The organism is Ruegeria sp. B11 (assembly GCF_056539785.1).
The window spans coordinates 281,603-338,615 of sequence record NZ_JBQFVO010000001.1 but is presented as its reverse complement, the minus strand read 5'-3'; the positions used below and the strand labels follow the sequence as shown (position 1 = coordinate 338,615).

Sequence of the window (57,013 nt, the reverse complement as noted above, 5' to 3'; positions counted from 1 at the left end):
CGCTGCTCAAGCAGCGAAGCGGCGATGCCCTTGGGGTGTTTATCCGTATTGGTCACATGCGCAAACTTCACGACGATCTCGCCATCATCGCAAGCTGCTACACCAGCGGTCGCTGTCACGGACAGTGCGATTGCAGTTGCTGCCGTTGTCAGGAATTTCATCAGTCTTATCCTCCCAGACTTCCCTAAAACTTCCATCAAGCGCTCAATCAGCGCCGTATGTTGCGGAGTGAACCGAATCGGCTCCTCACTCTCAACATTTTGTTTAGATGTTGCTGAAATCTGTTTTTTCCGAATAATTTCTTACGGTTAAATGATGTTGGTTATAAATCTGGTGTTTAGGCAGAACTACGCTGTGCGATTTTTCGCACAGACAGTCAGCACCTTGTGCGAATTTCCGCACAATATCCGAATCGATGCGAGCGAATCGCTCGCTTAAGACGCAGCGCAACCGCAGCCCGCCCAGGCAGAAGCGTTTTGCTAACGACGATAGTCTTCTGGCCTGATGTGGTAGCGGGTCAGCTTGTCATAAAAAGTTTTGCGCGGCAGCTTCAGTGCTTTGGCGGCATCCGCAGCCTTGCCATTGTGGCGCCCAAGGGCTGCAATCAGCAAAGACCTCTCAACACGCGCCAATTGCTCGCTCAACCCCAGATCAGCGGCCTGTGCAACCTCATCCGGCATCCCCAACACAAACCGCATTGCCGCCGACATCAACGATCGGGCATTGCCCGGCCAATCCTGCGCCATCAGCGAGGCCAGATGCTCGGGTGTCACTTCAGGTTCCGCAATCCCGGCCTGCTCAGCGGCCTGCGCCACATAGCGGCGAAAGATGACGGGGATATCCTCGGGCCGTTCTGACAGGGCCGGGATTCGCACCCGCATGACATCCAACCTATAGAACAGATCGGCATTGAACCTTCCCTGTGCAGTAAGGTCCGACAAATCGGCCGTTGCCCCTGCGATGATTCTGGCTTCCGTCCCTTGTTCGATCAGTTCCAGCGCGGCGTATTGCGTGGCATCCGACATCGCCGAGATCTCATCCAGATACAGCGATCCGCCTGCCGCATCCTTACAGACACGCAACAAATCATCCGGGTTCAGGCCTGAGGCAGGGCGTTTGACAAATGGCCCCTGTCCAACCGGAGACATCAGATGGACAACTTCAGCGACCTTTGAAACTCCGCTACCCGCTGGCCCGGTAACCAGTACCTCGGCCCGTGTTGGCGCTACGCTCCGCACTCGCTCACGCAAGGCCTCGGCTTGATCTGACAACCCAAACAGCATGCGTGCTGCGGGATCGCCACGCTCAAGTTCGCGCCGTTGCTCGCGTTCCTGCAGAATTTCTGCGCGCGCGGCAAAGGCTCGTTCGAGTACCGCCAATAAGTCCGCTGCTGCACAGGGCTTTTCCAGAAAATCAAATGCTCCCTGCCCCATGGCCTGTACCGCCATCGGGATATCGCCTTCACCTGTCAGCAATACCACCGGAAGCTCAGGATCAACCTCGCGCGCGTATGCGAGCAGATGAAACCCATCCCGCCCCGGCATGCGAATATCCGAGATGATCACACCGCCGAAGTCACGATGAATATGATCCTTTGCGGCCACGAAAGATCCCGCGGTGACCGGTTCATACTCGGCCAATTCGAGGGTTTGCGCCAAGGCCTCACGTACGGCGGCATCATCATCGACCAAAAGCACTTTGCGGATCATGCTGCCTCATCTTCTTCAAAGGGTTCCAGTTCAACCGTGAATTCAGCACCCTCGTCCGTGTTGGCACCGCGAATATCCCCCCCGAAGCTCTGAACCAGACCGTAGGATATCGACAGCCCCAGCCCCATCCCCTCGGACGTCCCAACTGTTTTTGTGGTGTAGAACGGCTCAAACACGCGGTCGGGGTCCTCGATGCCGGGTCCGGTATCCCGCACAGACACGCGAATAGGCTTCCCCCCTGACAGAGTGACCAATATCCTGCGCGTCGGTCGATCGACCATCGCATCCGCTGCATTATTGATTAGGTTGACAAACACCTGCACAAGACGCACCTCTCCACCCCAAGCATAGACCGCAGTCTTTGGCGGCACCCACTCCAACGCGACATTCTCATCGCGCAGGCGCGCCTCAGTCAATTCGGTGGCAGTGTTCAGAACCTGAACCAGATCAACGCGCCCCATTGGTTCGCTTTCATTTCTCGCAAAAGCCCGCAGGTTCTTGATGATCCGCGCCATGCGTGCGGCCATATCGGAAATACGGCCCAGATTTTCGCCAGCTCTCTGGCCCTTGCCGCGCTCAAGAAAGGCGGACCCGTTGTCGGCGAACTGCTGAATCGCCATCAAGGGCTGGTTCAATTCATGACTGATGCCAGCCGACATCTTGCCCAAAGCGCTCAACTTACCAGCCTGAACCAAATCGGCCTGCGCTTGTTTGAGCGCGGCCTCCGCCTCCTGCCGCTCGGCAACTTCGTGGCGCAAAGCGCTATTAGCCGCCGTCAAGGCGCGCGTACGTTGCGCGACCCGGCTTTCCAGCACGGTATTTGCCTCTGCAAGTGTCCGACGGCGTTCCGAGGCCAGAAACAACAAAGCACCAAAGGCGAAACAGATCGCCGCAACCGCCGCCGCCTGCAACCCCGCCAACCGGCGCGCCGGGGCGACATCAACCAGCATCTCTGCGGTCATCGCAATCACCGGAAGATCGAGCGTCAGATGCAGGGCGCGACGGGGCAGATAGCGACCCCAATTGAGCTTCCACACTTCATATCCCGCAATCCAGGTTGAGGCGAAATCGACATTCTCACCTTCGGGTGACATCAGGCCCTGCTGCCCTTGCCCGCGGCGCCATAGTAGCAGATCCGATCGGTTCGAGATAAAGACAACCCCATCCGTATCAACGAAAAACACCGCATCGGTGCTACCGCGCCAAGTTTGTTCAACGTCCTGCACATCGGCCAGAACCATCAACGCGCCTTGTATCTGCCCCAATTCCCCAAATGCAGGGGCCGCATATGAATAGATGCGATCGCCGCTTGCGTCTTCGACCCCATGCGCGCTGCCTAAGGCACCTTGCATGGCGCGCTCGAAGGCCGGATGTGCGGACATATCGCGTTGCGTCACCGGTTGGGCCGCGACAAGAACCTGCCCCTCCGGATTCAGGTACATAACGTTAACGGCAGCGGTTTTGTCTGCCACATCCAGCAGCACCTTTCGGGCGGCCCGTTGCTGTTCTGATGTTTCTAGCTCCTGCAAAGCAGGATGATCCGCCATCAAGGCGGCCACTTCCTGATAGACCTGCATTTGCGTGCTCAGACGGTCGGCGGCCAGTTCCAAATCAGCCTCGGCCTTCTCGCTCAGTTGCGACAGGGCCTGACGATAGCCATAAGTCCAGACCGCCGCTGACAGCAATCCGACCGCGCATAAGAAACCGGCTATGATCCAAAAACGTTGCATATCTAGGGTCTTGCATTCAGCAGCCGCCATGGCAAGTCTGCACCGCATGAAGACGCTGACCCAATCCCCGACCGACCCGGCATTCGTGCAAAACCCATACCCCTTTTATGACAGCGCACGTCAGTTGGGCGATCTGTTCTACTGGAAAGACTACGGCCTTGTCGCGGCTGTCTCGCACAAAGCGGTGCAAATTCTGCTGCGCGATCGTCGCCTCGGGCGTGAAATCCCAGCGGAACTTGCAAAACCCGGCCCAGACCATCTTGCACCCTGGCTAGAAGTCGAATCCCATTCGATGTTAGAGCTTGAACCCCCGCGTCATACTCGATTGCGTTCTCTGGTACTGCGGGCGTTTACCTCTCGCGCGATCACGGCGCTTGAGGGGTCCACTGAACAGTTGTGTCTCGATTTAATCCAGCAGTTCCCCGACGGTCCGTTTGATCTGTTGGAAGCCTTTTGCACCCAAGTGCCCGTGATCACGATCTGCCGTCTGCTTGGTGTGCCGGAAGACATGGCACCGCAACTGTTGCAGTGGTCGCACGCCATGGTGGCCATGTATCAGGCAAACCGGACGCGCCAGACCGAAGACGAAGCCGTCCGTGCCACACAAGCCTTTACCACCTATCTCGAAGAATACATCGAAAAACGCCGCACTGACCCGCGTGACGATCTGATCACCCGGTTGATCGCGGCAGAGGAAGATGGCGAAAAACTCTCGCGGGACGAACTTATCACGACCTGCATTTTGTTGCTGAACGCCGGTCACGAGGCCACCGTGCACGCTATTGGCAATGGCGTGAAGACTATGTTGACGACGGGTACACAGCAGTATGTCCTGACGCCCGGCACCATCGACGGCGCAGTCGAGGAAATCCTGCGTTTCGATCCACCACTGCACATGTTCAGACGCTATGCCTATGAAGACATTGAACTCTTCGGTCACCGCTTTGCGCGTGGTGACGAAGTTGCCTTGCTTCTGGGCGCAGCCAATCGCGACCCTGCTGCTTGGTCCCAACCCGATACATTCGACCCGATGCGAGATGTAAGCGCTAATACTAGCTTTGGTGGTGGCCTTCACTTCTGTGTGGGCGCTCCGCTGGCCCGGCTTGAGATGCGGATCGCCCTGCCCATCCTGTTCCAGCAATGCCCAAAGCTAGAGCTGACGGCAGAGCCGCAATATTCGGACAGCTACCATTTCCACGGGCTGACCAAACTCATGGTAGCGGTCTGACTTAACATCCTGTCAAGAAACCCGGATCCGTGCTTCATCTGGCCATAAATATCTCGGGGGAGTCGCCTTCGGGCGGCGGGGGCGGCGCCCCCATTCACGCTTCATCCTATCCGACAGACTTCAGTGGTAGCATGGTGGTCGATTTGATCTCTTCCATCGAAAGCAAGGCTGTGACGTTGTGCACCCGTACCTCTGAAATCAAAGCCTGATAAAACGCATCATACGCACGCGCGTTCTTGACGCGCACTTTCAGAATGTAATCGATGTCTCCAGCCAAACGGTGCGCTTCCTGAACCTCTGGACGATCGCGCAACGCTTTCAGGAACTTCTGCTGCCACTCAGCCTCATGTTCCGACGTACGGATCAGCACAAAGAATGTGGCCTCAAAGCCCAACGCTTCGGCATCCAGCAATACGGTTTGCTGGCCAATGACTCCTGCCCCCTTCAGCTTGCGAATGCGATTCCAAACCGGCGTCTTGGAGCTCCCTACACGGGCTGCGATTTCGTCAAGCGACTGGCTGGCATCCCGTTGCAGCTCGGCTAGAATTTTCCGATCCGTGTCGTCTATTCGCACCGACATTCCAATTTCCCTTCCAATTCAGAACAAACCTTCTTTCACTCACCGCATATAGAACATTTGTTCTTATTTCTTCGCGCATATGGCGATTTGGCGGGAATATTTCCTATATTGGCACACAAGTCAATTCAGTCACGAGATGATCCGATGCAGGTCAAACAAACAAATATGCGCATTCACAAACCCGGCGTCGCCCGAGTTGCGCAATACCCGCACGTAGTCTCGGTTTTCAATAAGGAGCTTGCCTGATGGCCCGCGCTTTTACCCCCAAAGTCGTCACCGCCAACGACTTGTTGGAAGGTGATGTGATTTACCAGACCGAAGATGACCGGTGGTCGCGCGAGTTGTCCGATGCCGAACTGATCACGGACGAAGCTCACGCACAAGTTCGTCTGCTGGATGCCGCGCGTCAAGCCAACAAGATCGTCGGTGCCTATCTTGCCGACGCGGTGGCCGGAGAAAACGGCCCCGAACCCACCCACTTTCGGGAGGATTTCCGCCGGACTGGTCCGTCCAACTATGCCCACGGCAAACAGGAAACCTCCCCGCAGCCTCGGGCCTGATCTCAGGCCATTCTCTCTCCCCTTCAAGGCCCCGGGTCCGGGGCTGCAACTAAGGACAGCTAAACATGTATCGCTACTCCGAGTTCGACACAGCATTTTTGGCAGAACGCAACGCGCAGTTCCGTGCGCAGGTTGAGCGTCGCATTGACGGATCGCTGACTGAAGACGAATTCAAGCCCCTGCGCCTGATGAATGGTCTGTATCTGCAATTGCACGCTTATATGCTGCGGGTCGCTATTCCATATGGCACGCTGTCCAGTGCTCAGATGCGTCAGCTCGCTTTGCTGGCCGAGAAATGGGACAAAGGTTACGGCCATTTTACCACCCGTCAGAACATTCAGTACAACTGGCCGAAACTGAACGACGTGCCGGATATGCTGGACGCACTGGCCGAGGTTGGCATGCACGCCATCCAGACCTCGGGTAACACCATCCGCAACGTTACCGCCGATCACTTCGCCGGTGCCGCCGCGGATGAGGTCGCTGATCCGCGCCCCTATGCCGAACTGCTGCGCCAGTGGTCGACCGACCATCCTGAATTCCAGTTCATGCCCCGCAAATTCAAGATCGCCATCACCGGCAGCGAGAATGACCGCGCCGTGATCAAGGCGCATGACATCGGCCTGCAACTGGTCGAGCGTGATGGCGTTCTGGGTGCCCGCGTCATCGTTGGCGGTGGTCTGGGCCGTACGCCCATGATCGGCAAAGAGCTATCGGAATTCGTCGCCTTTGACGACCTGCTGGCCTATCTTGAGGCCACCGTTTCCGTGTGGAACCAGATCGGCCGTCGCGACAACAAGTACAAGGCACGTATCAAGATCACCGTGCATGAGCACGGCATCGACGCCATCCGTGCCAAAGTGAACGAACGCTTTTTGAAGGTTCGCCCGCAATTCAAAGGCGCGGATATGAACCTGCTGGAAGAAATCAAAGGCCACTTTGCGCCTCCGGCCTTCCGTGATGGTTCGGTTGCCTCGTTCGAGAGTGCCTACACCAACGATCCGGTCTTCCGTTCGTGGGTCGACACCAACATCGCGCCGCACAAGAACGCGGACCACGCGATCGTCACGATCTCGATCAAGAAGCACGGCCAGACGCCGGGCGATGCGACTGCCGAGCAGATGCGCGTGATGGCCGATCTGGCCGAAGAGTTCGCCTATGACGAACTGCGTATCAGCCACGAGCAGAACGTAATCCTGCCGCATGTCCACAAATCCGACCTGCCCGCGATCCACGCGACGCTGAAAGAATACGAGTTGGCGACCGCCAACATCGGCTTGATCAGCGACATTATCGCCTGCCCCGGTATGGATTACTGCGCACTGGCGACGGCACGTTCGATCCCCGTGGCGCAGGAAATCGCGACCCGGTTCGAAGACCTGAAACTGGAGCATGATATCGGCCACCTGAAGATCAAGATCTCGGGCTGCATCAACGCCTGTGGTCACCACCATGTGGGTCACATCGGCATTCTTGGCCTGGACCGCGCTGGCGTCGAAAACTACCAGATCACTTTGGGTGGTGACGGTACCGAATCCGCAGCCATCGGTGATCGTACTGGCCCGGGCTTCGCCTATGACGAGATCGTTCCGGCGGTCGAGCGCATCGTCGACACATATCTGGAGCAGCGCGACAGCGCTGAAGAGACCTTCTTGCAGACCTATCGCCGCGTTGGCATGGCACCGTTCAAAGCGGCGCTCTACCCCGAGGCACAGGCCAATGCCGCTTGACCTGATCCAAACGGAACTGGGGGCTGACCGCGCCGAACTGACCGAAAAGGTCGAGGCGCTGAACGCCCGCTTCCGCCACCACAGTGCCCATGATGTGATGCATGGCGCATTGGACGAGATCGAGGAGCTTGCTCTGGTCTCCAGCTTTGGCGCGGAATCGGTGGTGTTGCTGCATATGGCTGCAGTGGTCGACAAGATGACCCCAGTGCTGTTCGTGGACACCCAGATGCTGTTTGCCGAAACGCTGGAATACCAGCAGGAGGTCAGCGAGCGTCTGGGCCTGCGCAATGTGCAGATCATCCGCGCCGAGGATGGAGATGTTCAGCGCGACGATCCTCAGGGCGCGTTGCGTCTGCGTGACACCGATGCCTGCTGCAACCTGCGCAAGACCTTCCCGCTGCAGAAAGCTCTGACCGGGTATTGTGGCTGGATCACCGGGCGCAAACGGTTTCAGTCCGGCACCCGTGCCGCGCTGGACTTTTTCGAGGTCGAGGACGGAACCGGCCGGATCAAGGTCAACCCCTTGGCCCACTGGGCGCCCAACGATGTGCGCGCCTATATGGAAGAAAACAACCTGCCCCGGCATCCGCTGGTGGCCAAAGGATACCCCTCGATCGGCTGTGCGCCCTGCACTTCGCCGGTCAAAGAAGGCGAAGACCCCCGCGCCGGGCGCTGGCGCGATCAGAACAAGGAAGAATGCGGCATCCATTTTGTTGATGGAAAAATGGTGCGCATCGGAGAGAAAACATGAACGTAATCGTAAACGACGAGGGCTTTGCCCCCGATGATTGGACCGATGGCTATGTCACGCTGGACGATGCAGCGAATGACGTGGTTGCACTGGATATCGCCTCGGACACTGACCCCGATGAACTGTTTGACCGGCTGGGCAGCGCCCAGATGGTGCGCGTGGACTTTCCATCCTCAGCGGATGGGCGCGGCTTTACGATCGCGCGCGTTCTGCGTCTGAAAGGTTATACAGGTCGCCTGCGGGCAAAAGGCCATGTTCTTGCAGACCAATACGCCATGGCGCGTCGTAGCGGCTTTGACGAAGTCGAAATTGATGACACCTTGGCGAACCGGCAGCCCGAAGATCAGTGGCTGGCCCGGGCCAATTGGCAGGACAACAACTACCAGGCCCGCCTGCGCGGCTGACCCGCCATCGCCAACCTGTGATACGAAAGGGGCAATCTGCCCCTTTTCCTGACTTGGATCAAAGATTAAACGGAGATGTCGGTTTAGCAGACCGGTAGTGAAACGATGACAGAGATGAAACCCGTGAGTGAAGCAACCGCCGTTAAGGCCCCTGTCCTGCCCGATGCCCAGACCGTGACCGAGGTCAAGCACTGGACCGACCGCCTGTTTTCTTTCAAGGTGTCGCGCCCGGCCTCCTTGCGCTTTCGCTCGGGTGAGTTCGTTATGATCGGCCTACTGGGCGATAATGGCAAACCGCTGTTGCGCGCCTATTCCATCGCCTCGCCTTCATGGGATGAGGAACTGGAATTCTACTCGATCAAAGTGCAAGACGGCCCGCTGACCTCAAAACTGCAGCACATCCAGCCTGGTGATCAGATCATCCTTCGGCCCAAACCCGTCGGCACGCTGGTGCATGACGCATTGCTGCCCGGCAAGCGCATCTGGTTCTTCGCCACCGGCACAGGCTTTGCGCCCTTCGCGTCGCTGCTGCGTGAACCGCAGACCTATGAGGATTATGACGAGGTTATCATCACCCATACCTGCCGCGACGTAGCTGAATTGGATTACGGTCGCGAGTTGATCGAGAGCGTCAAACAGGACGAGTTGCTGGCCGAACTAATTGGTGACGGTTTCGCCGACAAGATTCGCTATTATCCCACCACCACGCGGGAAGAGAGCCCAAAGATGGGCCGTATAACCGAGCTGTTGAAAGACGGCACCGTATTTGCCGATCTGGGCATCGAAGGTGGTATCAAGCCAGATACTGATCGCGCGATGGTTTGTGGCAGCCTTGCCTTCAACCATGACATCAAAGCAATTCTGGAAGAGTTCGGCTTGCGAGAAGGTGCAAATTCCGAACCCAAGGAATTCGTGATTGAAAAGGCATTTGTGGGCTAATGGGGTTTGCCGGTGGGGTTATCGACACCCTAAACCGGCAAAAACTCACGAAATTCATGGAAAATTCATGCGGCTTGCAATTTATGCCGCTTGAAACACCTCTCAGCCCGGTCTAAATTCCGGGCTCGAAATTCTGCAATCATCAAAGGAATGAACCCATAGCCCGCAGACCTCACAACGCGCCGCCACAGCGAGATACCGGCCCGCGCGTCAATGACAAGATCCGTGCTCCCGAAATTCGCCTGATTGGCGCCGAAGGCGAAAATGTCGGGGTGGTTCATCCCGCAAAAGCCATGCAAATGGCCGCCGACGTCGGTCTCGATCTGGTTGAGATTTCGCCCAACGCGAACCCTCCGGTCTGCAAAATCATGGATTTCGGCAAGTTCAAGTACGAACAGCAGAAACGCGAAAGCGAAGCCCGCAAGAAGCAAAAGATCATCGAGGTGAAAGAGGTCAAGTTCCGGCCCAACACCGATACGCATGACTATGACGTCAAGATGCGCAACGTGTTCAAGTTTCTTGAGAACGGCGACAAGGTCAAAGTCACCCTGCGTTTCCGTGGCCGCGAGATGGCGCACCAGAACCTGGGGCGTGAGCTGCTGGAACGTGTGGCCGAAGACGTCAAGGATCTGGGCAAGATCGAGAACATGCCCAAGATGGAAGGCCGTCAGATGATCATGATGATTGGCCCGCTGCCACAGAAGTAGGTTTTCTTTTGTAGAATGACAAAAGCCCCTCCGAAATCGGAGGGGCTTCTTTGTTTTCTGGCTTCTCGCCTAAATCAGATCACCGAGGATATCGCCCGATCCAGCTTGTCTACAAGCTCGACCAGTTGGTCATCTTCGATGATAAAGGGCGGTGCTAGGAGGATATGATCTCCGTTGCGTCCATCACGCGTTCCCGACATCGGGTAACAGATCAATCCCTCGGCCATAGCGGCCTTCTTGATCTTGGCCGCTAGGCCACGCGACGGATCAAACGGAGTTTTCGTATCCCGATCCTCGACCAACTCAATTCCTCGGAATAAGCCGCGGCCCCGTATGTCCCCGAAATTCGGGTGTTGGCCAAACTTGTTTTCCAACATGCTCTGCAATTTGCCCCCCATTACGCCGGCCCGCGCTGGCAGGTCACGAGAAGTAAGTTCCTGTACAACGGCAAGCGCAGCCGCAGTCGCGACCGGATGACCGATATAGGTGTGGCCATGCTGGAAGAAGCCCGATCCATCCCGGATCGCATCATAGATTCGACCCGAACACAGCATCGCTCCGATAGGCTGATACCCTGCCCCCAACCCTTTGGCGATACAAAGAATATCCGGCGCGACATCGTCATGATCACAGGCAAACAAATGCCCGGTACGCCCCATGCCGCACATTACTTCGTCGAGGATCAGAAGAACGCCGTGTTGATCGCAAATTTCACGGATTCGCTTGTAGTACCCCTCGACTGCCGGAACAGCCCCAAGCGTCGCACCAACCACCGGCTCTGCCATGAAAGCCATGACCGTTTCAGGCCCAAGGCGCAGGATTTCTGCCTCCAGCTCATTCGCAACGCGCTGACCATATTCAAAACTGCTCTCATCCTCAGGCTTTTCGGCGTACTCATAGCAAGGAGCGATATGAGTCATCTCGATCAGCATCGGTGCAAACTGCGCCCGCCGCCATTCATTGCCACCCGCCGAAAGTGCCCCCAAAGTGTTGCCGTGATAGCTTTGCCGACGCGCGATCACATGGCGGCGTTCTGGCTGACCGGTTTCCAGATAATACTGCCGCGCCAGTTTGATAGCAGCCTCGGTCGCCTCTGACCCGCCCGAGACAAAATAGACCCGGTCCAGTTCGCCGGGGGCGTGTTTAATCAGCAGATCGGCCAGTGCCTCGGCCGGTGCCGAGGTCATAAAGCCCGTATGCGCAAACGCAATCTGCGCCACCTGATCCTGCACCGCTTTGACCACAGCGGCGTTGGAATGGCCGAGGCATGAAACGGCAGCATCACCACAATCCAGATAGCGACGGCCGGTTGAGTCGATGAGATAACAGCCGTCACCACCAGCGGCCTCAGGCAGTTCCGACTTTGTATGGCGTGGAAATACGTGACTCATGTCGACGTCCTTTTCAGAAGATCAATCAGCGCCGCGACGGATGCGGCATTGTCTGCCCAAGCCTGGCCATCCGGACCGGCAAGGCTGTTCTCAAAACCAACGCGCACATCGCCACCCAGCTGCGCGGCCTTTTGCAGGCACGCATGCTCCTGCCCTCCAAAGGCACAGACCATCCATGGATCAGCGCTGTGCGGAAACACATCCAGATCTTTCGGGTTTGATTCCTGCGCCGTGGCATAGCGACCAAGGACAAGCAGACGCTCGACCTGATCCGAATTTACCACCCCTTCAGCCTGCCAATGGGTCAGTAACTCGACGTCAGCGACATCATAGAGGATATGCTGAACACGAGTCCCTTGTTCCGCGCACAGAGCGTAGACCTTTGGCGCAAGTTCAGGCGACCGTGCAATCTCGCGCACCGAAATCGAAGCCCAGTCCGGGCGCACATTTTGCAAACAAGCAAGTTGTGCTTGAACGCCGAAAACGCCAGCAGCTTCTGTCGTAATCTGGATGTCCATGTCAGGGACCGCAGCACGCAGTTCAGCAATGGTTTCACAATACAAACCCGCATCAAGCGAATGCTGACCCGTCTGATCACGAACATGCAGGTGCAGGCCTTGCGCACCTGCCCGATTGCACGTCTTCGCAGCTTTGACGATTTCGTCCGTTGTGATCGGCAGCGCAGGATGATCCCCATGCCCCCGCCGCGCCCCGTTCGGAGCCACCAACACATATGGCCTTCCCGCCATCCTCGAACCAGTCTCTGACATTCCGTCACCTGTTTTGCACGATCCCGAATTAGACACCCTGCCAACGTTTTCAATTTGCATTCTTCATAACATTTGTTTTTTCTTACCAAATGCAACACACCTCATCCCAACTGACCGAGCAGCTTCGGCACGAAATCGACACCCTGCCTCAGCAAATGCAAGCCGCAGCGAAATACATCATCGACCACCCTGGCGATTTCGGGCTCGACCCGGTTCGGCTTACCGCCGAAAAGATCGGTGTCAGTTCAAACGTTTTGGTGCGGTTGGCACAACGCATGGGATTCGACAGTTTTGAGTCGTTCAGACGACCCTTTCGCCAAACCCTTGTCACAGACCGAGAAGATCGGCTGGGTCAGGGCTGGCTGGATCGCATGAAATCGGGGGGCCAATTCAGCGCCGCGCAAGCTGGGTTTGCGCAAAACGAACTGAACGTCGTAGCCCGCTCCTTGCGGTTGGCCGATCCTGATTTGATGCAACAGGTCATAGAGTACATGATTGCAGCTAATCGCTGTTTCCTAACCGCGACCCGGGCCAGCTATGCTTTGGCCTATTATCTCCACTATGCAGGTCGGATGGCACACCCAGGGTTTCAGCTTATCCCGCGACATATGGGATCAGCCATCGATGATTTGCTCGAGGCCGATGAGGCGGACTGCCTTTTCGCTATTACCGTTCACCCCTATTCCTCTGACACTATACAATCCATGCGTTTTGCGCGTAAACGCGGAATGCGCATCGTGTTATTGTCGGATAGCGATGTCATCGCCCCTGGTGTTGACCCTGACATCGTGCTGCCTGTAAGTACCCGCGCGCAACATCACTTTTCCAGCTTCTCCGGAGCGATCGCAGTGCTTGAATGCCTGCTAGGTCATCTCTTTGCCGCCGGGGGATCAGCCGCGCGTGACCGCGTGGAACGTTATCAGACGGCCCGAGAAGACACCGGTGCCTACTGGCGCCCCGCCAAGCCCCCAAGAGTTCGGAAAGAATAAAGAGCCCCGGCTTTCACCGAGGCTCTCAAAGCTGATTAACAATCAGATCAACTGCAAGCTTCGACAGCCCGTTTCGTCATAACAGTGACCAGATGCGCCCGGTACGTTTTGCTCCCGTGCAGATCACCAATCATGTTCATCGGATTGATGTGCAGCCCCATCAAAGCGTCCGCGCGGAACTCTTTGTTCAGGGCCTCCTCAGCCTCCGCCCAGCGGAAAACTCCGTCCTCGCTTGCACCGGTTACTGCAACCCGAACGCCATCGGCAAACCGGGCAAGATATACCCCGACCAACGCAAACCGAGACGCGGGCTGCAAAAACTTCTGATAACTCGCCGCCTGAGGCACGGGGAAACGCACCGAAGTGATAATCTCGCCCTCTTCCAGAGCTGTCGTAAACATGCCCTGAAAGAAGTCATCCGCCGCTATCTGGCGATTATTGGTGACAATGGTCGCGCCTGAACCCAGCACTCCCGCCGGATAACAGGCCGCTGGATCATTGTTGGCAATCGAACCGCCAATAGTGCCACGATTACGCACCGCAGGATCACCGATCTGGCCGGCCAGCGCTGCCAGCGCCGGATAGTTACCAGCAGCTTCAGCGGCCACATTTGCGTGGGTTGTCGCACCGCCTATCGCTACCGAGCCATCATCCTCGACGCAGACCCCTTTCATTTCAGCGATTCCATTGACCGAAACCAGCTTGGATGGCGCGGCCAACCGCTGCTTCATTGTGGGGATCAGGGTTTGCCCACCCCCCAATGCCTGTGCATCCTCAACTCCCAACGCAGTAACCGCGTCAGCGATGGTCGAGGGTTTCTCAAACTCGAAATTGTACATTTCGTTCTTCCTTTCCGAAAAGCGCGGATCCGCCCTTCATCTGGCTATAAATATCTCGGGGAGCGCGAGGGGCTGGCCCCTCGCACCCGAACCTCTCAACCATGCATTGCTGTCCAAACACGCGACGGGCTCATCGGCATGTCAATGTGATCAACAGCCTTTCCACCCGAGTTCAGCGCATCCAGAACCGCGTTGACTACCGCAGGCGGCGAGCCAATCGCACCAGCCTCACCGCAGCCCTTCACACCCAACGGGTTGTGCGTACACGGCGTCTGGCTGGAATGGTCGACCGCATAGAACGGCAGATCATCGGCGCGTGGCATCGCGTAATCCATGAAGGATGCGCTCAGCAACTGGCCATTCTCGTCATAGGCGCAATTTTCCAACAAAGCCTGACCGATACCCTGACCGATACCGCCATGTACCTGACCATCCACAATCATCGGGTTAACGATGTTGCCAAAGTCATCCGCAGCGGTGAAGGCTTCGATGGTCACCTGTCCAGTCTCGGGATCCACCTCAACCTCGCAGGCATATGCCCCCGCTGGGAAGGTGAAGTTGGCCGGGTCATAAAATGCGGTCTCCTCCAGCCCCGGCTCAACCTCCAATGGGAAGTTGTGCGGTACATAGGCTGTCAGAGTCACATCACCCCAGGCCACCGACTTGTCAGTGCCCGCGACGCTGAACTGACCGTCCTTCAGCTCGATATCGGCCTCGGACGCCTCGAGCAGGTGGGCCGCGATCTTCTTGGCCTTGTCGATCACCTTTTCGGTCGCCTTAACCATGGCCGAACCACAGACCGCGAGCGAGCGTGAGCCATAAGTGCCCATGCCGAACGGGATCTTCGAGGTGTCGCCATGCACAATCTCTACCATCGACTCGTCGATGCCGATCATGTCGGCCACAACCTGCGGGAAAGCGGTCTCATGCCCCTGCCCGTGGCTATGTGCACCAACCATGACGCTGATGGAACCGGTGGCGTTCACCCGCACCGTGGCAGCATCATAAAGACCCGCCCGGGCCCCCAGCATGCCGACGATGTTCGAGGGCGCGATGCCGCAGGCCTCGATATAGCAATTGACGCCTAGGCCACGCAGCTTGCCATTGGCCTCGCTTTCCGCCCGTCGCGCGGCAAAGCCAGCCAAATCAGCAGCAGCTTCAAGCTTATCCATCGTCCCGTTGTAATCCCCGGTGTCGTAGGTCAGCGCCACCGGTGTGTCATACGGGAACTGGGTGATGAAATTCTGGCGACGCAGGGCGATCGGATCGACACCCAGTTCACGCGCTGCCTTGTCGATGACGCGCTCCAGCTGATAGGTCGCCTCTGGCCGACCCGCACCGCGATAAGCGTCCACCGGCACTGTGTTGGTGAACATTGCCTTCACATTCACCTGAATGACCGGCGTCTTGTAGTTGCCCGCCATCAGAGTGCCATGCAGCCAAGTCGGAACCGAGCTTGAGAAGGTCGACAGATACGCGCCCAGATTGGCGTAGGTGTTGGTGCGAAGGCCTGTGAAGTTATTGTCCGCGTCCAAAGCGAGCTCAATCGTGCTGACGTGGTCGCGGCCCTGCGCATCCGACATAAACGCCTCGGACCGGCTGGCGGTCCATTTGACCGGACGGTTGCAGGCCTTGGCAGCGAATGTACAGAACGCCTCTTCCGCGTAGTGGAAAATCTTGGTGCCAAATCCACCACCAACATCAGGCGCTACGACACGCACTTTGTGTTCAGGCAAGCCCAGAACAAATGCGCACATCAGCAAGCGGATCACATGCGGGTTCTGCGAAGTGGTGTAGAGCGTGTACTCATCCGTACCCCGGCTGTACTCGGCCACCGCAACGCGCGGCTCCATCGGATTAGCAACCAGACGGTTATTGATCAGGTCCAGAGTGGTGACATGGGCCGCGTTGGCAAAAACCTCATTGACCTTGTCATTGTCTTCTTCGCCCAGATGCCAGTCATAGCAGATGTTGTTCTTCAGATCCTCATGGATAAGCGTCGCGCCATCCTGCGCTGCGGCTTTCATATCCAGCACGGCAGGGAGCTCTTCGATATCCACTTCAATCGCTTCCGCCGCATCGCGGGCGAGTTCAAGGCTGTCCGCGACAACGGCAGCGATGGGATCGCCTACATGTCGGACCTTGCCTTGCGCCAGAATGGGATGCGGTGGTTCCTGCATCGGGGCGCCATGACGGTCGGTTACTTCCCAGCCGCAAGGCATTCCGCCCACGCCTTCAAAGTCCTTGCCGGTGAACACCTTCACAACCCCCTGCATACCCTCGGCGGCAGATGTGTCGATGTTGGTGATCCGGCCATGCGCGATGTCGGACCGTAGGAAATGCACATAGGCCTGGCCATGTACGTTGATGTCGTCGGTGTAATTGCCTGCTCCGGTCAGAAAGCGTACGTCCTCGCGCCGCTTGGAACTGGCTCCGATGCCACTGTCTTTGGGCATTGCTTGTTCTCCTCCGTGGAAAAGAATTTTCGTCGAAAATTCTTAACCGCCTCACTCGGCGGCGATGCTGGAAACGTCTTGACCCGATGCGGCCATGATTGCCTTGACGATGTTGTGGTAGCCTGTGCACCGGCATAGGTTACCCTCAAGGTACTTGCGAATTTCGCCTTCGGTCGGGCGCGGGTTATCCTTTAGCAATGCTGCAGCGCTCATCACCATGCCCGGAGTGCAAAACCCGCATTGCAGCCCATGATGATCCTGAAAGGCCTGTTGGATCACGTTCAGCGTGCCATCTTCGGCCGCCTGCCCCTCGATCGTGCCCACATCCGCGCCGTCTGCTTCCAGCGCCAGCATGTTGCAGGATTTGACCGCCTCACCATTCACGTGCACTACGCACGCGCCACATTGAGCCGTGTCGCAGCCAATATGTGTGCCTGTCAAATTCAGGTGGTCGCGTAGAAATCCGGATAATAGAGTCCGCCCTTCAACATCACCGCTGACGGCAACGCCGTTCACGGTCATTGAGACCTTGGTCATAAGATCCTCCCCTTTTTTTGGCTTATTTGCTAAGCCAGAGTTAAACACGGTAAATTTCGTTTGAGAACAAAAATATTTGCCTGATTTTTCCGCAGTTTCGCTGATCAGCCTTCTAACAATGATGCGTCCACCAAACAGGGCAAAATTGCCGTTGCGTCATTTACTCTTGGCAGCGCGGGGCTGTGGCCGCGTCGGGATTTCTTTTAGCAGCCCACCGACACCCATCCCTGCGATGTCCGCGCCCGTCGTTTCGATTCCGCAAGCAACGCGGGACAAGACCCAATCCGCCCCGTTCAATGCTGGTGAGCGCGCGCATCCGGGCAAACCGATAATGGGGCGCCCGCCGGAAGATCCCAAAAACAACAGGTTCCCCGGATCGACCGGCATTCCAAACCGGTCGACGATACCCCCCGCTGCCCGCACAGAAGCAGGCGCCACATCATCTTTATCCGACGTGGCCGATCCGGTCAGGATCATGACGATCTCACCCCGAATGGCCGAAATCGATGCTGTTAAGTCGCCCATCCGATGCGGCACCACCTGAACATCTGACAGATTCATACCCAAAGCCTCAACCCGGCTACGAATAGCAGCGATACCTTTTTCATTAGATGGCCCGCCAGCAATGTCGGTAACGATGAGACCCGCATTTTCGTATTTGGGCACCGATAACCGAATAGCGTCCTGCGCATGACGGGCCGCACTCTCAACGTCGCATCGAGGTACGGCATAAGAAATCACCTTGATCGTCGCGACCATGCCGCCAGCCGCCATCTGCTGATATTGCGGCACCGTCGCAACAGTGATCATCGGATTGACCTGATTGAACTTTTGCAAGGCATCGGTATCCAGCACCGCGACGCCTGGTCCATTTGCTAAAAGGTTGACCCGGCCTGTAAAGGCTTCGGTGACACGCAGATTTGCCTGTGTGGGACTTGGTGCAAGCGCTTCTGCCAGCAGCGCTGCGGCTTCGTCCTCATGGCAATCACCTTGCTCCAGTCTCGCGACTGTGACCTCGGTCAGACCGGCTTGGTGCAACTCGGCTATGTGCTCGGACGAAAGCGTTATACCTTTCCTAAGCTTGCGGTTTCCCGCTTTGACGGAATGGGCTAACATCGCGCCGTAGGCGTCGGAAACGGGTACCGGACCAAACTTCACGCTCTGCCTCGCAGGACCGCCGTCATCTGCGCCAGGATCGCAACGGCTATCTCAGACGGTCCAGCCGCCCCGATATCAAGCCCAACAGGTCCGTGAATCAGTGAAATCTGGTCATCGTTGAACCCGGCCTGCTTCATCCGCTCCACGCGTTTGGCATGTGTGCGCTTAGATCCGAGTGCGCCGATGTAGAACACATCGGCCGCCAAACCGGCCTGAAGCGCGGGGTCATCAAGTTTGGGGTCGTGGGTCAGCAACACAAGCGCCGTGCGCGAGTCGAGACCCAGCTTTGACACAGCCTCATCCGGCCAATCCGTCAGGATGGTTTCTCCGGGAAAACGTGCGTCCGATGCGAAGGCCTCGCGCGGATCTATAATCGCCGGGTCATAACCCGCGATCCGGGCCATCGGCACCAGAGCTTGGGCGATGTGCACCGCTCCCACCACTATCAACCGTAACGGTGGGTTGTGGACAGCGACAAAGGTCTGCCCATCCTCTTCGAACCCGGACCTGTCCATACGCAAGCGTTCGGAATAGGCATTTCGGCGCAACGCGCGCTGGCCCGTCTCGACATTGACTTCATAGGCCAAGGGTTCGCGCCGCGCCCGTGCCGCGACCAGTTCGGCCAGCATTGGTTCGGGCAGGACCTTGCCGACCGGTTCAACCAAAACCCTGATCGTACCGCCGCAGGCCAGACCGACGGCAAACGCATCCTCGTCGCTTACACCGAACTCTAGCAGCCTTGCCTCGCCTTCATCTATGGCTTCCAGCGCTTCGACGATCACGGCACCTTCGACGCAACCACCAGAAACCGAGCCTTCGATCCGACCATCGCCCGCAATGACCAACTGCGCGCCTACACGGCGCGGCGCGCTGCCCCAGGTCTCAACCACAGTGGCCAAAGCCGCGCCCTTCCCGGCGCGATACCATTTTAGTGCGGTTTCCGGGCTGCTATCGAATCGTTCCATTTAGACCTCCGGCCTTGCTTGGGTTCAACATAGTCAGCTTTGGAGCAATGAAAAGCGCTCAGCGGGTCGATCTTGTGGCGCTAACAAGCCGATTTTGAACTCACATTCACAAATTGTTGAATGTTGGAAGGCGTCATTCTAGCCTGCATGCGATTCCGGGGCCTGTTCGGGATCGTCCCAACATATTTCATAGCGGAGACAAACAGTTGAAACGCATTCTTACACTCGGAGCAGCGATCGGCCTGTTGACTGCCAGCACCGGCTGGGCTGACACATTTCTGAAATACGGTGAGGTCGAAGGCTGGAAGGTTTTCATCGATCAGGACAAGAAATCCTGCCTTATCGAAGCGGTTGATGACGCTGAAAATGTCGTACAGATGGGCCTGACCGAAGATCGCGGCGTTGGCTATGTTGGTGTCTTCACCAAGGCCAAAACCAACATCAAGAAAGGCGAGAAAGAGGCTGTTGCCATCCTTATCGGCGACAATATTTATGTCGGAGAAGCCACCGGTATGAAGGGGAACATCACCAAGGGCTATTCGGGCGGGTATGTTCTGTCAGACGACCCTCAGTTCGCAGATGATCTTGCCAAGAAGAAGGTGATGGTCGTTTTCCCGGAGAAAGAGTTCGCCTTCACCGTTGACCTGACTGGCACTTACAAAGCCATGGAGATGGCACGGAAGTGCAATGAAGAGCAGCTTTCGTAACAGCTAGTCTGAAAGCGCGGACATCAGCCGCGCTTTCTGCCCCTGATCATCTGGTTGCGAAATCACGGCGGCCAGATCTTCCAGCGACGCAATCGAATGCCCGGCGCGGAAGCTGTCGACATGTGGAAGCATTGTCGCCACACCCTGAGCTTTCGGTGCGAACCCGTCCCAGCGCAGCAATGGGTTCAGCCAAATCAGACGCCGCGACGACAGGTGCAGGCGCTCGATTTCCTTTTCCAGCATCTCGGGATCGCCCCGCTCTAACCCGTCGGTGATCAACAACACGACCGCCCCCTGCCCCATGACGCGCCGCGACCAGTCGCGATTGAACTGATGCAGGCATTCTCCGATCCGGGTTCCGCCTTCCCAGTCCTGTGCCTCGGCCCCAGCAGCGGCCAGCGCTGCATCGACATCACGTTGATGCAGATGGCGGGTGATGTTGGTCAGGCGTGTGCCAAACGTGAATGCGTGCACTTTGGCCCAACCTGCGCCTTTGGCATTCGAAACCGCGTGTAGAAAGTGCAGAATGATCCGACTGTATTGGCTCATCGACCCGGATATATCGCACAACGCCACCAAATTCGGCCACCGAGGTTTGGGTTGCAAGTGCGCGATATCACGTAGTTCGCCACCCTGCCGCATCGCTGACCTAAGTGTCCGAGCGCGATCAATGCGGTGACCGAGGTGACTGGCCTGACCTCGGCGAGACTCGATGGGTTTGACCGGTAAGTTCAGGCGCGACAGCATGCGTTTGGCCTGGGCGATCTCGGATGTACTCATCTGTTCGAAATCGAGGTTGCGCAAGCGTTCTTCAGATGACGCGGTTTGGGTTGCGTCGATCTCGATCTCGCTTTCCTCTTGTTGCTCGGTTGATTCTGGCAAGTCGCGTTCGACGCCATCCAATAACGCCTCAGCCGCGCGCTTTTCAGCCGCATCCGCTTTGCGCTCCTCCTGAACACCGCGAATGGCGGGCAGCATCATGGACATCATATGTTCTAGATACCGCGGATCGCGCCAATAGAGGCGGAAGACTTGCGCAAAAACCGTTCGATGTTCCGGCCGGTTCACGAAACAGGCATGCAGCGTCCAGTAGAAATCTCTTTTCTCGGTGAACCCCGCAGCCTGCACGGCGCGGATCGCGTCAACTACGCGCCCAGTTCCTATCGGCAGTCCGGCCTTGCGCAAAGCGCGCGCAAAATGGGTGATGTTCTGGGCCAGTTTGGGGTTGTCCGGGATAACGAGTGGGAGTTGTTCCGCCATCAAACCCCCAAAGTATTTTCGAGCATATGAAGCATCAGGCTGGTTCGAGATCGGCTTTCGCCTGATCCAGAATGCGTTTGGCCTCGGACCCCTGCAACTTTTGGATGTCGTCCTGGTATTTCAGGATGGCACCCAACGTATCGCCGATTACTTCGGGACTGAGGTTGATAACGTCCAGCGCCAGCAGGCACTTGGCCCAATCGATAGTCTCGGCCACCCCCGGTTTCTTGAACAAATCTTCAGTGCGCAAGCACTGAACAAAGGCGACCACCTCACGGCTCAGCGCTTCTGCCGCTTCGGGAGCCCGTGCGTGCAGGATTTCGATTTCGCGCGCAAAGTCAGGGTAATCAACCCAATGATATAGGCAGCGGCGTTTCAGTGCGTCGTGTACTTCGCGCGTGCGGTTCGAGGTGACGATCACGATCGGCGGTTCAGGCGCTTTGACAGTACCTAACTCAGGGATCGTTACCTGAAAGTCACTGAGCGCCTCCAGCAAGAAAGCCTCAAAGGGTTCGTCGGTCCGGTCCAATTCGTCAATTAGCAATACAGGTGCCCCATTAGCATCCGGACGCATGGCCTGCAGCAAGGGGCGTTCGATCAGATAATCATCCGAGAACAGCTCGGTCTGCAACGCGCCTCGGTCCGCCCCACCCGACGCTTCTGCGGTTCGGATCGCCACCATCTGGGCGGGGAAATTCCACTCATACACAGCGGAAGAGGCATCAAGGCCTTCGTAGCACTGCAACCTGATCAGGCGCCGCCCCAATCCTGCGGCCAGCGCCTTGGCGATCTCAGTCTTGCCGACGCCCGCCTCGCCTTCCAGAAATAGAGGTCGACCAAGTTTCAGCGAAAGAAACACAACCGTCGCCAAAGCCCGGCCACAGACATAACCCTCAGAGCCCAAAAGCTCTTGCACGGCATCGATGGAGTTTGGCTGTGTCATGAGTTCCCCTTTTTCCTGCGCCCCAACAGGTCATGACCACAACCAGAGGTCAAGACCACCATCCGTCAGTGACTTACGGCGATCTGTCTCATCGGCAAGGGCAAGAGGGTCTTTCACCACCCAAGCGGCTGTGTTAGCCGGGGGCCATGACCCAATCCCTGACGATCCGCCGCCCCGATGACTGGCATTTGCATCTGCGCGATGGCGCGATGCTGCAAGCCGTCTTGCCTGAAACCGCGCGCCATTTTGCCCGTGCCATCATCATGCCGAATCTGGTTCCGCCCGTTGTCAAAGGTGACGACGCAGCAGCTTATCGGGACCGCATCCTTGCTGCTCTGCCTGAGGACATGACGTTTGAGCCGCTGATGACGCTCTACCTGACAGAAGACACAGACCCGGCGGATGTGGCCGCCGCACATGCAAGCGGATTGGTCAAGGCGGTAAAGCTTTACCCGGCTGGGGCAACAACCAACTCGTCTTCTGGCGTTCGCGATTTCGACAAGGTGCGCCCGGTGCTGGAGAAGATGGCCGAGATCGGTCTGCCGCTGTGTGTGCACGGCGAAGTCACGGATGCCGAGATCGATATCTTCGATCGTGAGGCGGTGTTCATCGACCGCGTTCTTGATCCGATTCGCAAAGCAACACCCGGACTGCGCGTGGTGATGGAGCACATCACGACGTCAAACGGCGTGGATTACGTCAAGGCGAACGAGAAAGATCTGGGTGCGACGATTACAACGCATCACCTGATCATCAACCGCAACCACATTCTGGTGGGTGGCATCAAGCCGCATTACTACTGCTTACCGGTCGCCAAACGCGAAGAGCATCGGCTGGCGCTGCTGACCGCCGCGACATCAGGCGATACGCGTTTCTTCTTGGGCACAGACAGCGCGCCGCACACGGATGCAAACAAGGAAATGGCCTGTGGCTGCGCTGGCTGTTTCACTGCAACCAATACGATGTCACTGCTGGCCGAAATGTTCGAACGAGCGGATGCGTTGGACAAGCTGGAGGCGTTCACGTCACTCAACGGCCCAGCCTTCTATCGCCTGCCAGTGAACGAAGAGACCATCACGCTGACCAAAGGCGATGAGGTCGTCTATCCGGCCAAAATCGAAAGCGGCGAAGGCCCCGTCACAATATTCGATCCGGGTTTTCCGCTGCATTGGCGGGTCACTTAATCGGTTAACCTGTCAGCCAAATCCGCTGCGCGCCCGCCGGTGCGCAGCATCGACCAGATGGCGTCCGCCTCATCCCCCCCGATCAGCTTCGCCGCTTTCTCCCTGACGCGATCTTCGCGATCCGATAGAGACATCGGTGCCAGCAGATCATGGCTGGCCTCGCGGCGCGCGCCGTCCCGGCGTAACAGGGACAGATGGGCTTGTGTCTCGGATAGACTCTCATCCGCCTCGACCGTGATCCGGTCCCTTAAGGATTGCAGTCTTGGATCAGCACAAATCTTGTCGGAAAAGCTCCCTGGCAGAGCTGTATCGTAGCCCATTGCCTGCATTGCGATCACGGTACGATAGGAAAACTTCGCTCCTAACCCACTGGTCGGCTGCAGTTGATTGCACACGCTCATCCAGCGGGGGTGGGTTTTGATCTTGATCTCGGCCACCTCAGGCTCGGCGATGTCGAGATCGCGCGCAGCCTCAAGCGCCGCGTGTAGGCCATGGCAGCAAGCGTGGAATTTGTGTCTGATGCTTTCGAACAGCCACTCGTCACCCAAACCATCAAGCGCAGCAGCTAAATCGTCAGCCCCCAAATGTGTCGCCCCAAACCCAAACGGGCCTTCCAATGCGTCAGCACCGGGTTGAAAGCCGTTGCGGATCAACTGGGCGGCCTCAACACCGTTCGAGGCTGCAAGCCCAGCGTTATAGGGTTTACCCATTGTCCCAAACTGTGATTTCTGCCCTGAGGCCCGGGTCGCGGTTAGCCCCAACAGGTCACGCATCTGCTTTACGTCAAATGCCATAATCCGACCCGCAGCCACCGCAGCCCCAAACGCACCAGCCGTGGCTGTTTGGTGAAAACCAGCCTGATAATGACCACGACCAAGCCACAAACCGATGCGGATCGATAACTCCATTCCCACTAGCGCTGCCTCAAGCAGATCGACCAGAGGTCGGTCTTCCCACGCCGCAAGAGCAAGGGCTGCAGGAAAAACAGCAACCGATGGATGACCGATATGAGCGAAATGCGTGTCGTCATAATCAAGCGCATGAGAAATGGTACCATTCACCAGCGCCGCTGCGCGTAGCGGCGCATCACCGCCTCCGAACAAACGCGCCTGCGCGGCACCGCTCTCGGAAAGAACCATCTGACGTATGATGCGGGAAACCGGCTCATCTGCGCCTGCCCGCCCCACAGCAAGCCAGTCCAACGCGGATAGAGATGTCACGATACGAGCCTGCGCCGTGGTCGACACAGAACCAGCAGCAAACTCGGCAAGGGCAGTTGTCAAATCGGTCATGTGGCGCAGTCTAGCGCGCGCCGCTCGGGCGTAAAGCCTCAGCCGTACAGGACGGCAGCACGTTGTTCGAATGCTCGGACGATACGGTGCATGGCTTCGTTGAAAACCACGCCAATGATTCCTTGCAGAACCGCGTTCTTGAATTCGAAATCAACGTGGAACGAGACGTTGCAGCCGTCTTCCGTATCTTCAAACTCCCAATCCGAGCGCATGTATTTGAACGGTCCGTCCAGATACTCGGTATCGATCCGTTTCAGCTCATCAAACAGCGTGACCCGACTGCCAAAGCGTTCGCGGAACACCTTGAATGAAATAACCAGATCCGCTTCCATCACCTTGCCATCGCCCGCGGCATAGGTCCGACGGATACGGGCCGCAGCGCACCAAGGCAAAAATTCAGGGTATTTCGCCACATCCGCGACCAGATCATACATCTGCTGTGCGGTGTAAGGCAGCGGGCGGGTCTCGGAATGGGTTGGCATGATATCCGGGATTAACTGGTGACAATGGCGCGTGATTTCGTATGTTGCGCGCCAAAGATCAAGGGGGCAGCGATGAGCCAGCGCGCATATGTGATAGATGAGATGATCTCGGCCAAGGCAATTGCTGCCCGGATCGAAGAGCTTTGCCGCGAAATAACGGCTGAATTCGGCGGCACCGACAAGCTGGTCGTTGTCGGCCTGCTGCGCGGCAGCTTCGTCTTTATCGCTGATCTGGTGCGTGAGCTGGACCTGCCCATCGAGGTCGATTTTCTGGAGGCATCGTCCTACGGAGACTCGATGGAAAGCAGTCGAGAAGTTCGTATTCTTAAGGACTTACGCGGCGCTATTGAAGGGCGCGATGTTTTGGTGGTCGAGGATATCGTGGATACTGGCCATACCCTGAACCACGTCTCCAAGCTGCTCCGCACCCGCAAGCCGCACCGGTTGAAATCCATCGCCCTTCTGGACAAACCCAGCCGGCGCGAGGTTGATTTCCGCTCGGACTGGATCGGGTTTGAAATCCCTGATGAATTTGTCGTGGGTTATGGCATCGACTATGCGCAGCGCAATCGCAACCTGCCGTTTATCGGCAAGGTTCGATTTGTCGAAGATCAGGACTGATGAGTCTGCGCCACTTTGTTCGCATGTCAAAATGGGGGCGAAACCCGCCCTCGGAACGGCGCGTGAAACTGGTGTTTGGCGCGATCCTTATCTGCCTGATTATTGCCGGAATTGAATATATGGGTTGGTGGCCCGAATGGGCAGAAAGCCAGCCCAGAAAACTCAGGCCTTGAGCGTTTGTTCGATAGCAGCCAGAAAAATATCTGTCCCGATCGGGATCAAAGCATCCGGGAAATCATAGTCGGGGTTGTGTAGCTGCGGATGATCCCGCCCCGCGCCTAGCCAGAACATGGCGTTTTTTGCGCCTTTTCCGAACTGCCCAAAATCTTCCGAAAACCTTTGTGGGGTTGCAACCAGCTTGCAAGGAATGTCGCGGCTTTGGCAGGCCTCTGACAGGATCTGCACGGCTTCACCCGAATTTGTGCAAGCCTCAAACACATCGTCATAGGTGATTTCAACACTTAATCCCTGTGCCTGAGCACGTGTAGCCACCAGCTGTTCTGCGTCGCGGATCAGGCTTGCCATCCGGCTGTCCGAGACCGTGCGCAGGGTCACCCACAGTTCGGCCTGACCGGGTGCGATACCAAAAGTGGCCTCACCCAGCCTAGCATGGGTTACCGTTGTCAGCGCATATTCTGCATCTAGCGCCCCACCCTGCCCCAGAATGGCCAAAGCAGGCATAAGCTCTGCCAACGCACCGGCTGGCGACACTCCATCCTGAGGGGCCGCCGCGTGAGAGGTTTTGCCCGTCAAAACAATTCGCATCCCACGCGAGGCGCAATTCGCCGGACCCGAGCAAAGCTCAACCCCGCCCAATTCCAAACCCGGCAAATTGTGCAAAGAAAACACATAGTCCGGAGCGATATCCGCAAACTTGGGATCAGCACGATAGGCAATCGCACCTTGACCGGTTTCTTCGGCGGGTTGAAAAATCAGAACCACCCGCCCCTTGGTCGGACGCTTGTCCCCCAATACAAAGGCAACACCAAGCACCATCGCCATATGGCCATCATGCCCGCAAAGATGCCCCTTTCCGGGATGTTGCGACGCGTATCGTGCACTTGAGATTTCCTGAATCGGCAAACCGTCCAATTCACATCGGATTCCGATGGTTGGTCCGGGCTGTCCGCTATCATAAACCGCCGCGACACCGTGGCCACCAATACCTGTCAGAACCACATCGGGATCACACGCCTGAAGCAAGTTCGAGATACTCGTCGCGGTTCCACGTTCCTCGCCCGATATCTCAGGCACTTGATGCAGTTCATGGCGCTTTTCGGTAAGCCAGGATTGAAGTTCGGGTTTCACCTCTGGTTCAACTTCTTTTGTCGAGCTTCGCGCAAACGGGCGAAATCATCGCCCGCGTGGTAAGACGACCGGGTCAAAGGAGTTGCCGAGACCATAAGGAAACCTTTGCCGAATGCAGCTTTTTCATAGGCCGCAAACTCTTCGGGTGTAACAAAGCGGTCAATGCCATGATGCTTGGGTGTTGGCTGCAGATACTGGCCGATAGTCAGAAAATCGATATCCGCCGCGCGCATGTCATCCATGACCTGACGAACTTGCTGCTCGTCCTCGCCCAGTCCGACCATTATGCCGGATTTGGTGAAAATGGACGGGTCCATCTCTTTGACCCGCTGCAGCAAGCGCAATGAGTGGAAATATCGCGCACCGGGACGCACCTGAGGATAAAGGCCCGGCACCGTTTCAAGATTGTGATTGAACACATCTGGCTTGGCCTCGACAACAATCTCAAGCACCGAGGGATCGCATTTCAGGAAATCCGGCGTCAGAATCTCGATCGTAGTCTTGGGCGAGCGGTGTCGCACCGCACGGATGGTCTGTGCAAAGTGATCAGCGCCTCCATCGAGCAGGTCATCCCGGTCCACGGATGTGATGACCACATGGTTCAAGCCCAGCTTCTGCACCGCATGCGCCACGCGACCCGGTTCAAATGCATCCAGAGTATCCGGCTTACCGGTCGCAATGTTGCAGAAGGTACAACCGCGCGTGCAGATTTCGCCCATGATCATCATGGTCGCGTGACCCTGGCTCCAGCATTCACCCACATTCGGGCATCCGGCTTCTTCGCAGACGGTGACCAGATTGTTGTCACGCATGATCTTGTGCGTCTCGGCATAGCCCTTGCCACCCGGCGCTTTGACACGAATCCAGTTCGGTTTGCGCGGAGCCGCATTGTCAGGTCGATGTGCCTTTTCGGGGTGTCTTTGCTCGGGTATTTTCAGATCACGCACAGCTGGCTTTCCTGACTTTGGGTCAATTTTCTTTGTTCATAACATAGACCGACTCATTTGGTTACACCAGCGGCGCATAGCCGCTATGCAGCACGTCTACGCGCGTGCAGCGAAAGTGACCATGCACATCATTTTACGCATTACTTATAATGCTTTATCGCCATCAAAGACATTATGCTTTTGCAGCATATATATCATTGAAGCCGAGTTAGAATCATTTTAACTCTCGCGGCAAACATATGTGAATCACAGGAGTTTGATGATGAAAACCGGTGCAAAACTGCCTGACGTAACCTTCCACACCCGTGTCCGTGATGACGCCGTCGAAGGCCCCAACCCGTTCCGTTGGGAAGACAAGACAACTGCGGATTATTTTGCAGGCAAGCGCGTTATCCTGTTCTCGCTGCCCGGCGCATTCACCCCGACATGCTCGACCTATCAATTGCCTGGTTTCGAAAAAGGCCACGGCGATTTTGCGGCCAAGGGCATCGATGCAATCTACTGCATGTCCGTCAACGACAGCTTTGTCATGAACAAATGGGCCGACGATCAGGGTCTGGAAAACGTCAAGGTCATTCCTGATGGGTCCGGTGAGTTCACGCGTAAAATGGGTATGCTGGTCGACAAGGACAATCTGGGCTTTGGCATGCGCTCGTGGCGTTACGCAGCCATCGTCAACGATGGCGTTGTGGAGGCATGGTTCGAAGAGCCCGGCCTGATGGATAACTGCCCCGAAGACCCTTACGGCGTGTCGTCCCCAGAAAACCTAATGAAGCATCTGGACGAAGCCCGCGAACCGGCGCTGGTATAATCCTGTCATGCACTACTCTGAAAGGCCCGCCATTTCGGCGGGCCTTTTTCGTTAGGTTCGAGTTTTAGCTACCACGTCTTCACCGACCTGCCGGATTACTTGCGCCAATCGATCGAACCACTCCTCCGCTCCGGTCGAGCTGCGACGCACCAGGCCAATGGTCCTCGCCGGTTGCGGCGCACCAAATCGCAACAATCGCAAACCGGGGACTGCATCCGTCTCGGCCTGCGCCGCAAGTTCAGGCATCAACGTCAGGCCAAACCCTTCGGCGACCAAACGCGACAACGTGGCAAGTGAGGACGCACCCATATTAATTTGGCCGCTGGTACGATCCTGACCGCAAACTTCTAGCGCCTGATCTGTCAGGCAGTGCCCGTCTTCCAACAGCATCAATTGCGCTGTCTTCAAGTCCACAGGCCGCAACTCTTCCGGGCTGATGGTCAATCGATTCAAGCGAGTCTGACTTCCTGCCAGCAAGAACCGATCTTCGAAAAGCGGCTCTTCGTGGAAAGTTCCACTTCCCAAAGGCAGCGCCAGTACGGCGGCATCTATTTCGCCCAAGCCCAACATGGATAGCAATCGCTCGGTCCGGGCCTCACGAATCTGAACCCGTAACGAGACATCCGCAGCCCGCAACCCGGCTAACACCCCCGGCAGCAAATAAGGTGCAACCGTAGGAATAATCCCGATCGACAGGGACCTATGGCCACCCGAATGGTCGCGTGCAAACCGGTCCAACCGTTCGGCCGCGTTCAGGACATGTTGGGCATAGTCCAAAACGTCTCGACCAAGTGGTGTCAACAGGATGTCGCGGGCCTGCCGTTCGAACAACGGCCCACCGATCGAGTCTTCCAGTGACTTGATTTGAACCGAAAGCGCAGGCTGCGAAACATGGCAGACCTGCGCGGCACGGCCAAAGTTACGCTGTTCGGCGACGGCCTGGAAATATTGCAGCTGGCGGAAGGTGAAATTCATAACCCCTGACTATCATTTGGGGTCATTTCCGCAAGGCCGGTATATGGCTGCATGAAACGTTCAGCCGATCATCCGATCCCGCTCGGTCTGGTCCTCGTAGTGGCGCTTCAGCCTTTGCAACGCGATCCGCAGCACGATCTTGCCTGATCGCGCAGACCAGCCCATCCGCTTTTCAGCCAGCTCAAGCCCTTCTAGATAACAACAACAGCGCAGCGCGACGTCGCTCAAACCCGGCCCAAGGTCAGACAGCGCGCGGGCCACACGATCCCTGGCACCAGAAGGTCCTCGCCCCACATGGCTGTCCGAGGCAAAGTCACCGCGTCCACCGCCTGTCAGAAAGCGATCCCAATTCTGTGTGACCTGAGGTCCGATCTGCGCCAGTTCGAAATCCTCACGCAAGCGCTCGCCCGCGCTCACCAGAGTTTCATCCAGAAACGGCTTGCCATCCCGGTCGCGGCGGCGCGCCAAAGCGATCAGCGGGCTTTCCACAGTGCTGTAACGGACGCGAGGCTGTGATGGCGCCCTTGCACCCGCAGTTGCGGGTTTGAATGCGGCCTGCGCTTCCGCCATGCCAAATTCATTCTGCGTACGCGCCCGGTTTTCGGCCTCGGCAATCAAATGACTTAGTGCAGCCCTGCCCGAGGTTGAAATCCGGTAGCGTGAGATCCGACCCGGACTATCGCATGAAATCCAATCATTCAGCGCCAGAGCCTGCGCGATCCGGCAATCTACAACTGCTGTTTTGGTAGTTCCTCCTTTGCCGTTGTCCCGAACCACAACAGCCTTGTCCATATCCTCGGCCACGGCAAGCACGGCACCGGATTCACACATGCGCCTCAGTACACGCAGCGACTCGCGCTCGAATTCGTCGTCTTGGGCTTCGGGCCGTCCTGCCTCAGACGTCACGATTGCAAATGAAGAACCTGTGCGCTCCATTGGCGCAAAGTGTGACTGGGCCAGAGAATGCAGAGCTGCATCCACCAAAGGATCGTCCCTGCGCATCTCAACCCTGCGGATCTGACGCAGAATGGTCGAGGCATGGCACCCTGCGGACCGCGCAATATCCCGAATAGATCGCCCTGACTCCGTATGGTCCAGATATCGTTGCGCCCCTTCGGGAACCCATGCCGGAACAGTGAATGCCACGTTGTTTTCCATATTTCTTCGCCCTCGTCGACAAAACAAACTGACAGTTTTAGCCGTCGGATTCTTAGTTAACCAAATCTAACTAGAGTTGCTTTCGTTACTCGTTCGTTAATCACAGACGGCACAGAGCAGAATTGATTCAAAAAGATAAACAGTGGTGAAACCATAGTTCGGGGTGATCCCGCACAAGGCAACACCCGCTTAGGTTGTGTCACATTTCAGACAGCGAAATTGAAAAAGAAGGAAAGCTGCCGTGCAGGACCTGATGACCATGATCACCACACTCCGCCGCCCGCGATTACTGGCCCGTGCCGCCAAGATCGGGGTGCAGGACTATAATCGCGACCGCCACCTGCAACGGCTTCTTGGATATGGATCAACACCGGGCACTGGTGCAGCGTTGATCCGTTTGCTGGAATTGGAGCGTGAGATTAACGCGCAACGCATCGAAGTAGACGCGGCCTATTCACTGGTGCGCCATCTTGATCTGCTGATTGCATTAAATGGCGAAGCGCAACTGTATCAGGCCAGTCGCGCCACGCAGTATCAGTAATCAGGTGAACGCGTCCGGCATCGATGCTTTCTTTTCGGCAACATATGCGTCGAGCGCAGCCTTTACATCAGGGTCAAGCTGCGGCTGCTGGTAGTTCGCCAACAGATGCTCAACCCGTGCCGAAGCCAGCGTCCGTGTATCGCGGGCGCCTTCTTCTTCCCAGGTCTCAAACGGCTTATAATCCAAGAGATCGGTTTTCCAGAACGCTTCCTTGAAGTTGGCTTGCGTATGGGCACAACCCAAATAGTGACCTCCGGGACCGACTTCGCGGATGGCGTCCATCGCCTGTGCATTCTCATCATAGGCCACACCTTTGGCCAATCCGTGCAAAACGCCGAGCTGATCGGCATCCATGACGAATTTCTCGAAATCCGCCACCAAGCCGCCTTCGAGCCAACCGCAGGAATGCAGCATGAAATTCACACCCGACATCAGGCCCATGTTCAACGAGTTCGCGGTCTCATACGCAGCTTGCGCATCCGGCAATTTTGAACCACAGAACGAACCCGCAGAGCGATATGGCAGACCCAGTCGGCGCGCCAACTGACCCGCGCCATAAGTGACGTGCGAAGCCTCTGGGGTGCCAAAGGTCGGCGCTCCTGAATTCATGTCGATCGACGATACGAACGCCCCAAAGATCGCAGGAGCACCCGGACGGATGATCTGGCTATATGCTACACCTGCCATGACCTCGGCCAGAACCTGCGTCAGCGTGCCCGCGACCGAAACCGGTGCCATAGCACCACCCACGATGAACGGCGAAATAATGCAGGCCTGATTGTTTGCGGCATAAACTTCCAGAGAACCCATCATCACGTCGTCAAAGGTCATCGGCGAGTTGATGTTGGTCAACGATGTCATCACGGTGTTGTTCTGCACGAACTCTTTGCCGAACAGGATCTCGCACATCTCGATCGAATCCTGCGCCCGGCTGGGATCAGTGACCGAACCCATGAACGGTTTGTCGGACAGAGTCATATGCGCCATCAGCATGTCCAAATGGCGCTTGTTTACCGGAATATCTGTCGGTTCGCAGACCGTACCGCCCGAATGGTGCAGCCACTTGGACATGTAGGCCAGCTTCACGAACTTGTTGAAATCGTCCATTGTCGCGTAACGACGTCCGCCTTGCGCATCGCGTACGAACGGAGGACCATAGACCGGAGCCAGAACCATATTGCGGCCGCCGATGACTACCGATTTCTCAGGATTGCGGGCGTGCTGGGTAAATTCGCTAGGGGCGGTCTTGATCAGCTCACGTGCCAGGCCGCGCGGCAGGCGGACCCGCTCACCATCGACATCTGCACCCGCGTCTTTCCAGCGCTCAAGCGCTGCCGGATTGTCTACGAAATTGACGCCAATCTCAGCCAATACGGTTTCCGCATTGGTTTCGATAATCTCCAGCGCCTCTTCGTTGAGGACCTCGAAATTGGGGATATTGCGTTCGATATATTTCGCGGTTTCGATCTTGACCGCCGTACGCTCGGCACGACGGGCGGCACCACCGCCACCCCGTGCCCTGCGCCGGGTGTTTGCCTCTGCCATTGAGTAAATCCCGTGATTGGTTGGTTTGGTAGATGTGTTACATGAACGGCAAACTTCGCCACAGGTAGTTTACGGCGCTCTAGAGGTAAAAGCGACATGAACCGCGGGCCGCTGCGACATATGTCTGTCGGTTACTACTTTGCCTTTTTCTGCATAACGACAGTGTTTCCTGACACCTCGACCTCAACCCACCCCAGATGAGTGTACATTTCGCGGGTTGCACGCATCAGCCGATGTGTCCGCAAGCGCAGGACTGAAAGCCCGGCCTCAACGGCCTTAGCTTCAGCAACTGCAAGCAGTTGTCGCGCAATACCCTTGCCCTGAGCCTCTGGCGAAACGGCGAGATTGAATATCATCACGGCCTCGGCCTGTTGATCGAATATGATGACACCGAGAAGTGCACCGTCCACTTCAGCAATGACGACCTGATGCTCTGCGATCTCTTCCTCGATACCAGACGCAACATCCGGCAGATCGGCAATGTCTCTCATCGCATCGGCATAAGCGCTTGCGATACAAACTTGTATCGACTTGGCGTCGCTTCGTTCGGCAGTTCTGAGTTTTATGGTGGTCATGTATCAGCCTCCTCGCTGAATTGACGTCATTACGCTTGCACAAGCAAGGCTTGCGACCTAATAGCCAATCATGACCCAAGACAGCCATGACCGCCTTTTGATCATCGACTTCGGCAGCCAGGTGACGCAGCTTATTGCCCGCCGCTTGCGCGAACTGAACGTCTATTGCGAAATCCACCCCTACCAGAACGTCACGATGGATTTCGTGCGAGAGATGGCGCCTAAGGCCGTCATTTTTTCGGGCGGCCCTGACAGTGTTACGCGCGAGGGTTCACCCCGCGCCCCGCAAGAGATTTTTGACTACGGCGTGCCGATCCTGGGCATCTGCTATGGTCAGCAGGTGATGATGCATCAACTGGGCGGCAAGGTTGAAAGCGGGCACGGCACTGCAGAGTTTGGCCGCGCATTTGTTACTCCGAATAATCGGCTTGATATCCTCGATGGCTGGTTCGCCGAAGGTGATGAACAGGTCTGGATGAGCCACGGCGATCATGTCAGCGAAATCGCTCCGGGTTTTGAGGTGTTCGGTACTTCACCCAACGCGCCGTATGCCATCACGGCCGACGCCTCGCGTCATTTCTATGCGGTGCAATTTCACCCCGAGGTTCATCACACACCCAAGGGTGCAAAGCTCTATGAGAATTTTGTCAAACTGGCAGGGTTCAAGGGCGATTGGACCATGGGGGCTTATCGGGACGAGATGATCCGCAAGATCCGCGAACAGGTCGGGGACAAAAAAGTCATTTGTGGCTTGTCTGGCGGTGTCGACAGCTCGGTTGCGGCGATCCTGATACATGAGGCGATTGGCGATCAGCTGACCTGCGTGTTTGTCGACCATGGGCTGCTACGCAAGAACGAAGCTGCCGAAGTCGTCGGCATGTTCCGCGACAATTACAACATCCAGTTGATCCACGCGGACGAAAGCGAACTGTTCCTGGGTGAGCTTGATGGTCAATCCGATCCCGAAACCAAGCGCAAGATTATCGGCAAGCTGTTCATCGACGTGTTCCAGAAACACGCCGACACAATCGACGGCGCCGAGTTCTTGGCACAGGGCACCCTGTATCCAGATGTGATTGAATCCGTGTCGTTTTCGGGCGGTCCATCTGTGACCATCAAATCGCATCACAATGTGGGTGGCCTGCCTGAAAAGATGGGTTTGAAGCTGGTCGAGCCTCTGCGTGAACTCTTCAAGGACGAGGTCCGCGCGTTGGGCCGCGAGTTGGGCTTGCCCGACAGCTTCATCGGTCGCCACCCCTTCCCCGGCCCCGGCCTTGCCATTCGCTGCCCGGGTGAGATAACTCGCGAAAAGCTTGAGATCCTACGCGAAGCCGATGCCATCTATATCGACCAGATTCGCAAACATGGTCTGTATGATGAGATTTGGCAGGCCTTTGTCGCCATTCTTCCGGTGCGCACGGTCGGTGTAATGGGGGATGGACGAACATACGATTATGCCTGCGCCCTCCGCGCGGTCACATCCGTCGATGGCATGACAGCGGACTACTATCCGTTCAGCCATGAATTCCTCGGTGAAACCGCCACGCGTATCATCAACGAAGTCAAGGGCATCAACCGGTGCACTTACGACATCACCTCGAAACCTCCCGGAACGATTGAATGGGAATGATTATTCCCCCTCGACAGTGCTGAAATGCACCGCGTTTGACGGGAGAAGGACAATTCGATGAGCAACTACTCGGTACATGAAACGGCAATCGTCGATGAAGGCGCGCAGATCGGAGATGGCTGCCGAATCTGGCATTGGGTGCACATCTGCGGCGGCGCCAAACTGGGCCGAAATGTTTCACTCGGGCAGAATGTCTTCGTTGGGAACAAGGTCATAGTTGGCGACGATTGCAAAATTCAGAACAACGTTTCGATCTATGACAACATCACGCTGGAAGATGGCGTATTCTGTGGGCCGAGCATGGTGTTCACGAATGTGTACAACCCGCGTTCATTGATCGAACGAAAGGCCGAATACCGCAATACTCTGGTAAAGAAAGGGGCCACGCTGGGCGCGAATTGCACGATCGTTTGCGGTGCCACAATCGGGGAATACGCGTTTATCGGCGCAGGTGCCGTTGTTAATGCTGACGTGAAGCCATACGCACTGATGGTGGGCGTCGCTGCAAAACAGATTGGCTGGATGAGCGAGTATGGCGAGCAGTTGGATTTACCTCTCACTGGTCGTGGTGAGGTTACCTGCCCTCATACCGGTGCTCGATACGTGTTGAACGGCGATTCGGTCAGCAAAGTTCTGCCAACCACCTGAGTATCAGTGCCAGCACGCCGAACGGCTAAGAACCCCTTTTATTTGCGGGTTCGCGTCGGAATACTGGCATCATCTAAGCCGCTCACCCAATGCGATCATAGACGGCCAGACTTACATTTAGCCTTGCTTCATCGGGTAAAACGCAATCTATTCAGCCCGTTGCACCACGGCACATGTAAGAGATCTCATGAACAGCAATAAAATGCAGATCGGTAAGGCGGCGCTGTGGATGACAGGGGCGATCGCCTCATTCACATCGATGGCCATTGCCGGCCGCGAGCTGAGCGTGACACACGACACCTTTGAGATCATGTTCTATCGCAGCCTAGTTGGTATCTGCGTGGTGGCAATCGTCCTCTCGGCTTCACGCAAATGGCATCAGGTAACCACCAAACGTCTTGGTTTGCATGGTATTCGGAACGTGTTGCATTTCACCGGGCAGAACCTGTGGTTCTATGCAGTAACGGTGATCCCGTTGGCCCAGGTCTTTGCACTCGAATTCACTCAACCCATCTGGGTGATCCTGCTATCCCCACTGCTGCTGCACGAGAGGTTGACCGCTTTGCGTCTGACCGCAGCCCTGATCGGATTTGCCGGGATTCTCATTGTGGCCCGTCCAGGGGCCGCCACACTTAGTCCCGGCGTTATTGCTGCGGCCGCATCTGCGATTTTCTTCGCGTTAACAGCAATATCGACCAAGTCCTTAACGCGCACAGCCAGCATCGGATGCATTATGTTCTGGCTTACTTTGATGCAGGCCGGTTTGGGTCTGGTTGCATCAGGTCTGGATGGGCAAATCACACTTCCAACCTTAACGACTGCGCCGCTTCTTTTGCTAGTCGGCTTGGCAGGCCTATTGGCCCACTACTGTATTACCAATGCCCTGGCCATCGCGCCTGCGACCGTGGTCGTGCCGTTTGATTTTGCACGCCTTCCGACCATCGCGATCCTCGGGATGGTCCTTTATCACGAGCCGCTGGATCACTGGACGCTTCTGGGGGCCGTGGTGATCTTTGCCGGGATTTTCCTGAACGTTTGGTCCGAGAACCGTAGCAATTCAGCAACACCCGCATAGAGCTATTTTGCTGAATAACGCTCCGTCACCGGTTGACCCAATTTTAAAGTTTAAGACAGTAAAAAGCGGTAACGAGGCCGAATACGCCCAATGAGGATGCGTATAACAGGCAATTTGGACAGTGTAGGGAGGAATATATGAAACGAGTGTTGTTGCACACATGCGCGTTGTGCATTGGGGCAACCGCGGCGCAGGCCGGCGGCCTAGACCGAAGTGGGCAAGGTGTTAACATCCTGTTCGAAGAGGGATCTGTCGTGCAGTTTCGGCTTGGGTATACAAAGCCGGACGTAAGCGGGTCGATGGAGGATCAAATCCCGACCAGCCCGACGTTTGGGGAAACGATTGACTCGGGCAATGTCTCGAACAGCTTTTTCACACCGCATCTGGCATACAAGACTTCTTTGACCGAAAAGCTCGACTTCGCGCTGGTTTATGACGAGCCGTTTGGCGCGGATATCGACTATTCTTCGGATTATCCCTTGTCGCAGAATGTCTTGGCTCTGGCAGGTCTTCCCGGAGCAACAACTGACGTGCTTCGCGCAAAAGCCGATACCGATGCGATCACGGCTTTGCTTCGCTACAAATTGGATGGTGGCTTCAGTGTTATCGGTGGTCTACGCGCCCAGCGTCTGAAAGCAAGTGTTTCAGTTCCGATCGCTGGTGCAAGCACAACACCATTCGCGTCCGGCGGATACCGCGTTGAAACCGATGCCGAGATCGATTTCGGTTACGTTGTCGGTGTTGCTTGGGAACGGCCAGATATCGCCGCACGGGTCGCTCTGACCTATAACTCGAAAATCACACATGATCTATCGCAGACCGAAGCGAACGATGCCATCACGGGAATTGTTCCACCCGGCATACCCGTCGTGGGTCGCGTCAGCGCTGATTCATCGACCGAGGTTGTGACGCCTCAATCGGTCAATCTCGATTTCCAGACAGGTGTCGCGCCAAAAACCCTGTTGTTTGGTTCGATCCGTTGGGTTGACTGGCCGCAAACCGTGTACGCGCCGCCGGTCTATACTGGTCTGACAGGTATTAACCTGGTCGACTACGAAGAAGCGACATGGACCTACTCACTGGGTCTCGGCTATCAGTTCAGCGAAGAATTCTCTGGCGCGGTAACGCTGGGTTACGAGAGCTCTCAGGGGAACTCGGTCTCGAACCTAGGCCCGACGGATGGGTTCTGGAGTATCGGTCTGGGCGGCACTTACTCTCTTGAAAAGGCCAAGATTTCCGGTGGTGTACGCTATACGGATATTGGGGATGCCACTGCCAACGGTACTGGCCCCGATAACCGTGCCACGTTCACTGGCAACAGCGCATGGAGCGTTGGTATTCAGGTGACTTACGCGCTGAACTAAAGCAGATGCAAATGTGCATATTAAGCCCCGCCATCTCGGTGGGGCTTTTTCGCATGTTCCGGGTCGATATGCTGATTGAGAGATGCCAGAACAAGCCATGACTTCTCAGAAAACACTCACAGCTCGCACTTGGTCCGAATTGATACTGCTTGGTGTCATTTGGGGAATGTCATTCCTAGCGATCCGAATCGCACTTGATACGATTCCCGTCATAACATCAGTTTTCCACAGGGTTTTTTGGGCAGCGCTGGCGTTGTGGATCGTCATCATCTTTCAACGCCAACCGGTCCCGAGCGATCCGAAGGTCTGGGGTATTTTTCTGATCATGGGGCTGTTGAACAATGTCCTGCCATTCTCGCTTATGGCCTGGGGACAGCTCTATGTCGAAACTGGGCTGACATCGATTCTGAACGCTGCCACCGCGATCTTCGGCGTCCTTCTGGCGGCCTTGTTTTTTCGCGACGAGAGGTTGACCAAAACCCGCCTCCTTGGCGTAGGGCTTGGGTTTCTGGGCGTTTCAATCACAATTGGCCTCAGACAGTTTAGCAACCTAAACCCAAGCAACCTGGGTCAGGTTGCGATCCTGGCTGGGACGCTTTCTTATGCGTTTGCAGCCATCTGGGCTCGCATCCACATGAGCGCCCTTCCCCCTCAGATCGCCGCGGCAGGTATGTTGACCGGATCTGCGATCCTGATGACGCCTGTTATGTTGTTGGTCGATGGAGTTCCGACCTTCACCCTGCCCCTGCAAACCTGGCTGGCAATCGCCTATTACGCCCTGCTGGCAACAGCCGGAGCCTATTTGCTGTACTATCGGGTGCTGCAACAAGCAGGCAGCGGCAATGTTCTGCTCGTAACGCTCATCATTCCGCCAATCGCAATCCTAATGGGTGCTTTGGTGCGCGATGAAGCTTTGCCACCACGTGCTTTTATTGGTTTTACGGTACTGGCGATCGGCTTGCTCATCCTCAGCCGATCTCGCCGACGCGATTGACGACGCCAGCGGCCCGTTTTAGCTAGGGCAAAACAAGGGACGGCGGATTATGATCTACAACTCGGCAACGGACTGGCGTCAGGCTGCGCGAAAGAAGGTGTTGTTCTTCGGTATGTCCGGGTTGGGAAAATCCTATGTCTCAAACACGCTGCGAGATGCCGGGGACTGGTTCCACTATTCAATCGATTACCGCATCGGCACCCGCTATATGGGCGAACATATCGCGGACAATGCCAAGGCTGAGGCGATGAAAGTACCCTTTCTCCGCGAGCTTTTGCTGTCGGATTCAATATATATCGGGTCGAACATCACGTTTCAGAACCTGACCCCGGTGTCGACTTATCTGGGCAAGCCGGGCAATCCCGATCTGGGCGGCCTTGAAATCTCGGAATATCAGCTGCGGCAAGACCAGTTTCGGCAGGCCGAAATCCATGCCCTGTTGGATACCAAGTATTTCATAGATCGGGCCAACCGTCTTTATAGCTATCCACACTTTATCTGCGATACCGGCGGGTCAATCTGCGAATGGGTAGAGCCTGACAATCCAAATGACCACATTCTGACTGAATTGTCGCGCCAGACCCTGATGATCTGGATCAAAGGCGATGAAGCCCACACTGAAGAACTGATCAAACGCTTCGACAAGGCACCAAAGCCTATGTCCTATAAGGCCGAGTTCCTGCAGCGGGTTTGGGACGAATACCTCGCCCTAAACAAGTGTTCCGGCACCAAGGTTGATCCGGATGCATTCATCCGCTGGACCTATGCGCAAGCGCTGGCGCACCGGCAGCCACGCTATGAAGCGATGGCCCGAAATTGGGGCGTTACAATAGCAGCCGATGACATCGCCAAAGTGCGGGATAGTGGCGATTTCGATGAGTTGATCGAACGCACCCTTGAGACCCGCCCCAACCCCGCCTAAGTTCCAGACTTCCTTCGCAGTTTCAACAGCGTGACCAAATGCCGATCAAAATCCCCTCCGACCTGCCCGCCTTTGAAGTCCTGACAAATGAGGGCGTCATGGTCATGGCTGATGATCAGGCCGCAAGGCAGGATATTCGCCCCCTTCGGATCGGGCTTTTGAACCTGATGCCAAAGAAGATACAGACCGAAAACCAGTTCGCACGCCTGATCGGAGCGACCCCGCTGCAGATTGAGCTCTCGCTGATCCGCATGACGGAACACCAGACCAAGAATACCGCCGCCGAGCATATGGCCGAGTTCTACCATCCTTTTCAGGAGGTGAAGGACCAGAAGTTCGACGGCCTGATCATAACCGGTGCACCAATCGAACATCTGGATTTCGCTGACGTCACCTATTGGGATGAAATCCGCGAAGTGTTTGAGTGGACCCAGACCAATGTGCATTCCACATTTGGCGTATGCTGGGGTGGTATGGCGATGATCAACCATTTCCACGACGTTGAAAAACACATGCTGGATGCGAAGGCCTTTGGCTGCTTCCGGCACCGGAACCTAGCACCCGCGTCTCCATTTTTGCGTGGTTTTTCTGATGATTGTGTGATACCCGTCAGCCGCTGGACCGAGATGCGGCAATACGAGATCGATGCGGTTCCTGATCTGATCACTTTGCTTGGCAGTGATGATGTCGGCCCCTGCCTGATCGAAGATCCCGTGCATCGGGCGCTCTATATCTTCAATCACTTTGAGTATGACAGCGATACGCTCAAACAGGAATATGACCGGGACATCGCAAATAACACGCCGATAAATGTGCCTATCAACTACTATCCCGACGATGATCCAAGCCAGAACCCTCAGAACAGGTGGCGCAGTCACGCGCATCTGCTTTATGGTAACTGGATCAATGAAATTTACCAGACAACCCCGTTTGATATGAGTAAAATTGGCCAGTAAGCTTTTGATATCGCTCAGCGTTGCGCTTGTGGGTCTCGCCCTTGTGACCGCATGGCGCAGCGCGCAGCGTGAAAGCAGCGCCGAGGCTTCGTTTCCGCCAGAAGGCCAGATCGTCGATGTCGATGGCGTTGCTGTGCATGCCGTAGTGATGGGCGTAGGGCCGGATGTGGTGCTTATCCACGGGTCCAGCGGAAACACGCGCGACATGACTTTTGCGCTGGCCCCAATTCTGGCCGAGACCTATCGCGTCATCGTCTTTGACCGCCCGGGTCTTGGATACTCAGATAGCTTTAACTCCGACGGCGAAACCATTGTCGAACAAGCGGAAATCCTACAACGAGCCGCATCGAAACTAGGCGCAGAAAAACCGATCGTCGCCGGGCAAAGCTATGGTGGTTCGGTTTCGCTTGCCTGGGCTGTCACCCGGCCCGACAACATCGCAGCTTTGGTCCTGATCGCTCCGGCGGCGATCCCGTGGGAAACACCTCTGGACGCGTTCAACACTATTGGTGCGACGACAGCGGGCAACGCCCTTGCTTTGCCTTTGGTCAGCGCATTTGTTCCTGACTGGTTTGTTACGAAGGCGTTGGACCAGGTGTTTGCACCGCAAAAAGCCCCAGAAGGATATGCCGAGCATTTCGGGCCGGGGTTGACCATGCGTCGGTCCTCGATGCACGCAAATGCCAAACAGCGTGCAAATCTGCTGGATGAAATCACCGAGCTTCAACCCCGCTATGGCGAGATCTCCGTGCCAACCGAAATTGTCCACGGTACCGCGGATTTGACTGTCGGGCTGGGCTGGCATTCCGAGCGCCTGATCGAACAGATTCCCGGCGCTGAGCTGATCGAATTGGACGGCATAGGACACATGCCGCAGGTTGTGGCCGCCCCAGAGGTTGCCGCCGCAATCGACCGCGCAGCCGAGCGCGCGGGTTTGCGTTAAGTCCATCCGTAATTCATAGTAAGATATGGATTTTATGGCGAGGCGTGCATGACCCAATCAGACCCGGACACTATCGAGAACTATTTTCACAACCACGCCCCAAAACCCATACGCTCGGCTATTGAAGAGGCCAAGAAGGGTGAAATTCTGAACCCGACCTACCCCTACTCCAAAAAGCTTAAAGGCAAGGAATACGATCAGCAGATGGAAGGTCTGCAAATTGAGCTGGTCAAGATGCAGCGATGGGTCAAGGAGAATGACCAGCGCATCGCTATCCTGTTCGAGGGCCGTGACGCCGCTGGCAAAGGCGGAACCATCAAACGGTTCCGCGAGAATTTGAACCCGAGGGGCGCGCGGAACGTGGCGCTCAGCAAACCCTCGGACGCAGAACGCAGCCAATGGTATTTCCAACGCTATATCTCTCATCTCCCATCGGCCGGTGAAATCGTGTTTTTTGATCGCAGTTGGTATAATCGGGGCGTTGTCGAAAATGTCTTTGGCTTCTGCACGACGGAAGAGCGTGAACGGTTTTTCAGGCAGGTCCTCCCCTTGGAAACCGGTTTTAGCAATGATGGCATACATATCTTCAAGTTCTGGCTGAATGTCGGGCGCGCCGAGCAGCTTAACCGCTTTCTTGCCCGCGAAACCGACCCTTTGAAGCAATGGAAACTCAGCCCGATCGACATCGCAGGCCTGCACAAATGGGATGAATACAGTCAGTCGATTACCGAAACCCTTACACGAAGCCATTCCGAAAACTGCCCTTGGACGATCATTCGATCAGATGACAAGAAACGCGCCCGGCTGGCAGCCATTCGCACCGTGCTAAGCCAACTCGACTACGAAGGCAAAAACCTGGAAGTGGTGGGCATGCCGGATGAAAAGATCAGTGGTGGTCCGGAAATCTGGGATGCATAAGCTAATTGCAACACTCTGCTCAGCCTATGCTGGATTAGGCCCTAGCCGCTGCATATATATAATAAAACGCGCCTGAGGCCGGGATGACGAAACGCGGATATCACCACGGAAACCTAAAGCAAGCCTTGATGGAGGCCGCCTTATCCCTGATCGAACAGAAGGGACCGACCGGTTTTACATTGTCAGAGGCCGCAAAGACCGCTGGGGTCACTCCTGCCGCCGTTTATCGCCATTTCGAAGGGCGTGAGGACCTGATCGCCGAGGCTGCGCGGCAGGGGTTTGAGATGTTCGCCGACCTGATGCAATTTGCCTATGACAAAGGGCAACCCTCGGCACTTGCGGCGTTTGAGGCCACGGGCCGCGCCTATCTGGCCTTTGCCCGCAAGCACCCCGGCTATTATATTGCGATGTTCGAAAGCGGGATTTCAATCAATCGTACACCGGAACTGGCGCTGGCCGCGAACCGGGCCAAAAACGTGCTTGAAAAGGCCGCCAGCGATCTGTCGCAGCATATTCCGCCGGAGAAGCGTCCGCCCGCTTCGATGTTCAGCGCCCATATCTGGGCCATGAGCCATGGTGTTGTCGAACTTTTCGCACGCAATACCGGCGCAAGTTCCCCCTTCCCGCCTGAAGACCTTCTGGAGAGCGGAATTGGAATCTATCTGCGCGGTTTGGGTCTGGTCGCACAGGACGAATAAGACCGTGCCAGTCAATCACTTTCGCGGGCGGTCCCGCCGTCGATCAACGGGACTCCCGCTGCCCTCACGCCTGCAATAAGCGCATCAACCGGTTGCGACTCTTTGAATACGCGGCGTTTCAGGGCCTCCAGCGGAAAACCAGGCCAAGTTTTCTGGTAAACATTGGCGAGACGCCGTGCCTCGACTTGTTCGCCTTTGTTCCAATGCGCGGCCATCAGATAGGCCGCTGATATCGGCCCAAATGGTCCTCCGCGCTCGATCGTGTCCTCGTAAGTTCGGATCGCCGCTGCATAGTCTCCGGTATGAAAATGCACAGACCCTAGTACATTGCCAAAGACAAGCCCGCCGCTGCGTTCCGCAAGCTCTTCATACCATTCAGATTGCGCCAGAATCCGCTCGAAATTCAGAGTATAGAGTGAAATAAGCGCATCGAACTCAGCAACATGCGGATCGGTCGGGGCCAGATCAACGGCTCTGCGAGACAGGGCCGATGCCCGATCGTAATTGCCCAGTGCAAATTCCAGCCAGGCCCGCGCCGAAAGCGCCCAAGCCTCATCAGGTGCGATATCCATCGCATGGGCGCTTTTTTCATCGGCAGACTTCAAATACTTTTCTGCATCCGGTTCAAAGAACAACAAAATGGCCAGCATGGTCTCGACCTGTGCCGCTCCGGCATAGCCACAGAAAAAGAGTGGATCTCGTTCAATCGCCGTCTCAAAAATCAGCAAAGCCGGTTGCAGACGCGATAGGTCAACGACGGGGAACATCACATCGCGGCCAGCACTGCAAAGGTTTATCGCTTCTACCCGCGCGGGAGATACGTCATAAATCGCGCTTTGCCCTCGGCCCACAGCGCCGCGTGGCTCATTTTTTGAATAATAGCCTGATACCCAGATGCCTAAGCCAATCAAAGCCAGAAAGAACGCGATGACCAACGCGCTTCGCCGAATGCCCTGTGGGTTTTGGGCTTGCGAACTCCCCAGCGTAAATTCGGGTGCATAGCTACCGACAGGCAGTGAAATCACCACGGGATCAGTTGCGCCATCACCTCCGTAGTAAGCTTTTAGCTTTCGCCTGACACGACCTGCATCAACGCGCACAACCCCTTCCCGCTTGGTCAAGTCGTCGGCGCTATAACCATAAACATCCATGGCAATGGTCTTGGCGCGGATCTCATCCGTGCGGCCCGCAAGCGCTTCGGTCACGACATAGCTAAGAAAGGCCCGCATTCGGGCAGATCCTTTGAAGCCACCTGAGTTCAATACCCGCTCAAGAGCACTTCGCACTTCCTCATCCGAGAAAGAAAGCGCTGTGTCACGTTGTTTGTTATCCGCCTGGGCAGTCAAGAACTATCCTTTCATGACAATGGCTTGACCCCATGGTGCTACGGTAGCATGCGGCTTAATACGTTCAAGTCATATTCTAGGGAATGCATGCTTTATGAGCAATTTCCACGAAGGCAACGCGGATGGACGAAGAAGACTTCTTTGACGCACAATTCCCGGGAACCTCCGTTCTGCTGCGAAACATGCGCGCCCAAGACAGTGAGTTCGACCGGATTTGCCTCGATTATCAGGAGATGATGACCGAACTGGCTCAGTCTCCTCTTTCCGACACGGGCGTTCGCCCTCGGTACCTCGCGGATCTGGCGGAAACCGTTACTGATTTGCGAAGCTCTATCGAAGCAAAGCTATCAGACCTTCCAGATACTCCCGGGCATATGGATAAAACGAAAGGCTTGAAATGACCCTGAAACACATTTTGTCCGCGCTAATCCTCACTGCAGGTTCGGCATATGCCCAACAGAACCCGATTATTCACGATGGTGAGTTCGAATTTCTGCGTGCCCAGTTCGGCGCGGTCTGGGATGCCCAGGACATTGAGATTGACGCGAAACTGGCCGAAATCCGCGACGCAAACGGGGGCAAACCACCCAATATCCTGTACATCCTGATCGACGACATCAGCTTTGGTCAGATGGGTGATCGCAAGATGAACTACGTAATGGGCATCGAAACGCCCAGCATCAACCAGTTCGCCACCGAAGGTTTGTCGCTGATGCGAATGTACACGGAACCCTCGTGCACGCCGACCCGCACGGCAATGCTGACGGGGCGACATCCGGTGCGTGCCGGTGTGACAGAAGTCAAAGTGGCTCTGGTAGGCGAAGGCCTTCCAGCCAGCGAGGTGACGCTGCCCGAGATCCTAAAAGAGGTTGGCTACAACACCGTGCATGTCGGCAAGTGGCACCAAGGTGATATCGAACAGGCCTACCCCCACAACCAAGGTTTCGATTGGGCCGCCTTCCCCCTGCATCAACAAGTTCAACTGAGCCTCATGACCCCCGAGGCGATGCGCGCGAATAACATGCTTGGATACGTGCCCGAGGGGCAGAACAATCAGTTTCTGCTGGATGAGCGTTTCAAACCCTACGGGCTGGTGACCGGTGTCGAGGCAGAAGCAGGCGGCACCGCTCGAGAGGTGGATATGTCACCGGGCGAGGTCTGGACCCAAGCCAAGTATGAAGCCATGAACGAGAGGTATCAGCGTCAGGCTCTTGAGCAATTGGAGCGTGCCGCAGCCGAGGAAGAACCGTTTTTCCTGCAATATTGGCCGCTCTACCCGTTGAATTTCGTTTATGCCGAGAACGCGATCTCTCGCAACGGCGGGTTTCATGCCGACAAACTGCAACTACTGGATGGCTGGATCGGTGACCTGCTGGTCAAGCTCGAAGAAACCGGAGAAGCCGACAACACGATTGTGGTTTTGATGGCCGACAATGGACTGATGTACCACTACGAAGGAACTTCGGGGCTCAATCAACTGATCTATCGTGGCGGTAAGACCCAACATCTGGAAGGTGGCGTACGCACGGATGCATTCATTCGCTGGCCCGGAGTAATCGAGGCTGACAGCGCCGCCGGAGATATCTTTCATGTGTCTGATATCTATACCACAATGGCTCGGATCGCAGGCGCGACTGATCATATCCCGCGCGACCGCATCATCGATGGTGTCGATCAGACCGCCCTGCTGCTGAACGGTGAAGGCAACGGTCGCCGCGATTATGTATATGTCTATGAAGGCCCGGTTTTGCGCTCGGTGGTCAAGCAGGAATTCAAGATGCACCTGCCCGCGCCCGGCCAACCCGGAGCGGCGGCCCCGACCTTCAACATCTATCGTGATCCACGCGAACTGCACCCTTTGGTCGGTTACTCGCTTTGGGCCGGAGCGTCGTTTCAGGACATGATCAAACGCCATCAGAAGATGATCGCGAAACATCCACATTCCGAAATCGGGCGCGGCATCCCCTACGAGGGCATCGACAACCTGCGCCCGGAATCTGAACTGGCTCGCGATGTGTTCACCAGCTGGCAGCAGTGAAGGCTACAGAAATTCCTGTTTAAATATGATAATGTTTTAATATGAAATCAGCGGCAGGAGTGTTTGCGTTCCGCCCAGTACACGATCGGGGGATATCGAATGAAGATTTCAGGGGTATTGGTTTTATTCGTCGGCCTTGCCGCGCGCAGCACGTTCGCGCAAGAAAACCCAATCCAACACGATGCCGAATTCTATATCTTGCAAGCACAGCGCGCAGAGCAATGGGCTCAGGATGATATGGCTGTGGATGAAGCCCTGGCTGCATTTCGCGAAGGCAACAACGGCAAGCCACCGAACATCATCAGCGTTCTGATCGATGATCTGGGATTCGGCGACATGGGGATACCCGAGTTGAACGCCGTTCGGGGTTATTCGACGCCGAATATCAACGATTTCTCCGACGACGCGATGCGCATGGTTCGGATGTATACCGAACCCTCTTGCACCCCTACTCGCGTCGCCCAAATGACGGGGCGGCTGCCTGTACGCATGGGAATGGGTGATACCACCGTTGATATTGCCGGCTTTGGCCTGCCGGGGGAGGAAGTGACGTTGGCCGAAGTGCTGAAACAGGTTGGTTACGCAACCAGCCATGTTGGCAAGTGGCACATGGGGGATATCGCGGAAAGTTGGGCGATGAACCAAGGCTTTGACTATGCGCAGCACGCCATTCACCAGCAGGGTCAGCTGACGATCTTTAATGATGATGCAATCAAAGAGCAGGTCTCGGTCGCGATCAGAGATTATGATGACAAATACACGTTGGACGGTTGGTTCAGGCCGGACGCCTCAGCGATGATGACCGTCATCGAAGGCGAAACAGGCGGTCCTATTCGCGAAATTCGGATGGAGTCAGGTGAGCGCTGGAATGCGGCCAAATACGATGAGATGAACCAGGCCTTTCAGGACAAAACCTTGTCAGAGCTTGAACGTCTTGCCAGCGACGATACCCCCTTTTTCCTGCAGTATTGGCCGATGATCCCTCTGGATAATACCCGCGCCGGACGTTCTGGTCCCGAAAGCGCGAATGGCGGTCTCTATGTCGACAAGATGCAACTTTTGGATCAATGGCTGGGTGATTTGTTCGCCAGCATGGCAGAGTTGGGGGTCAGCGAGAATAGCATCGTCATCGTTATGGGGGACAACGGCCACTTTACCAAATACGCCCCGCAATCGGGCTATACTCCGATGATATATGCTGGTGGCAAAGGGGATACGACCGAGGGCGGCGTTCGGGTCGATGCCTTTATTCGCTGGCCGGGGATGATTCAGGCAGATGGTTTGCTGAACAGCATCATTCACGTGTCGGACCTATATACAACGCTTTCACGTTTTGCGGGGGCCGAGCAATACATCCCGCGAGATCGTCTGGTGGATGGCGTCGATCAATCCGCAGCGCTATTGTTTGCGGACGAAGCCAAAGCGCGCAGAGATCACGTGATCATCTATTCGGTGAACAAACCCGAGGCGATCGTGAAGGACCAGCTTAAGCTCAAACTGCCGGGAGCCGGGGAAAGCGCCATTCTGGCAAAGTTCTTTGATCTCTACCGGGACACGCGCGAGGAATATTCAGTCTCGACCGAGGTTGGCGCCTGGGGCGGGCAGGAATTCGCACGCATCCTTGGCCGACACATGGCCCGCAAAGAGAAATTCCCCGACACGCCACCCGCGTATGGCGTGCCCTATGAAGGGATCGAGAACCTGCGCCCCGAAACCCAACAAGCGGTCGAGGCTTTCCTGATCAAAAGCCAATCCCCGCAGCAATAGCACGGTGTCGCCGTCGTCATTCACTCAAGTTTCTAGGATCATCACATGCTTGGATTACTCCTATTCGCACTGGGTTTAATCGGATCACTTGGGATCGGGTTCGTCTACTTCCGTGATTTGGGCGACGTGTCCCAGATGCTGTTGAAGGTAAAGCGCGAGAATATGGTGCGTTTCATCCGCAATGAATACCGCTTGATTGCCATCGGGTTGGGCGCATTTGCTCTCGCAACGCTCGCGCATTTCGCCCTGGGAGCCGGGCCGTTCTGGCTGTGGCTCATTGCCGCTTTACTTGCTCTACTTCTCTATGGCTTTCCCTATGTCTGGGTTCATCTAGGTCTGAGAAATCAGCTAAATGACGCGCAGTATTTTCCCATCGACGAGGCCCGCAAATATGTCGGGCCGACTGCCCCCGTGATGGTGATTGAGAATGACGGCCATGCCCGAGCCCATCCTGATGCACAAATCATGCGCCCACATTTGGCGGGCGACGACAAAGGGCTGGGCGGAGAAGACGTCGTGATGACCTATTGCGCCATGGCCAATCTCGGTCAGGGCTATGCGCCAAGCATCGAAGGCAAACGGCTGAACCTTGAGGTTCTCGCCCAGCATGGCAACAACCTGATCCTGCGGGACAACGATACTGGCGAGCCCATCCAGCACATATACGGTTTTCGCGAAGCGGATCGTGACACAAATGCACACGGTCTCGCGTGCCCTCTGCGGCCCGAAGCGCAGATGACACCCTGGCCAACCTATCGGATGACTTTCCGTGGATTTCAAAAGGCTTTCCCGGAAGGCGAGGTGTTTTTGAACAAACCCTCCCCAAACCCCTTGCTGCGGCTGCTGGACATGATGACCGAGATCACGTTCGGCTGGGGCATTGGCCGCCAGCATCAGGAAGAGGCTCCGGTGATGGACAACATGGACCGTTCGGACAATCGGCTGCCGAATAAAACCTATGTCTGGGGGATCACAATCGGACAGGATGCCACCTGCTGGACCGACGATTTCGTTGTCGACAACGATTGGATCGTCAACGCGCGTGTCGGCGGGCGGGATATCGTCGTCAGCCTCGATCCAAAATTTGAAAGCTTGGGTGTTTGGTACAATGACAGCGGTCAGCCAGTGACCCAATGTGACTTTTGGGGAATGTCTGATCAGGGCCAACTGCAACGGGTCGAAACCCTGCGCGCAGGCGTGTTCTGGCATGTCTGGTCCGAGTTTTTTCCCAGCACCGATATCAATCGTGTCGGTGACGGCGCAGGCAAATCCGAAGACGTGGCAGCATGAAAGAACGAACAATGCGCTTGGCTAGATTGGCATGAGGCGACAACGGAATTTCAATTCAAGGTTCTTGGCGGGAGACGGAAAAATGGATGTGACAGTAAAGTGGACAGGATTGGCGCTTGGCCTCGCAATGGCAGGTTCGATGGCACCAATGGCCTTGGCCCAACAGTCGGACTGGTCATACGAGGCCTCAATCTATCTTTTCATGCCGGAAACTGAGACCTCACTCAGCACACCGATGGGTACACTGGATGGCACCCTGAGTTTTTCCGATGCGTTGGACAATCTCGATTTTGCTTTCATGGCCGCGTTTGCCGCCACAAATGGCCGGTGGTCCCTGTTGGCCGACTATAACTATACCAATCTGTCTTTCAGCAGCGACACTCCCGGCCCTGCCAGCTCAGGCTTGGACACATCCTTTACCACGCAATTTCTCAGCGGCTATGTCGGCTATAGGGTCTACGAGGATCAAACCGCGAATGTGGATATTGTCGGTGGATTCAGGTGGTTCAGCACGGAAACCGACTTTGAATTGCAACCAGGCGCGGCCCCCGGCCGCCGAACAACGGTTGATTCAAGCTGGACCGATCCCGTGATCGGGGCCCGCGCACGCGTCAAGTTCTCGGACAAATGGTCAGGAACTGGGTTTGTAGACTATGGCGGCTTCCGCAGTGGCAGCGAGACATGGCAGGTTCTGCTGACAGCCGACTATGCGATTAATGATCGTTGGCTGATCCGCGGTGGATACCGCTATATCTCATTCGACCACGACATCGACGGAAACGATTTCAAGTTCGACCAATCCGGTCCACTGATTGGCGCGACTTACCGCTTTTGAGCGGCTATTAGTGACCGCCAAAGTAAGCCTCGAGCAATCGCTTATCATTCCGCAACTCATCTGCGGTGCCTGATGTCTGCATGCGTCCTGACTCGAGCACGTAAATCCGGCTCGCAAGCGAAAGCGCGAAATTGGCGTTTTGCTCGGTGATTACAACTGTCAGCCCGTATTCCTTGTTGAGCTTGCGCACCACCTCGGCGATTTCGTGACAGATTTTTGGGGCCAGACCAATCGTCGGTTCGTCGACGAGCAACAGCTCGGGGCTGGTCATCAGCGCGCGTCCGAACGAGACCATCTGACGTTCCCCGCCCGACTGGGTCGAGGTCTCCTGCCCTTCCCTCTCTTCGAGACGCGGGAACAGGCTGTGTACCATTGCCAGATTGCTCTGGATGTCTTCGCGGGCCGTGAAGGCACCGACCATTAGGTTGTCACGCACTGACATATAGGGAAACAGGTTGAAGCGTTCGGGCGCATAACCCACGCCATGTCGTACAATTTCGGAAGGCGTCCGACCGGCAAGGCTGTGCCCCCTGAGCCGGATATCGCCCTCGATTTTGACTAGCCCCATGATGCTGTCCAGCAAGGTCGATTTTCCAGCCCCATTTGGACCCACCACAGCGACAATCTCACCGGGTTGGACGGTGATCGAGATGTCGGTCAGCGCTTGCGCCTTGCCATAGAATGCCGACAGGTTTTCGATTTCCAGATAAGACATTACGCGCCCCCCAGATACGAGGCCTGAACAGCCTTGTCGTTCATGACTTCGCTGAACGAGCCCTCGGCAATCATCGTGCCCCGTTCAATGGCGATCGCACGGTCGACCAATGGCTCAAGCGCAGGCAAGTCATGGCTGACGATCAGAAAAGTCATCCCATCTTTGCGCATCGACTGAATGAGATCAGAGATTTGGGCGATCTCTCCTGTGGTGAGACCCGCAAACACTTCATCCAGCAGCATCACCTTGGGCGCGGTTGCCATTGTGCGCGCCATCTCAAGTTTACGCAGATCACCCATGGCCAGTTCTGTTGGCGCTCGTTTCAAATCCGCTTCTGTAAACCCGACGCTGAGCGCAAGCTCTCGCTCACGTTCTTTATCTGGGGGTGAGACGATCATCTGCCAGATATTGTCGGGCATTAGGCCAACCCGGATATTTTCGGCAACGCTCATATCACCAAACGGGCGTGGGATCTGATAGGTTCGGCTGACCCCGGCCCGAATGCGTTGCGGGGTCGACAGCGTCGAGATTTCCTGTCCGAACAGTTCGATCGTTCCGCCGTTTTGCCGCAACTCACCCATGATCTGGCTGAACACGGTCGTCTTGCCTGCCCCGTTGGGACCGATCAATCCAAGCGACTCGCCCTCTTTGAGAGAAAACGAAAGATCATTCGTCGCGACTAATCCGCCGAAACGTTTTACCAGACCTGAAACCTGTAACGCCACGCTCATGTCGTCCGCCCCTTGCCCAGGCCTTTGAAACCACGCCGAACCAGCTCAACAATGCCTTTCGGCTGATACATATAGAGGAGCAGCGCTATGGCTCCGTAGACGAAATACCGTTCGGCGCCAGGAAGGACCGGTCGCAGATACTCCAACAGGAATGTCATGAAGAACGCGCCGATCATGGGGCCAATGATGGTCGAGGTTCCCCCCAGAAGTGCCGCAACGATGATTGTGAACAGGAAGTTAATATCAAACAACGCACGCGGCGCGAGCGATCCCAGATAGTGAACGTAGAAGGCACCACCCAAGCCCGCGATCATCGCACTTGTCAGAAAGGCAAAAGCTTTGAGGCGCGTGGTGCTGAGGCCCGAACCGCGCACACTTTCCTCGTTCATTCCGATGGCAGACAAGGCCGTACCTAGTCGCGTCTTCATCAAAAGCCACATGCTGACGGCGATTGCCAACATCAGCGTCGTGGACAGGTAATACCCGTTCGCCGCGCCGCGCGTCAGAGTTTGAATACCCGACATGCCGCGCGTTCCGCCAGTCAGATCCGGGCGAATGACCTGAACCAGTTGGTAGAGCAACTCCATGAACGCCAGCGTGACGAGCGCAAAATAACTTCCACGTATACGCAGCGCTGGAAGCAGCACCAATAGGCCTGCGATCATGGTAACAAGTACGGCGATCGGGATCGAGATTTCGACAGCGACGTCAAAGCGCTTGGTCAGGATTGCCGTGGTGTAGGCCCCGATACCGATCAGGAACGGATGACCAAAGCTCACATAGCCTGTTCGGCCAGACAACACGTCCCAGCTGATAGCGAAGATCGCCAGGTAGTTGGCAAAGATCATCGTGCGCATCGTCCCGTTCGAGACGAATTGCGGAAGCAGGAACATTCCGACGATCAAGCCACCCCAGAGTGCAAAGTGAAACCAGCGTAGCCCCATCGTCACAGCTCCTCTCGGCCGAACAGGCCCTGCGGTCGCGTGACCAGCACCCCGATGATCAACAGCATCGTGAAAACACCGCGCAACTCAGGTGCAAGCGTCGCCACAACGATAACTTCGAGGAAGCCCACAATATGCGCCACCACCAAAGTGCCCAGGATCGATCCGATCCCGCCAACGATAACCACAGCCACCGAAATGATTAGCGGAGCCACCCACATGGATGGCGATAGCTGAGTGTAGCTGGCAAAGAAGACGCCTCCGATTGCGCCCAATGCGCCAGAGATACCCCAGGTGATCAGATTGATGCGATCCGGATCGATCCCGGAAATTGCAGCGCCTTTAGCATCCATCGACACCGCCTGCATCGCCCGTCCGGTATGTGTGAGCCGCACAAAGGCATAGAGCCCTAGCAGAATTGCCCAGCTAATAAGGGTTGCAATCAGGATGTTATACGTGACCGAGGCCCCGGCCACATTGATCACCCCGGGAACAATCGGCAAAAGGATTTTGCTGCTGTCGCCAAAGACCAAAACGATCCCGGCCTGAATGACGACCGCAAGGATCAGCGTCGAAATCTCGACGGCCACGTGATCCCCTTTGAGCGTTTTGACAATCAAACGGTACTTCAGAACTCCCATCAGCACACCCAGCGCAGCGGCCACGGCAACCCCCATAAGCTTAGGCATACCAAGTGACTGCGATATCCAGAAGTAAATGTAGCCGCCGACCATCAGATAGGCGCCATAGGCGAGATTCAGAACGCGGCCTATGCTGAAGATCAGCGTGAACCCCATAGCGATGAGCGCGTAGAGACCGCTGAGCAAAAGCCCCTGAATCAGTATCTGCAACATGTGTGGATCCTTGGCTGCGAGTGCGCGTCGCCGCGCACCCGTTTCAAGCTATGGTTGGGGCAGGTTTATGGCTTTACCCAGCTGGGCAGCGTGAACTCGCCCGTCGCGTATTTCTCGGGGTACACAACTGCGGCAGTGCCGTCTTCGTACCACTGGACCACGACCATTGACGGGGCCGCATCATCAAACGGCTCGGAAAGATCAAAGCGAATGTTGTGGGGATAGGTGCGGCCTGTCACAGGCTCGACCTCATCATCGCCCCAGAAGGCATAGCGCAGCCAAAGCTGACCATCCATCTCAAGAACCAGATCCTGCTTCTTCATGGCATCGGCCCAGCCTTCGACATTGTCGAAGCCACCCGCCTCTTCCGCGGCAGCCATGGCCTGCTTCAGCCCGTGATAGGCGTTGAACCCATTGAAATGCGGCAGCAGTGGGCGGCTGTCATACTTGGCCTGATAGGTGTCGACAAAGGTCTGGCTTGCCGGGTCAAGTTTGAACCCTACAGACGGGATCGGTGACAGGGTCGAGATGCCGCCCCCGGCTCCGCCAGTGTCTTCCCAATATTCCATACCCAATGCAGCTACGTTCACGCCTGTCATCGCCATGGGCACCTGCAGTTTCACATATTGCGACGAGACCACCTGAGAATTTACGGATGAGACCTGGTAGATGAAATCCGCCCCTGTATCCTGCGCGCGGCTGAAGATCGGCGCGAAATCAACGGTGGCAACATCATAGGTGATGATGTCCTTGACCTCGATCCCCGCAACCGGCGCAAGCGCCTCGGTCACCAATCCGGTGATCGCTTCGCCAAATGCCGTATCCTCAGCCAGAATGACAACGGAATCCCAACCCATCTTTTCCTTCAGAACATCCGCACCGAAATTGATATAAAGCGTGGCAAGCGCCTCGTCTGAGGCGATGTTCATGAAATATGGTGCCATGCTTTCGGGATCTTCGACCACCATGTCGATGATGCCGATATATGACGTCCACGTGTCCAGCGTCGGAATCCGGTATTCCTGCATTCGCGGCAGCCAGCCCAGCGAAACATCATCGATAGAGCCTGAGATGATGAAATCTACTTCCTCGGTTTCCGCCAGATATTCATAGGCCCGCACACCTTCAGTCGGGTCCTGACCGGTATCGGCAGACACCAGCGTGATCTGTTCCCCCATAACGCCGCCATTCGCATTAAGCTCTTCAATCGCGATCTCTGCACCACGCAGCGTCGACAGACCGGTGTCTGAGGAAAGAGATCCAATAAAGCCCACCTTGATTTCAGCTGCGGCCGCCGAGGCCACAAGCGCGATACATGTTCCGCTGAGTAGCGCTGTCTTGATCATCACATTAGCTCCCTGTGTCTTATTGTGCCCTTCTTGTATTCTGTATACAGTACACAAGACGATAGTTCGATCAAATCCTTTCTTGATGACTCATGTTCAGATTCCGCTGATTTCGCCGTTTTCGTCGTGAATTACCGCATCCACATCGATTTCCACCGTCAAACCGGGTTGCGTCAGCCCGGCTTGAACGGCTGTCAGAACAGGATCGATATCTTTGAATACCTCTCCGTGAACGCTCGCGAATTCACCCACGCGCGACAGATCGGTCAGATAGGCGCGAACCCGGCCTACATGGCGCATCTCGGCACCGACGGCCTTAAGCGCCTCTTCTATACGGGACAGAATGTATTTTGTCTGGGCGCCCACATCTCCTGGCGCATGAATACGCCCGCTGGGTTCGATCGCTGTGGTCCCTGCGACCCAAACGAAGGGACCGATGCGCTTTGCGCGGGAATAAGACGCTACTTCTTCGAACCGCCCGCCTGACTTCCAGATGCGGAGGGTCACAGGCCTAACCTCGATCGGATGGCATCCGCCGCTTTCTGCAAGGCTGCTTGTTCTTGATCGGTCAGCCGCAACTCCTCGACTTCGACCAACCCGGAAGACCCCAGATGGGCAGGAACACCAAGCACAACCCCATCGATGCCATATTCCCCCTGCAACATGACCGAGACCGGAACCGGGCCGGTGCGTGCGCCCCGGATATGGTCGATCAACTCGATCGACGCGTGCGCCGGTGCTATGGTTGCGGAACCGGATTTCTTCAGGGCAACTACCTGCCCACCGCCGGTCACGGCGTCCTGAACGCAAGCCTCAATCTGATCAGGCGATAAAAACACATCCAATGCCCTGCCCTTAATTTTGGCCCGGCTTGGGATTGGCGCCATCTCGTCCCCGTGGCTTCCGAGCGTGAAGGCCTCGACATCAGCGGGCGCTACTCCCGCAGCCATAGCAAGGGCGTTGCGAAACCGGCTGCTGTCCAGAGTACCGGCCATGCCCAGCACTCTTTCACGAGGGAACCCGGTTGCGCGCAGCATTTCTACGGTCATTTCGTCAAGCGGATTGGTCACCACGATGACGATGGAATCAGGCGCAGCGGAGCGTATGGCCTCAGCGGCCTGGCGGATCACGCGCGCATTCACGTCGATCAGATCCGCGCGGCTCATACCCGGACGCCGGGCACGGCCTGCGGTTACCACGACCACCT

At 56.3% G+C, this 57,013-nt stretch carries 58 protein-coding genes (2 of these 58 cut by a window edge); 29 read left to right on the top strand and 29 right to left on the bottom strand.

The window, feature by feature from the left end:
• The 3 genes from ACR0I1_RS01685 to ACR0I1_RS01675 all read right to left on the bottom strand — a co-directional run.
• Positions 1–161: the beginning of a DctP family TRAP transporter solute-binding subunit gene (locus ACR0I1_RS01685; RefSeq protein WP_480438504.1), read on the bottom strand. 841 nt of this gene lie to the left of the window's left edge; the window shows 161 of its 1,002 coding nt (coding positions 1–161); it begins with the start codon at positions 159–161; the stop codon falls past the left edge of the window.
• Between the two features lie 318 nt (positions 162–479).
• Positions 480–1,709, bottom strand: a complete 1,230-nt coding sequence (locus ACR0I1_RS01680) for a sigma-54-dependent transcriptional regulator (protein WP_170393221.1) — start codon at positions 1,707–1,709, stop codon at positions 480–482.
• Positions 1,706–3,439 carry an ATP-binding protein gene (locus ACR0I1_RS01675; protein ID WP_170421367.1) on the bottom strand — a complete coding sequence of 578 codons (1,734 nt, stop codon included), beginning with the start codon at positions 3,437–3,439 and terminating at the stop codon, positions 1,706–1,708. Before ACR0I1_RS01675 ends, ACR0I1_RS01680 begins: the two co-directional genes overlap by 4 nt.
• A gap of 46 nt (positions 3,440–3,485) precedes the next feature.
• Between ACR0I1_RS01675 and ACR0I1_RS01670 the strand changes: the two genes are divergently transcribed.
• On the top strand, positions 3,486–4,667 hold the full coding sequence (locus ACR0I1_RS01670) for a cytochrome P450 (RefSeq protein WP_480704698.1): 1,182 nt from the start codon (positions 3,486–3,488) through the stop codon (positions 4,665–4,667).
• Between the two features lie 106 nt (positions 4,668–4,773).
• Here the strand turns inward: ACR0I1_RS01670 and ACR0I1_RS01665 are convergent, their stop codons facing one another.
• Complete coding sequence (locus tag ACR0I1_RS01665; protein ID WP_010439761.1) at positions 4,774–5,247, bottom strand: Lrp/AsnC family transcriptional regulator; 474 nt, start codon at positions 5,245–5,247, stop codon at positions 4,774–4,776.
• Positions 5,248–5,492: 245 nt separating this feature from the next.
• On the opposite strand from ACR0I1_RS01665, the gene ACR0I1_RS01660 reads away from it, so the two are divergent.
• The 6 genes from ACR0I1_RS01660 (at position 5,493) to infC (ending at position 10,338) form a co-directional block, all read left to right on the top strand.
• Complete coding sequence (locus tag ACR0I1_RS01660) at positions 5,493–5,807, top strand: DUF2849 domain-containing protein (protein WP_170393224.1); 315 nt, start codon at positions 5,493–5,495, stop codon at positions 5,805–5,807.
• A gap of 65 nt (positions 5,808–5,872) precedes the next feature.
• On the top strand, positions 5,873–7,537 hold the full coding sequence (locus ACR0I1_RS01655) for a nitrite/sulfite reductase (protein ID WP_480704696.1): 1,665 nt from the start codon (positions 5,873–5,875) through the stop codon (positions 7,535–7,537).
• A complete protein-coding gene (locus ACR0I1_RS01650) occupies positions 7,527–8,288 on the top strand; it encodes a phosphoadenylyl-sulfate reductase (protein WP_480704694.1) in 762 nt (253 codons plus the stop codon). Before ACR0I1_RS01655 ends, ACR0I1_RS01650 begins: the two co-directional genes overlap by 11 nt.
• On the top strand, positions 8,285–8,692 hold the full coding sequence (locus ACR0I1_RS01645; protein WP_170393227.1) for a DUF934 domain-containing protein: 408 nt from the start codon (positions 8,285–8,287) through the stop codon (positions 8,690–8,692). The genes ACR0I1_RS01650 and ACR0I1_RS01645 overlap by 4 nt, the downstream gene beginning before the upstream one ends.
• Positions 8,693–8,797: 105 nt before the next feature.
• A complete protein-coding gene (locus ACR0I1_RS01640) occupies positions 8,798–9,631 on the top strand; it encodes a ferredoxin--NADP reductase (RefSeq protein ID WP_170405452.1) in 834 nt (277 codons plus the stop codon).
• Positions 9,632–9,747: 116 nt separating this feature from the next.
• Positions 9,748–10,338, top strand: a complete 591-nt coding sequence (gene infC / locus ACR0I1_RS01635) for a translation initiation factor IF-3 (protein WP_310793657.1) — start codon at positions 9,748–9,750, stop codon at positions 10,336–10,338.
• Positions 10,339–10,412: 74 nt separating this feature from the next.
• Here infC and ACR0I1_RS01630 read toward each other — a convergent pair whose 3' ends face one another.
• Both ACR0I1_RS01630 and ACR0I1_RS01625 read right to left on the bottom strand, forming a co-directional pair.
• A complete protein-coding gene (locus ACR0I1_RS01630) occupies positions 10,413–11,729 on the bottom strand; it encodes an aspartate aminotransferase family protein (RefSeq protein ID WP_480704691.1) in 1,317 nt (438 codons plus the stop codon).
• Positions 11,726–12,499, bottom strand: coding sequence for a beta-keto acid cleavage family enzyme (locus tag ACR0I1_RS01625; protein WP_480704689.1), 774 nt, complete (start codon positions 12,497–12,499; stop codon positions 11,726–11,728). Before ACR0I1_RS01625 ends, ACR0I1_RS01630 begins: the two co-directional genes overlap by 4 nt.
• Positions 12,500–12,588: 89 nt before the next feature.
• Between ACR0I1_RS01625 and ACR0I1_RS01620 the strand changes: the two genes are divergently transcribed.
• On the top strand, positions 12,589–13,488 hold the full coding sequence (locus ACR0I1_RS01620) for a MurR/RpiR family transcriptional regulator (protein ID WP_480704687.1): 900 nt from the start codon (positions 12,589–12,591) through the stop codon (positions 13,486–13,488).
• Between the two features lie 47 nt (positions 13,489–13,535).
• On the opposite strand, the gene ACR0I1_RS01615 is transcribed toward ACR0I1_RS01620, so the two are convergent.
• The 5 genes from ACR0I1_RS01615 to ACR0I1_RS01595 all read right to left on the bottom strand — a co-directional run bounded on the left by ACR0I1_RS01615 (position 13,536) and on the right by ACR0I1_RS01595 (position 19,443).
• Positions 13,536–14,327, bottom strand: a complete 792-nt coding sequence (locus ACR0I1_RS01615) for an FAD binding domain-containing protein (RefSeq protein WP_170510616.1) — start codon at positions 14,325–14,327, stop codon at positions 13,536–13,538.
• A gap of 95 nt (positions 14,328–14,422) precedes the next feature.
• Positions 14,423–16,783, bottom strand: coding sequence for a xanthine dehydrogenase family protein molybdopterin-binding subunit (locus ACR0I1_RS01610; protein WP_170405437.1), 2,361 nt, complete (start codon positions 16,781–16,783; stop codon positions 14,423–14,425).
• A gap of 51 nt (positions 16,784–16,834) precedes the next feature.
• Positions 16,835–17,320 carry a (2Fe-2S)-binding protein gene (locus ACR0I1_RS01605; protein ID WP_170393234.1) on the bottom strand — a complete coding sequence of 162 codons (486 nt, stop codon included), beginning with the start codon at positions 17,318–17,320 and terminating at the stop codon, positions 16,835–16,837.
• Between the two features lie 156 nt (positions 17,321–17,476).
• Positions 17,477–18,478, bottom strand: a complete 1,002-nt coding sequence (locus ACR0I1_RS01600; RefSeq protein WP_170393235.1) for a molybdopterin-binding protein — start codon at positions 18,476–18,478, stop codon at positions 17,477–17,479.
• Positions 18,475–19,443 (bottom strand): XdhC family protein, encoded by a 969-nt coding sequence (locus ACR0I1_RS01595; RefSeq protein ID WP_170393236.1) that lies wholly within the window; start codon positions 19,441–19,443, stop codon positions 18,475–18,477. The genes ACR0I1_RS01600 and ACR0I1_RS01595 overlap by 4 nt, the downstream gene beginning before the upstream one ends.
• 206 nt (positions 19,444–19,649) lie before the next feature.
• Between ACR0I1_RS01595 and ACR0I1_RS01590 the strand changes: the two genes are divergently transcribed.
• On the top strand, positions 19,650–20,150 hold the full coding sequence (locus ACR0I1_RS01590; protein ID WP_170510628.1) for a hypothetical protein: 501 nt from the start codon (positions 19,650–19,652) through the stop codon (positions 20,148–20,150).
• Positions 20,151–20,153: 3 nt separating this feature from the next.
• Here ACR0I1_RS01590 and ACR0I1_RS01585 read toward each other — a convergent pair whose 3' ends face one another.
• Entirely contained in the window at positions 20,154–21,410 is a 1,257-nt protein-coding gene (locus tag ACR0I1_RS01585) for a vWA domain-containing protein (protein WP_170800992.1), read from the bottom strand.
• 34 nt (positions 21,411–21,444) lie between these two features.
• On the bottom strand, positions 21,445–22,353 hold the full coding sequence (locus ACR0I1_RS01580; RefSeq protein WP_480704684.1) for an AAA family ATPase: 909 nt from the start codon (positions 22,351–22,353) through the stop codon (positions 21,445–21,447).
• Positions 22,354–22,499: 146 nt separating this feature from the next.
• On the opposite strand from ACR0I1_RS01580, the gene pyrC reads away from it, so the two are divergent.
• On the top strand, positions 22,500–23,537 hold the full coding sequence (gene pyrC / locus ACR0I1_RS01575) for a dihydroorotase (protein ID WP_480704682.1): 1,038 nt from the start codon (positions 22,500–22,502) through the stop codon (positions 23,535–23,537).
• On the opposite strand, the gene ACR0I1_RS01570 is transcribed toward pyrC, so the two are convergent.
• Entirely contained in the window at positions 23,534–24,829 is a 1,296-nt protein-coding gene (locus ACR0I1_RS01570) for an MmgE/PrpD family protein (RefSeq protein ID WP_480704680.1), read from the bottom strand. The genes pyrC and ACR0I1_RS01570 overlap by 4 nt on opposite strands.
• Positions 24,830–24,867: 38 nt before the next feature.
• Entirely contained in the window at positions 24,868–25,311 is a 444-nt protein-coding gene (locus tag ACR0I1_RS01565; protein WP_170393242.1) for a type II toxin-antitoxin system RatA family toxin, read from the bottom strand.
• 72 nt (positions 25,312–25,383) lie between these two features.
• Between ACR0I1_RS01565 and hpt the strand changes: the two genes are divergently transcribed.
• Both hpt and ACR0I1_RS01555 read left to right on the top strand, forming a co-directional pair.
• A complete protein-coding gene (gene hpt / locus ACR0I1_RS01560; RefSeq protein WP_010439696.1) occupies positions 25,384–25,932 on the top strand; it encodes a hypoxanthine phosphoribosyltransferase in 549 nt (182 codons plus the stop codon).
• A 23-nt stretch (positions 25,933–25,955) separates the two neighbouring features.
• Positions 25,956–26,105 (top strand): hypothetical protein, encoded by a 150-nt coding sequence (locus ACR0I1_RS01555; RefSeq protein ID WP_480704679.1) that lies wholly within the window; start codon positions 25,956–25,958, stop codon positions 26,103–26,105.
• On the opposite strand, the gene ACR0I1_RS01550 is transcribed toward ACR0I1_RS01555, so the two are convergent.
• Positions 26,095–27,240 (bottom strand): amidohydrolase, encoded by a 1,146-nt coding sequence (locus ACR0I1_RS01550; RefSeq protein ID WP_480704677.1) that lies wholly within the window; start codon positions 27,238–27,240, stop codon positions 26,095–26,097. The two genes, ACR0I1_RS01555 and ACR0I1_RS01550, sit on opposite strands and share 11 nt — an antisense overlap.
• Positions 27,237–28,187, bottom strand: a complete 951-nt coding sequence (gene lipA / locus ACR0I1_RS01545; protein WP_170405410.1) for a lipoyl synthase — start codon at positions 28,185–28,187, stop codon at positions 27,237–27,239. The genes ACR0I1_RS01550 and lipA overlap by 4 nt, the downstream gene beginning before the upstream one ends.
• A gap of 262 nt (positions 28,188–28,449) precedes the next feature.
• Here lipA and ACR0I1_RS01540 point away from each other — a divergent pair, with 262 nt between their 5' ends.
• Complete coding sequence (locus tag ACR0I1_RS01540; protein ID WP_480704676.1) at positions 28,450–28,998, top strand: redoxin family protein; 549 nt, start codon at positions 28,450–28,452, stop codon at positions 28,996–28,998.
• 51 nt (positions 28,999–29,049) lie between these two features.
• On the opposite strand, the gene ACR0I1_RS01535 is transcribed toward ACR0I1_RS01540, so the two are convergent.
• Both ACR0I1_RS01535 and ACR0I1_RS01530 read right to left on the bottom strand, forming a co-directional pair.
• On the bottom strand, positions 29,050–29,973 hold the full coding sequence (locus ACR0I1_RS01535; RefSeq protein WP_480704674.1) for a hydrogen peroxide-inducible genes activator: 924 nt from the start codon (positions 29,971–29,973) through the stop codon (positions 29,050–29,052).
• 60 nt (positions 29,974–30,033) lie between these two features.
• Complete coding sequence (locus ACR0I1_RS01530) at positions 30,034–31,131, bottom strand: DUF6456 domain-containing protein (protein ID WP_480704672.1); 1,098 nt, start codon at positions 31,129–31,131, stop codon at positions 30,034–30,036.
• Positions 31,132–31,372: 241 nt separating this feature from the next.
• Here ACR0I1_RS01530 and ACR0I1_RS01525 point away from each other — a divergent pair, with 241 nt between their 5' ends.
• Complete coding sequence (locus ACR0I1_RS01525; protein ID WP_480704670.1) at positions 31,373–31,672, top strand: DUF6477 family protein; 300 nt, start codon at positions 31,373–31,375, stop codon at positions 31,670–31,672.
• On the opposite strand, the gene ACR0I1_RS01520 is transcribed toward ACR0I1_RS01525, so the two are convergent.
• Together ACR0I1_RS01520 and ACR0I1_RS01515 are read right to left on the bottom strand one after the other, a co-directional pair.
• On the bottom strand, positions 31,673–33,217 hold the full coding sequence (locus ACR0I1_RS01520; RefSeq protein WP_170393250.1) for a trimethylamine methyltransferase family protein: 1,545 nt from the start codon (positions 33,215–33,217) through the stop codon (positions 31,673–31,675). It lies immediately after the preceding gene.
• A gap of 134 nt (positions 33,218–33,351) precedes the next feature.
• Positions 33,352–33,792, bottom strand: coding sequence for a GNAT family N-acetyltransferase (locus ACR0I1_RS01515; RefSeq protein ID WP_480704668.1), 441 nt, complete (start codon positions 33,790–33,792; stop codon positions 33,352–33,354).
• 70 nt (positions 33,793–33,862) lie between these two features.
• On the opposite strand from ACR0I1_RS01515, the gene guaA reads away from it, so the two are divergent.
• From guaA to ACR0I1_RS01465, 10 genes are all read left to right on the top strand, one after another.
• Positions 33,863–35,422 (top strand): glutamine-hydrolyzing GMP synthase, encoded by a 1,560-nt coding sequence (gene guaA, locus ACR0I1_RS01510; protein WP_170421311.1) that lies wholly within the window; start codon positions 33,863–33,865, stop codon positions 35,420–35,422.
• Between the two features lie 57 nt (positions 35,423–35,479).
• Complete coding sequence (locus tag ACR0I1_RS01505; RefSeq protein WP_480704666.1) at positions 35,480–36,070, top strand: acyltransferase; 591 nt, start codon at positions 35,480–35,482, stop codon at positions 36,068–36,070.
• 187 nt (positions 36,071–36,257) lie between these two features.
• Entirely contained in the window at positions 36,258–37,145 is an 888-nt protein-coding gene (locus ACR0I1_RS01500; RefSeq protein ID WP_170405390.1) for a DMT family transporter, read from the top strand.
• A gap of 137 nt (positions 37,146–37,282) precedes the next feature.
• Positions 37,283–38,509: an OmpP1/FadL family transporter gene (locus ACR0I1_RS01495; RefSeq protein WP_170393255.1), complete on the top strand. Its 1,227-nt coding sequence runs from the start codon at positions 37,283–37,285 to the stop codon at positions 38,507–38,509.
• A gap of 97 nt (positions 38,510–38,606) precedes the next feature.
• On the top strand, positions 38,607–39,503 hold the full coding sequence (locus tag ACR0I1_RS01490) for a DMT family transporter (RefSeq protein WP_170511201.1): 897 nt from the start codon (positions 38,607–38,609) through the stop codon (positions 39,501–39,503).
• A 49-nt stretch (positions 39,504–39,552) separates the two neighbouring features.
• On the top strand, positions 39,553–40,425 hold the full coding sequence (locus ACR0I1_RS01485) for an ATPase (protein ID WP_170562988.1): 873 nt from the start codon (positions 39,553–39,555) through the stop codon (positions 40,423–40,425).
• Positions 40,426–40,463: 38 nt separating this feature from the next.
• The gene (gene metA, locus ACR0I1_RS01480) at positions 40,464–41,381 is read left to right on the top strand and encodes a homoserine O-acetyltransferase MetA (RefSeq protein ID WP_170393257.1); all 918 of its coding nucleotides are present in this window, start codon (positions 40,464–40,466) and stop codon (positions 41,379–41,381) included.
• Complete coding sequence (locus ACR0I1_RS01475) at positions 41,371–42,324, top strand: alpha/beta fold hydrolase (RefSeq protein ID WP_480704662.1); 954 nt, start codon at positions 41,371–41,373, stop codon at positions 42,322–42,324. The genes metA and ACR0I1_RS01475 overlap by 11 nt, the downstream gene beginning before the upstream one ends.
• Positions 42,325–42,372: 48 nt before the next feature.
• The gene (ppk2, locus tag ACR0I1_RS01470) at positions 42,373–43,242 is read left to right on the top strand and encodes a polyphosphate kinase 2 (RefSeq protein WP_170393259.1); all 870 of its coding nucleotides are present in this window, start codon (positions 42,373–42,375) and stop codon (positions 43,240–43,242) included.
• An 83-nt stretch (positions 43,243–43,325) separates the two neighbouring features.
• Positions 43,326–43,940, top strand: coding sequence for a TetR/AcrR family transcriptional regulator (locus ACR0I1_RS01465; RefSeq protein ID WP_170393260.1), 615 nt, complete (start codon positions 43,326–43,328; stop codon positions 43,938–43,940).
• Positions 43,941–43,951: 11 nt separating this feature from the next.
• On the opposite strand, the gene ACR0I1_RS01460 is transcribed toward ACR0I1_RS01465, so the two are convergent.
• Positions 43,952–45,169: a tetratricopeptide repeat protein gene (locus ACR0I1_RS01460; protein ID WP_480704660.1), complete on the bottom strand. Its 1,218-nt coding sequence runs from the start codon at positions 45,167–45,169 to the stop codon at positions 43,952–43,954.
• A 239-nt stretch (positions 45,170–45,408) separates the two neighbouring features.
• Between ACR0I1_RS01460 and ACR0I1_RS01455 the strand changes: the two genes are divergently transcribed.
• The 5 genes from ACR0I1_RS01455 (at position 45,409) to ACR0I1_RS01435 (ending at position 51,216) form a co-directional block, all read left to right on the top strand.
• On the top strand, positions 45,409–45,687 hold the full coding sequence (locus ACR0I1_RS01455; protein WP_480704658.1) for a hypothetical protein: 279 nt from the start codon (positions 45,409–45,411) through the stop codon (positions 45,685–45,687).
• Entirely contained in the window at positions 45,684–47,324 is a 1,641-nt protein-coding gene (locus ACR0I1_RS01450) for a sulfatase-like hydrolase/transferase (RefSeq protein WP_480704656.1), read from the top strand. Before ACR0I1_RS01455 ends, ACR0I1_RS01450 begins: the two co-directional genes overlap by 4 nt.
• Before the next feature lie 99 nt (positions 47,325–47,423).
• On the top strand, positions 47,424–49,091 hold the full coding sequence (locus ACR0I1_RS01445; RefSeq protein ID WP_480704655.1) for a sulfatase-like hydrolase/transferase: 1,668 nt from the start codon (positions 47,424–47,426) through the stop codon (positions 49,089–49,091).
• Positions 49,092–49,136: 45 nt separating this feature from the next.
• On the top strand, positions 49,137–50,381 hold the full coding sequence (locus ACR0I1_RS01440; RefSeq protein ID WP_480704653.1) for a DUF3179 domain-containing (seleno)protein: 1,245 nt from the start codon (positions 49,137–49,139) through the stop codon (positions 50,379–50,381).
• Between the two features lie 82 nt (positions 50,382–50,463).
• Entirely contained in the window at positions 50,464–51,216 is a 753-nt protein-coding gene (locus ACR0I1_RS01435) for an outer membrane protein (RefSeq protein ID WP_255612112.1), read from the top strand.
• Between the two features lie 7 nt (positions 51,217–51,223).
• Here the strand turns inward: ACR0I1_RS01435 and ACR0I1_RS01430 are convergent, their stop codons facing one another.
• From ACR0I1_RS01430 to ACR0I1_RS01400, 7 genes are all read right to left on the bottom strand, one after another.
• Positions 51,224–51,931 carry an ABC transporter ATP-binding protein gene (locus ACR0I1_RS01430; RefSeq protein WP_170393266.1) on the bottom strand — a complete coding sequence of 236 codons (708 nt, stop codon included), beginning with the start codon at positions 51,929–51,931 and terminating at the stop codon, positions 51,224–51,226.
• Complete coding sequence (locus ACR0I1_RS01425) at positions 51,931–52,662, bottom strand: ABC transporter ATP-binding protein (protein ID WP_170393267.1); 732 nt, start codon at positions 52,660–52,662, stop codon at positions 51,931–51,933. Before ACR0I1_RS01425 ends, ACR0I1_RS01430 begins: the two co-directional genes overlap by 1 nt.
• Positions 52,659–53,606, bottom strand: coding sequence for a branched-chain amino acid ABC transporter permease (locus ACR0I1_RS01420; RefSeq protein ID WP_170393268.1), 948 nt, complete (start codon positions 53,604–53,606; stop codon positions 52,659–52,661). The genes ACR0I1_RS01425 and ACR0I1_RS01420 overlap by 4 nt, the downstream gene beginning before the upstream one ends.
• Before the next feature lie 2 nt (positions 53,607–53,608).
• The gene (locus ACR0I1_RS01415; RefSeq protein WP_170510277.1) at positions 53,609–54,460 is read right to left on the bottom strand and encodes a branched-chain amino acid ABC transporter permease; all 852 of its coding nucleotides are present in this window, start codon (positions 54,458–54,460) and stop codon (positions 53,609–53,611) included.
• A 65-nt stretch (positions 54,461–54,525) separates the two neighbouring features.
• Positions 54,526–55,806: an ABC transporter substrate-binding protein gene (locus ACR0I1_RS01410; RefSeq protein WP_170393270.1), complete on the bottom strand. Its 1,281-nt coding sequence runs from the start codon at positions 55,804–55,806 to the stop codon at positions 54,526–54,528.
• 96 nt (positions 55,807–55,902) lie between these two features.
• Complete coding sequence (locus tag ACR0I1_RS01405) at positions 55,903–56,313, bottom strand: Rid family hydrolase (protein WP_480704650.1); 411 nt, start codon at positions 56,311–56,313, stop codon at positions 55,903–55,905.
• Positions 56,310–57,013 carry the 3' portion of a malate dehydrogenase gene (locus ACR0I1_RS01400; RefSeq protein ID WP_170662355.1) on the bottom strand. 478 nt of this gene lie beyond the right edge of the window, so 704 of the gene's 1,182 nt are visible here — the last part of the coding sequence; its start codon lies beyond the right edge, outside the window; it ends in the stop codon at positions 56,310–56,312. The genes ACR0I1_RS01405 and ACR0I1_RS01400 overlap by 4 nt, the downstream gene beginning before the upstream one ends.

Bases quoted from the DNA above. Each gene is read 5' to 3' on its own strand.
- ACR0I1_RS01680 (WP_170393221.1), bottom strand. From the start codon at position 1,709: ATGATCCGCAAAGTGCTTTTGGTCGATGATGATGCCGCCGTACGTGAG.
- ACR0I1_RS01675 (WP_170421367.1), bottom strand. From the start codon at position 3,439: ATGCAACGTTTTTGGATCATAGCCGGTTTCTTATGCGCGGTCGGATTG.
- ACR0I1_RS01670 (WP_480704698.1), top strand. From the start codon at position 3,486: ATGAAGACGCTGACCCAATCCCCGACCGACCCGGCATTCGTGCAAAAC.
- ACR0I1_RS01665 (WP_010439761.1), bottom strand. From the start codon at position 5,247: ATGTCGGTGCGAATAGACGACACGGATCGGAAAATTCTAGCCGAGCTG.
- ACR0I1_RS01660 (WP_170393224.1), top strand. From the start codon at position 5,493: ATGGCCCGCGCTTTTACCCCCAAAGTCGTCACCGCCAACGACTTGTTG.
- ACR0I1_RS01655 (WP_480704696.1), top strand. From the start codon at position 5,873: ATGTATCGCTACTCCGAGTTCGACACAGCATTTTTGGCAGAACGCAAC.
- ACR0I1_RS01650 (WP_480704694.1), top strand. From the start codon at position 7,527: ATGCCGCTTGACCTGATCCAAACGGAACTGGGGGCTGACCGCGCCGAA.
- ACR0I1_RS01645 (WP_170393227.1), top strand. From the start codon at position 8,285: ATGAACGTAATCGTAAACGACGAGGGCTTTGCCCCCGATGATTGGACC.
- ACR0I1_RS01640 (WP_170405452.1), top strand. From the start codon at position 8,798: ATGACAGAGATGAAACCCGTGAGTGAAGCAACCGCCGTTAAGGCCCCT.
- ACR0I1_RS01630 (WP_480704691.1), bottom strand. From the start codon at position 11,729: ATGAGTCACGTATTTCCACGCCATACAAAGTCGGAACTGCCTGAGGCC.
- ACR0I1_RS01625 (WP_480704689.1), bottom strand. From the start codon at position 12,499: ATGTCAGAGACTGGTTCGAGGATGGCGGGAAGGCCATATGTGTTGGTG.
- ACR0I1_RS01620 (WP_480704687.1), top strand. From the start codon at position 12,589: ATGCAACACACCTCATCCCAACTGACCGAGCAGCTTCGGCACGAAATC.
- ACR0I1_RS01615 (WP_170510616.1), bottom strand. From the start codon at position 14,327: ATGTACAATTTCGAGTTTGAGAAACCCTCGACCATCGCTGACGCGGTT.
- ACR0I1_RS01610 (WP_170405437.1), bottom strand. From the start codon at position 16,783: ATGCCCAAAGACAGTGGCATCGGAGCCAGTTCCAAGCGGCGCGAGGAC.
- ACR0I1_RS01605 (WP_170393234.1), bottom strand. From the start codon at position 17,320: ATGACCAAGGTCTCAATGACCGTGAACGGCGTTGCCGTCAGCGGTGAT.
- ACR0I1_RS01595 (WP_170393236.1), bottom strand. From the start codon at position 19,443: ATGGAACGATTCGATAGCAGCCCGGAAACCGCACTAAAATGGTATCGC.
- ACR0I1_RS01585 (WP_170800992.1), bottom strand. From the start codon at position 21,410: ATGGCGGAACAACTCCCACTCGTTATCCCGGACAACCCCAAACTGGCC.
- ACR0I1_RS01580 (WP_480704684.1), bottom strand. From the start codon at position 22,353: ATGACACAGCCAAACTCCATCGATGCCGTGCAAGAGCTTTTGGGCTCT.
- pyrC (WP_480704682.1), top strand. From the start codon at position 22,500: ATGACCCAATCCCTGACGATCCGCCGCCCCGATGACTGGCATTTGCAT.
- ACR0I1_RS01570 (WP_480704680.1), bottom strand. From the start codon at position 24,829: ATGACCGATTTGACAACTGCCCTTGCCGAGTTTGCTGCTGGTTCTGTG.
- ACR0I1_RS01565 (WP_170393242.1), bottom strand. From the start codon at position 25,311: ATGCCAACCCATTCCGAGACCCGCCCGCTGCCTTACACCGCACAGCAG.
- hpt (WP_010439696.1), top strand. From the start codon at position 25,384: ATGAGCCAGCGCGCATATGTGATAGATGAGATGATCTCGGCCAAGGCA.
- ACR0I1_RS01555 (WP_480704679.1), top strand. From the start codon at position 25,956: ATGTCAAAATGGGGGCGAAACCCGCCCTCGGAACGGCGCGTGAAACTG.
- ACR0I1_RS01540 (WP_480704676.1), top strand. From the start codon at position 28,450: ATGAAAACCGGTGCAAAACTGCCTGACGTAACCTTCCACACCCGTGTC.
- ACR0I1_RS01535 (WP_480704674.1), bottom strand. From the start codon at position 29,973: ATGAATTTCACCTTCCGCCAGCTGCAATATTTCCAGGCCGTCGCCGAA.
- ACR0I1_RS01530 (WP_480704672.1), bottom strand. From the start codon at position 31,131: ATGGAAAACAACGTGGCATTCACTGTTCCGGCATGGGTTCCCGAAGGG.
- ACR0I1_RS01520 (WP_170393250.1), bottom strand. From the start codon at position 33,217: ATGGCAGAGGCAAACACCCGGCGCAGGGCACGGGGTGGCGGTGGTGCC.
- ACR0I1_RS01515 (WP_480704668.1), bottom strand. From the start codon at position 33,792: ATGACCACCATAAAACTCAGAACTGCCGAACGAAGCGACGCCAAGTCG.
- guaA (WP_170421311.1), top strand. From the start codon at position 33,863: ATGACCCAAGACAGCCATGACCGCCTTTTGATCATCGACTTCGGCAGC.
- ACR0I1_RS01505 (WP_480704666.1), top strand. From the start codon at position 35,480: ATGAGCAACTACTCGGTACATGAAACGGCAATCGTCGATGAAGGCGCG.
- ACR0I1_RS01500 (WP_170405390.1), top strand. From the start codon at position 36,258: ATGAACAGCAATAAAATGCAGATCGGTAAGGCGGCGCTGTGGATGACA.
- ACR0I1_RS01495 (WP_170393255.1), top strand. From the start codon at position 37,283: ATGAAACGAGTGTTGTTGCACACATGCGCGTTGTGCATTGGGGCAACC.
- ACR0I1_RS01490 (WP_170511201.1), top strand. From the start codon at position 38,607: ATGACTTCTCAGAAAACACTCACAGCTCGCACTTGGTCCGAATTGATA.
- ACR0I1_RS01485 (WP_170562988.1), top strand. From the start codon at position 39,553: ATGATCTACAACTCGGCAACGGACTGGCGTCAGGCTGCGCGAAAGAAG.
- metA (WP_170393257.1), top strand. From the start codon at position 40,464: ATGCCGATCAAAATCCCCTCCGACCTGCCCGCCTTTGAAGTCCTGACA.
- ppk2 (WP_170393259.1), top strand. From the start codon at position 42,373: ATGACCCAATCAGACCCGGACACTATCGAGAACTATTTTCACAACCAC.
- ACR0I1_RS01465 (WP_170393260.1), top strand. From the start codon at position 43,326: ATGACGAAACGCGGATATCACCACGGAAACCTAAAGCAAGCCTTGATG.
- ACR0I1_RS01460 (WP_480704660.1), bottom strand. From the start codon at position 45,169: ATGCGGGCCTTTCTTAGCTATGTCGTGACCGAAGCGCTTGCGGGCCGC.
- ACR0I1_RS01455 (WP_480704658.1), top strand. From the start codon at position 45,409: ATGGACGAAGAAGACTTCTTTGACGCACAATTCCCGGGAACCTCCGTT.
- ACR0I1_RS01450 (WP_480704656.1), top strand. From the start codon at position 45,684: ATGACCCTGAAACACATTTTGTCCGCGCTAATCCTCACTGCAGGTTCG.
- ACR0I1_RS01445 (WP_480704655.1), top strand. From the start codon at position 47,424: ATGAAGATTTCAGGGGTATTGGTTTTATTCGTCGGCCTTGCCGCGCGC.
- ACR0I1_RS01440 (WP_480704653.1), top strand. From the start codon at position 49,137: ATGCTTGGATTACTCCTATTCGCACTGGGTTTAATCGGATCACTTGGG.
- ACR0I1_RS01435 (WP_255612112.1), top strand. From the start codon at position 50,464: ATGGATGTGACAGTAAAGTGGACAGGATTGGCGCTTGGCCTCGCAATG.
- ACR0I1_RS01430 (WP_170393266.1), bottom strand. From the start codon at position 51,931: ATGTCTTATCTGGAAATCGAAAACCTGTCGGCATTCTATGGCAAGGCG.
- ACR0I1_RS01425 (WP_170393267.1), bottom strand. From the start codon at position 52,662: ATGAGCGTGGCGTTACAGGTTTCAGGTCTGGTAAAACGTTTCGGCGGA.
- ACR0I1_RS01420 (WP_170393268.1), bottom strand. From the start codon at position 53,606: ATGGGGCTACGCTGGTTTCACTTTGCACTCTGGGGTGGCTTGATCGTC.
- ACR0I1_RS01415 (WP_170510277.1), bottom strand. From the start codon at position 54,460: ATGTTGCAGATACTGATTCAGGGGCTTTTGCTCAGCGGTCTCTACGCG.
- ACR0I1_RS01410 (WP_170393270.1), bottom strand. From the start codon at position 55,806: ATGATCAAGACAGCGCTACTCAGCGGAACATGTATCGCGCTTGTGGCC.